General features: G+C 67.2%; 47 protein-coding genes, 2 tRNA genes and 1 other annotated feature (1 of these 50 cut by a window edge). Of the genes, 22 read left to right on the top strand and 27 right to left on the bottom strand.

From position 1 onward, the window contains the following. The 3 genes from AACZ75_RS13820 to AACZ75_RS13830 all read left to right on the top strand — a co-directional run. Positions 1–538: the 3' portion of a DUF4893 domain-containing protein gene (locus tag AACZ75_RS13820; RefSeq protein WP_339873643.1), read on the top strand. 125 nt of this gene lie to the left of the window's left edge; the window shows 538 of its 663 coding nt (coding positions 126–663); its start codon lies off the left edge, out of view; it ends in the stop codon at positions 536–538. Positions 539–572: 34 nt separating this feature from the next. Then, positions 573–1,874 (top strand): FAD-dependent monooxygenase, encoded by a 1,302-nt coding sequence (locus tag AACZ75_RS13825; protein WP_339873644.1) that lies wholly within the window; start codon positions 573–575, stop codon positions 1,872–1,874. A 98-nt stretch (positions 1,875–1,972) separates the two neighbouring features. Beyond that, positions 1,973–2,374, top strand: a complete 402-nt coding sequence (locus AACZ75_RS13830; RefSeq protein ID WP_339873645.1) for a hypothetical protein — start codon at positions 1,973–1,975, stop codon at positions 2,372–2,374. On the opposite strand, the gene AACZ75_RS13835 is transcribed toward AACZ75_RS13830, so the two are convergent. Beyond that, positions 2,310–3,296, bottom strand: a complete 987-nt coding sequence (locus AACZ75_RS13835; protein ID WP_339873646.1) for an acyl-CoA desaturase — start codon at positions 3,294–3,296, stop codon at positions 2,310–2,312. The genes AACZ75_RS13830 and AACZ75_RS13835 overlap by 65 nt on opposite strands. Then, positions 3,293–3,700: a hypothetical protein gene (locus AACZ75_RS13840; RefSeq protein WP_339873648.1), complete on the bottom strand. Its 408-nt coding sequence runs from the start codon at positions 3,698–3,700 to the stop codon at positions 3,293–3,295. The genes AACZ75_RS13835 and AACZ75_RS13840 overlap by 4 nt, the downstream gene beginning before the upstream one ends. 88 nt (positions 3,701–3,788) lie before the next feature. Between AACZ75_RS13840 and AACZ75_RS13845 the strand changes: the two genes are divergently transcribed. Next, positions 3,789–4,106, top strand: a complete 318-nt coding sequence (locus tag AACZ75_RS13845; protein WP_339873650.1) for a metalloregulator ArsR/SmtB family transcription factor — start codon at positions 3,789–3,791, stop codon at positions 4,104–4,106. A gap of 31 nt (positions 4,107–4,137) precedes the next feature. Here AACZ75_RS13845 and AACZ75_RS13850 read toward each other — a convergent pair whose 3' ends face one another. Together AACZ75_RS13850 and AACZ75_RS13855 are read right to left on the bottom strand one after the other, a co-directional pair. Then, positions 4,138–4,989 carry a hypothetical protein gene (locus tag AACZ75_RS13850; protein ID WP_339873652.1) on the bottom strand — a complete coding sequence of 284 codons (852 nt, stop codon included), beginning with the start codon at positions 4,987–4,989 and terminating at the stop codon, positions 4,138–4,140. Further along, on the bottom strand, positions 4,989–6,611 hold the full coding sequence (locus tag AACZ75_RS13855; protein WP_339873654.1) for a serine hydrolase: 1,623 nt from the start codon (positions 6,609–6,611) through the stop codon (positions 4,989–4,991). Before AACZ75_RS13855 ends, AACZ75_RS13850 begins: the two co-directional genes overlap by 1 nt. A 186-nt stretch (positions 6,612–6,797) precedes the next feature. Between AACZ75_RS13855 and clpB the strand changes: the two genes are divergently transcribed. Continuing rightward, positions 6,798–9,386, top strand: coding sequence for an ATP-dependent chaperone ClpB (gene clpB, locus AACZ75_RS13860; RefSeq protein WP_339873655.1), 2,589 nt, complete (start codon positions 6,798–6,800; stop codon positions 9,384–9,386). A 306-nt stretch (positions 9,387–9,692) separates the two neighbouring features. On the opposite strand, the gene AACZ75_RS13865 is transcribed toward clpB, so the two are convergent. The 5 genes from AACZ75_RS13865 to AACZ75_RS13885 all read right to left on the bottom strand — a co-directional run bounded on the left by AACZ75_RS13865 (position 9,693) and on the right by AACZ75_RS13885 (position 12,895). Further along, positions 9,693–11,075 (bottom strand): hypothetical protein, encoded by a 1,383-nt coding sequence (locus AACZ75_RS13865; protein WP_339873657.1) that lies wholly within the window; start codon positions 11,073–11,075, stop codon positions 9,693–9,695. A gap of 70 nt (positions 11,076–11,145) precedes the next feature. Next, positions 11,146–11,745, bottom strand: a complete 600-nt coding sequence (locus AACZ75_RS13870) for a GrpB family protein (protein WP_339873659.1) — start codon at positions 11,743–11,745, stop codon at positions 11,146–11,148. 76 nt (positions 11,746–11,821) lie between these two features. Continuing rightward, positions 11,822–12,133: a BrnA antitoxin family protein gene (locus AACZ75_RS13875; RefSeq protein WP_339873661.1), complete on the bottom strand. Its 312-nt coding sequence runs from the start codon at positions 12,131–12,133 to the stop codon at positions 11,822–11,824. Beyond that, positions 12,123–12,380, bottom strand: a complete 258-nt coding sequence (locus tag AACZ75_RS13880) for a BrnT family toxin (RefSeq protein WP_339873663.1) — start codon at positions 12,378–12,380, stop codon at positions 12,123–12,125. The genes AACZ75_RS13875 and AACZ75_RS13880 overlap by 11 nt, the downstream gene beginning before the upstream one ends. Positions 12,381–12,412: 32 nt before the next feature. Beyond that, entirely contained in the window at positions 12,413–12,895 is a 483-nt protein-coding gene (locus tag AACZ75_RS13885; RefSeq protein WP_339873665.1) for a YetF domain-containing protein, read from the bottom strand. Positions 12,896–13,528: 633 nt separating this feature from the next. Between AACZ75_RS13885 and AACZ75_RS13890 the strand changes: the two genes are divergently transcribed. Next, positions 13,529–13,756: a hypothetical protein gene (locus AACZ75_RS13890; RefSeq protein ID WP_339873667.1), complete on the top strand. Its 228-nt coding sequence runs from the start codon at positions 13,529–13,531 to the stop codon at positions 13,754–13,756. Between the two features lie 26 nt (positions 13,757–13,782). On the opposite strand, the gene AACZ75_RS13895 is transcribed toward AACZ75_RS13890, so the two are convergent. The 3 genes from AACZ75_RS13895 to AACZ75_RS13905 form a co-directional block, all read right to left on the bottom strand. Next, positions 13,783–15,264, bottom strand: a complete 1,482-nt coding sequence (locus AACZ75_RS13895) for a SulP family inorganic anion transporter (RefSeq protein WP_339873669.1) — start codon at positions 15,262–15,264, stop codon at positions 13,783–13,785. Between the two features lie 62 nt (positions 15,265–15,326). Continuing rightward, positions 15,327–15,381 (bottom strand) — a sequence feature (sul1 is cis-regulatory element that is thought to sense ions involved in sulfur or methionine metabolism; They are found in Alphaproteobacteria). 99 nt (positions 15,382–15,480) lie between these two features. Beyond that, complete coding sequence (locus tag AACZ75_RS13900) at positions 15,481–15,696, bottom strand: hypothetical protein (RefSeq protein WP_339873671.1); 216 nt, start codon at positions 15,694–15,696, stop codon at positions 15,481–15,483. Between the two features lie 27 nt (positions 15,697–15,723). Next, positions 15,724–16,359, bottom strand: a complete 636-nt coding sequence (locus AACZ75_RS13905; RefSeq protein ID WP_339873673.1) for a glutathione S-transferase family protein — start codon at positions 16,357–16,359, stop codon at positions 15,724–15,726. A gap of 113 nt (positions 16,360–16,472) precedes the next feature. Here AACZ75_RS13905 and AACZ75_RS13910 point away from each other — a divergent pair, with 113 nt between their 5' ends. From AACZ75_RS13910 to AACZ75_RS13930, 5 genes are all read left to right on the top strand, one after another. Further along, on the top strand, positions 16,473–16,901 hold the full coding sequence (locus AACZ75_RS13910) for a hypothetical protein (RefSeq protein ID WP_339873675.1): 429 nt from the start codon (positions 16,473–16,475) through the stop codon (positions 16,899–16,901). Between the two features lie 8 nt (positions 16,902–16,909). Next, positions 16,910–20,545: a hydantoinase B/oxoprolinase family protein gene (locus AACZ75_RS13915; protein ID WP_339873677.1), complete on the top strand. Its 3,636-nt coding sequence runs from the start codon at positions 16,910–16,912 to the stop codon at positions 20,543–20,545. Between the two features lie 73 nt (positions 20,546–20,618). Continuing rightward, a complete protein-coding gene (locus tag AACZ75_RS13920; protein WP_339873678.1) occupies positions 20,619–21,362 on the top strand; it encodes a DUF969 domain-containing protein in 744 nt (247 codons plus the stop codon). Then, positions 21,359–22,324, top strand: a complete 966-nt coding sequence (locus AACZ75_RS13925) for a DUF979 domain-containing protein (protein WP_339873679.1) — start codon at positions 21,359–21,361, stop codon at positions 22,322–22,324. The genes AACZ75_RS13920 and AACZ75_RS13925 overlap by 4 nt, the downstream gene beginning before the upstream one ends. Next, positions 22,324–23,343: a DUF2891 domain-containing protein gene (locus tag AACZ75_RS13930; protein WP_339873680.1), complete on the top strand. Its 1,020-nt coding sequence runs from the start codon at positions 22,324–22,326 to the stop codon at positions 23,341–23,343. Before AACZ75_RS13925 ends, AACZ75_RS13930 begins: the two co-directional genes overlap by 1 nt. On the opposite strand, the gene arsC is transcribed toward AACZ75_RS13930, so the two are convergent. Continuing rightward, positions 23,340–23,708 (bottom strand): arsenate reductase (glutaredoxin), encoded by a 369-nt coding sequence (gene arsC / locus AACZ75_RS13935; RefSeq protein ID WP_339873681.1) that lies wholly within the window; start codon positions 23,706–23,708, stop codon positions 23,340–23,342. The two genes, AACZ75_RS13930 and arsC, sit on opposite strands and share 4 nt — an antisense overlap. A gap of 139 nt (positions 23,709–23,847) precedes the next feature. Between arsC and AACZ75_RS13940 the strand changes: the two genes are divergently transcribed. The 3 genes from AACZ75_RS13940 to AACZ75_RS13950 all read left to right on the top strand — a co-directional run bounded on the left by AACZ75_RS13940 (position 23,848) and on the right by AACZ75_RS13950 (position 28,855). After that, positions 23,848–25,098, top strand: coding sequence for a multidrug effflux MFS transporter (locus AACZ75_RS13940; protein ID WP_339873682.1), 1,251 nt, complete (start codon positions 23,848–23,850; stop codon positions 25,096–25,098). A gap of 66 nt (positions 25,099–25,164) precedes the next feature. Next, complete coding sequence (locus AACZ75_RS13945; RefSeq protein WP_339873683.1) at positions 25,165–27,123, top strand: M1 family metallopeptidase; 1,959 nt, start codon at positions 25,165–25,167, stop codon at positions 27,121–27,123. Positions 27,124–27,202: 79 nt separating this feature from the next. Next, entirely contained in the window at positions 27,203–28,855 is a 1,653-nt protein-coding gene (locus AACZ75_RS13950) for an amidohydrolase (RefSeq protein WP_339873685.1), read from the top strand. A 100-nt stretch (positions 28,856–28,955) separates the two neighbouring features. Here AACZ75_RS13950 and AACZ75_RS13955 read toward each other — a convergent pair whose 3' ends face one another. The 4 genes from AACZ75_RS13955 to AACZ75_RS13970 are packed head-to-tail and all read right to left on the bottom strand — an operon-like array spanning position 28,956 to position 30,767. Next, positions 28,956–29,423 carry a hypothetical protein gene (locus tag AACZ75_RS13955; protein WP_339873687.1) on the bottom strand — a complete coding sequence of 156 codons (468 nt, stop codon included), beginning with the start codon at positions 29,421–29,423 and terminating at the stop codon, positions 28,956–28,958. Positions 29,424–29,429: 6 nt separating this feature from the next. Then, complete coding sequence (locus tag AACZ75_RS13960; RefSeq protein ID WP_339873689.1) at positions 29,430–29,999, bottom strand: response regulator; 570 nt, start codon at positions 29,997–29,999, stop codon at positions 29,430–29,432. Positions 30,000–30,031: 32 nt separating this feature from the next. Next, complete coding sequence (locus tag AACZ75_RS13965) at positions 30,032–30,379, bottom strand: hypothetical protein (RefSeq protein ID WP_339873691.1); 348 nt, start codon at positions 30,377–30,379, stop codon at positions 30,032–30,034. 1 nt (position 30,380) lies between these two features. Then, positions 30,381–30,767, bottom strand: a complete 387-nt coding sequence (locus AACZ75_RS13970; protein WP_339873693.1) for a response regulator — start codon at positions 30,765–30,767, stop codon at positions 30,381–30,383. Positions 30,768–31,093: 326 nt separating this feature from the next. On the opposite strand from AACZ75_RS13970, the gene AACZ75_RS13975 reads away from it, so the two are divergent. From AACZ75_RS13975 to AACZ75_RS13985, 3 genes are all read left to right on the top strand, one after another. Further along, entirely contained in the window at positions 31,094–34,081 is a 2,988-nt protein-coding gene (locus AACZ75_RS13975; RefSeq protein WP_339873694.1) for a chemotaxis protein CheA, read from the top strand. Beyond that, complete coding sequence (locus AACZ75_RS13980; RefSeq protein WP_339873696.1) at positions 34,078–34,560, top strand: chemotaxis protein CheW; 483 nt, start codon at positions 34,078–34,080, stop codon at positions 34,558–34,560. The genes AACZ75_RS13975 and AACZ75_RS13980 overlap by 4 nt, the downstream gene beginning before the upstream one ends. 61 nt (positions 34,561–34,621) lie before the next feature. Beyond that, positions 34,622–36,577 (top strand): PAS domain-containing methyl-accepting chemotaxis protein, encoded by a 1,956-nt coding sequence (locus AACZ75_RS13985; RefSeq protein ID WP_339873698.1) that lies wholly within the window; start codon positions 34,622–34,624, stop codon positions 36,575–36,577. Between the two features lie 421 nt (positions 36,578–36,998). Here the strand turns inward: AACZ75_RS13985 and AACZ75_RS13990 are convergent, their stop codons facing one another. Both AACZ75_RS13990 and AACZ75_RS13995 read right to left on the bottom strand, forming a co-directional pair. Continuing rightward, positions 36,999–37,832 carry a protein-glutamate O-methyltransferase CheR gene (locus tag AACZ75_RS13990; RefSeq protein ID WP_339873700.1) on the bottom strand — a complete coding sequence of 278 codons (834 nt, stop codon included), beginning with the start codon at positions 37,830–37,832 and terminating at the stop codon, positions 36,999–37,001. Beyond that, positions 37,829–38,914 carry a chemotaxis response regulator protein-glutamate methylesterase gene (locus AACZ75_RS13995; RefSeq protein WP_339873702.1) on the bottom strand — a complete coding sequence of 362 codons (1,086 nt, stop codon included), beginning with the start codon at positions 38,912–38,914 and terminating at the stop codon, positions 37,829–37,831. The genes AACZ75_RS13990 and AACZ75_RS13995 overlap by 4 nt, the downstream gene beginning before the upstream one ends. A 325-nt stretch (positions 38,915–39,239) precedes the next feature. Between AACZ75_RS13995 and AACZ75_RS14000 the strand changes: the two genes are divergently transcribed. The 3 genes from AACZ75_RS14000 (at position 39,240) to AACZ75_RS14010 (ending at position 41,732) form a co-directional block, all read left to right on the top strand. Beyond that, a complete protein-coding gene (locus AACZ75_RS14000) occupies positions 39,240–40,718 on the top strand; it encodes an ATP-binding protein (RefSeq protein WP_339873704.1) in 1,479 nt (492 codons plus the stop codon). Next, complete coding sequence (locus AACZ75_RS14005) at positions 40,705–41,316, top strand: response regulator (RefSeq protein ID WP_339873706.1); 612 nt, start codon at positions 40,705–40,707, stop codon at positions 41,314–41,316. Before AACZ75_RS14000 ends, AACZ75_RS14005 begins: the two co-directional genes overlap by 14 nt. Positions 41,317–41,408: 92 nt before the next feature. Further along, on the top strand, positions 41,409–41,732 hold the full coding sequence (locus tag AACZ75_RS14010) for a helix-turn-helix transcriptional regulator (protein ID WP_339873708.1): 324 nt from the start codon (positions 41,409–41,411) through the stop codon (positions 41,730–41,732). Positions 41,733–41,857: 125 nt separating this feature from the next. Here the strand turns inward: AACZ75_RS14010 and AACZ75_RS14015 are convergent. The 6 genes from AACZ75_RS14015 to AACZ75_RS14040 all read right to left on the bottom strand — a co-directional run bounded on the left by AACZ75_RS14015 (position 41,858) and on the right by AACZ75_RS14040 (position 46,378). Beyond that, positions 41,858–41,932: transfer RNA gene (locus tag AACZ75_RS14015), tRNA-Gly, on the bottom strand. Positions 41,933–42,039: 107 nt separating this feature from the next. Further along, complete coding sequence (locus tag AACZ75_RS14020; RefSeq protein ID WP_339873709.1) at positions 42,040–43,239, bottom strand: copper resistance protein B; 1,200 nt, start codon at positions 43,237–43,239, stop codon at positions 42,040–42,042. Beyond that, entirely contained in the window at positions 43,236–45,002 is a 1,767-nt protein-coding gene (locus tag AACZ75_RS14025; RefSeq protein WP_339873710.1) for a copper resistance system multicopper oxidase, read from the bottom strand. The genes AACZ75_RS14020 and AACZ75_RS14025 overlap by 4 nt, the downstream gene beginning before the upstream one ends. An 88-nt stretch (positions 45,003–45,090) precedes the next feature. Continuing rightward, positions 45,091–45,663 (bottom strand): RNA polymerase sigma factor, encoded by a 573-nt coding sequence (locus AACZ75_RS14030; RefSeq protein ID WP_339873711.1) that lies wholly within the window; start codon positions 45,661–45,663, stop codon positions 45,091–45,093. Next, positions 45,663–46,103, bottom strand: a complete 441-nt coding sequence (locus AACZ75_RS14035; RefSeq protein ID WP_339873713.1) for a periplasmic heavy metal sensor — start codon at positions 46,101–46,103, stop codon at positions 45,663–45,665. The genes AACZ75_RS14030 and AACZ75_RS14035 overlap by 1 nt, the downstream gene beginning before the upstream one ends. After that, a complete protein-coding gene (locus tag AACZ75_RS14040; RefSeq protein WP_339873715.1) occupies positions 46,100–46,378 on the bottom strand; it encodes a hypothetical protein in 279 nt (92 codons plus the stop codon). The genes AACZ75_RS14035 and AACZ75_RS14040 overlap by 4 nt, the downstream gene beginning before the upstream one ends. Positions 46,379–46,540: 162 nt before the next feature. Here AACZ75_RS14040 and AACZ75_RS14045 point away from each other — a divergent pair, with 162 nt between their 5' ends. After that, entirely contained in the window at positions 46,541–47,059 is a 519-nt protein-coding gene (locus AACZ75_RS14045) for a DUF305 domain-containing protein (protein WP_339873717.1), read from the top strand. A 22-nt stretch (positions 47,060–47,081) separates the two neighbouring features. On the opposite strand, the gene AACZ75_RS14050 is transcribed toward AACZ75_RS14045, so the two are convergent. Continuing rightward, on the bottom strand, positions 47,082–49,436 hold the full coding sequence (locus tag AACZ75_RS14050) for a heavy metal translocating P-type ATPase (RefSeq protein WP_339873718.1): 2,355 nt from the start codon (positions 49,434–49,436) through the stop codon (positions 47,082–47,084). A gap of 102 nt (positions 49,437–49,538) precedes the next feature. Here AACZ75_RS14050 and AACZ75_RS14055 point away from each other — a divergent pair, with 102 nt between their 5' ends. Next, a complete protein-coding gene (locus AACZ75_RS14055; protein WP_339873719.1) occupies positions 49,539–49,814 on the top strand; it encodes a metal-sensitive transcriptional regulator in 276 nt (91 codons plus the stop codon). A 222-nt stretch (positions 49,815–50,036) separates the two neighbouring features. On the opposite strand, the gene AACZ75_RS14060 is transcribed toward AACZ75_RS14055, so the two are convergent. Continuing rightward, positions 50,037–50,113 (bottom strand) — tRNA-Arg (locus AACZ75_RS14060). Positions 50,114–50,117 lie beyond the last annotated feature (4 nt).

The raw sequence follows: 50,117 nt of genomic DNA on the forward strand, positions 1-50,117 counted from the left end.
GCTGCGCGACTGGCGCACCATCATCACCCGCACCGACCGCGACCGCTACAATCGCCGCGACGCGGCCTGGACCCTGGCCCTGCAGCAGGTCCGGCGTCTGCCGGGCTCGGGTGACCTGTCCGGCCTCGGTGCCCTGATCGACCCCGACGCGGCCCGCGCCGGCGTCCGCCCGCCGGTCGGTGACTATCGCTGCCGCACCGTCAAACTGGGCTCCCAGGGCGGCGAGGCCGGGCTCGGCTATGTCGTCTACGACTGGTTCGCCTGCCGCATCGAGGCGACGCCGGCCGGCCTGAAATTCTCCAAGCTGACCGGGTCCCAGCGCCCCGGCGGCCTGCTGTTCACCGAGAGCGGCGACCACATGGTCATGCTCGGCTCGGTGGCCCTGGCCGCGGAACCGCCCGCCAACTCCTACGGCCAGCGCCCCGATCGTGACCTCGTCGCCGTGCTGGAACGGATCGGCGAGCGTCGCTGGCGGCTGGTCATCCCCTGGCCGCAGAACGAATCCAACCTCGACCTGATCGAACTGGTGCCGAACTGATCGTGGCCGCGTCGGATCGACAAGGCGCAGCCTTGTGACCGCGGCCCAGCAAGAATCTGCCGCGTCGGGTCGGGAGGTCCGCGTAGCGGCCGACGACCGCGGCCCACAAGACTCTTCCGCGTCGGGTCGGGAGGTCCCGAAGGGCCGACGACCGAGGCCCGGAAGTGTCGCGCTTGTCGGTGCCGGGCCCTCGGGGCTGGCCTGCGCCCTGATGCTGGCCCGTCAGGGTCGCGATGTGGTCGTTTTCGAACGGTTCGCCGCGGCCGGTCCGGTCGGGGCCGGCTTCATGCTGCAGCCCACCGGCCTGGCGGTGCTGGACCGGCTGGGCCTGACCCCGGCGGTCGCGGTCCTGGCCCAGCCGATCGATCACATCATCGGGCGCGAGGCCCGGCGCGGCCGGGTCGTGCTCGACGTCCACTATCGCGATCTGGCGCGCCCGCGGGTCGCCCTCGGTGTCCACCGCGCCGCCCTGTTCGATGTCCTGTACCGGGCCTGTGCCGCCGAGGGTGTGCGGTTCGAGACCGGGCGGGAGATGGTGGCCGCCGTTGCCGGCCGGCTGACCGATGCCCGGGGCGTTCAGACGCCCGCTTTCGACCTCGTCATCGATGCGTCCGGCGCGCGCTCGCGCATCGCCGCCGCCCTCGGCGCGCGACCCCGTCCCCTGGCCTGGGGGGCGCTGTGGGCGACGACACCCTGGCCGGGGGATCCGTTCGATGCCCGCGCCCTGCAGCAGGTCTATCGCGGGGCCTCGCGGATGGTCGGGGTCCTGCCGGTCGGCGCGCGGCCGGACGCCCCGGACCGGTTGGCCACCGTCTTCTGGAGTCTCCGGACCGAGGACTATCCGGCCTGGCGCAGCGCCGGGCTGTCGGCCTGGAAGGCGGAGGTCCGCGCCCTGTGGCCCGCCACCGGCGACCTGCTCGAGACGCTCACCGACCCGGATCAGCTGACCCTGGCGCAGTACGGCCATCACACCCTGGCCCGGCCCGTCGCCAACCGGCTGGCGATCATCGGCGACGCCGCCCATGCCACCAGTCCGCAGCTGGGGCAGGGGGTCAACATGGGCCTGCTGGACGCCTGGAGCCTGAGCCAGGCCCTGGCCCAGGACGGCGATCTCACCCGGGCCCTGTCGGCCTATGCCCGGGTGCGCCGCTGGCATGTGCGCCTCTACCAGGCGCTCAGCATGGGCTTCACCCCCTTCTACCAGGCCGACGGGGTCGTCCGGCCCTGGGTCCGCGACCACATCCTCGGCAGGGCGGCGCGCCTGCCCCTGTCGCCCCGCCTGCTCGCCGCCACCGTCTCGGGCCTGTTGCTGGATCCGCGCCCGCCGGCCGGCTGAGCGACCGGCGTCCCGCCGACTTCGCTTGACCCCCGGCCCGCGACCCGTGACTCTGGCCCCGCGTCGGGCGTCCCGGCGTGTGTTTTCAGGGGGTTCACATGCGCGGTATCGGCGCCACCATCACCATGGTCGTTCTGCTGGCGATCGCTCTCGGCATCGCCCTCGTCGGCATGCCCACCTACAACGTCTATTCCAAGCAGATGAAGGGCAAGGCCGCCTATGAAGAGGCCGTCCAGAACCGTCGCATCCGCGTGCTGGAAGCCCAGGCCGCGCTCGATTCGGCCGAGCTGACCGCCCGGGCCGAGATCGCTCGTGCCCGTGGCACCAATGAGGCCAACCGCATCATGGCCGAAAGCCTCGGCGGCCCCGACAACTACCTGCGCTGGGCCTATATCAACATGCTGCAGGAAACCGCCGGCAAGGGCGACCGCTCGGTCATCTACCTGCCGACCGAAGCCGGCATGCCCATCCTCGAAGCCGGCCGCCGCCCGGCGCAGTAGGATCTGAGTTCCCGCCCGTCACCGGCCGCAGGGCCGGGCGGGGGGGCATTGTCCCGGGCGTTCGCACGTCCCGGGCCAGCCCCGCCCGCTCCAGCAGCCGGATCAGGCCGTAGCCCCAGTCGCTCTGGCCGGGATACAGGCCGATCCGGGCCGAGCCGGGCCAGGCATGATGGTTGTTGTGCCAGGCCTCGCCCATGGTCGGGATGGCGGCCCAGGGCACGTCGTGGGCCTGAACGCCCGCGCCCTCGACCCGCCACGACTGCGGCCCCCGGCGATGGGCCAGATGGCCGACGAACCAGTGGCCGGTGACCGAGGCCGTGATCCGGGCACAGACGCCCCAGACCACGAAGCCCCAGCCGCCCAGCAGATACAGACCGACCGCGATCGGCAGCTGCTGCAACATCCAGGTCCGCTCCAGAAAACGATAGAAGCGATCCCGTCCGACCCGGCCCAGATCGAAGGCCGGCGGATGGTCGAGCTCCAGCCGGGCGTGCATCTGCCAGATTGCATCGACCGGCATCGACCGCCGGTGGGCCAGATAATCGTGGCAGTCGCTCTGGCGCTGGGCCCAGTCGCGCAGATCATGGGTGCGGATCATCCAGAACGGCCCGCTCATGCCCACGGCGGTCCCGACCCAGACCAGCCCGTGCTCCAGCCATAGCGGACAACGGAAACTGCCGTGGATCAGCAGCCGGTGAAAGCCGACCGAATGCCCCAGCAGCAACCCCGCCCCGGTGGTCAGGGCGAACACCGCCAGCGCTCCGGGACTGATGGTCAGCGGTCCCAGCACCAGGGTGGCCAGCAGCATGGAGCCGTTCCACAGCGAATGCACAGGATCCCAGACCACCCGACCCGCGACCGGACTGCATCCGGGTGTCTCGACCAGGCTGTTCACGGCACAGGGGTCTGGATCATCGCTCATCGGTCCGTCCCGCCGCGCTGATAGGCCATCCACCATAGACCCCAGCCAGCGACGGCCCCGGCCAACGCACCGGCTCCTCCCGCAATCCAGTGAGGGATCGCAAGAAGCCAGATCAGGCCCACCAGTCCTGCCCCTCCGGCCACGGCGACCGGCCAGCCCCGCAGTCCGAGAGCATGAAGGCCCGCCCAGATCGGGAAACCGACGATCACGCCTCCGATAACCCAGACGGCAAAGGCCCATGGAAATAAGATCAGGGCCGGACCCAAGAGCTGTATTTGCATCGTCGCAACAATGAGGAACAGGAACAGGAATACAGTCGCGCTTGAGCCAAACAGGCTCAGGCCCAGTAACCCCCAGGCCATCACGCCCCCGGTCAGGCGGGTCTTCGCCGCTCTTTGTTTCATATCCAGCCTCCTAGGTAATTAGTTCTTGACTTAAATACCTAATCGAAGAGGCTGGCAAGCCCTTAGCAAATCGCTTAAATACATCCCCATGCAACGTGTGTTTGAAGCCCTGTCGTCCGGCGTCCGGCGCAAGATCCTCGCCTATCTGGCCCATGCTGACCTGACCGCCGGAGAGATCTCGGCCCGGTTCGACATGTCCAAACCGGCCGTGTCCCAGCATCTGTCGGTGCTGGAGAACGCCGGCCTCGTGCGCAGCGAAAAGCGTGGCCAGTTTGTCCACTACAGCCTCGTGCCCGACCATCTGGCCAACACCCTGAACGCCTATGCCCAGGAGGTCTGCCCGGTCTCGAAGCCGATCAAGGCTGAAAGCGCGGCCCTGGCGAAGGGCAAGAAAGCCAAGGGCTGATTCCCGCCGGTTCCTGGCGACCGTTGCCGGTTCAATCGGCTGCGGGGCAGTCCAGCGGTTCCCGGTAGGAGACGGCAGAGGGATCGAGCCTGCGGGCCGTGGTCATCTCCGCCTCGGCTTCGTCGCAGCGTCCGATCGATGCCAGCGCCGTGGCATAGCTGTGGTGGAAGGTCGCTTCGTTCGGCTCCTGCTCGACCGCGCGCTGACAAAAGCCGATCGCCTCCGGGCCCCGGTCCGCAAGCGTCAGATAGTAGCATTGGTTGTTCAACAGGCCCGGATGGTCCGGGCTTCCGGCCATGGCCTGGGCGTTGTGATCCAGCGCCCCGGCAATATCACCAAGGTTTTTCAGCACGGAAGCCCGCTGGGAATGCGCGACCCAGTCGGTCACGGGCAGGCGCTGGAACGCCGCCAGGGCCGGTTCGAAGGCCGGGTCGTTGCCTGCCTTCAGCAAGGGCAGGATCAACGTCAGGATCAGGCTGCGGGGCTCGTCGCCCACGGAATACAGGCCCCGGGTTTCGGGCGGGAGGGTCGGGTCCTCCGACAACAGCCTCCACGCCATCCGGGCGTCGTCCAGCGCCTCCTTGTCCCGACCGACATGGCGATAGGCATCGCCCCGAAACGCGTGGAAATGCGCATCGGAGGACACGGTCTGGCCTGGCATCCGCGCCGCGTCATACAGGCGAACGGCCTCGGCAAAATTTCGCGCCAGATAGGCCTGGGTGCCGAGGTTGATCATGGCCCAGCTGTGAGCCGGGCTGCCCGGGGCGGTGGCGTCGGCGCAGGCCTGGTAGTTGCTGGTCCGGCAGGCCGGTGGTGGCTGAACCTCCTTGGCCTGTGGAGTCGGGGCGGCGGCCAGGGTCAGGGCCAGACTGAGAAAAAACATCATATCCGCACCAGTTTCAGGTCCTGATAGTCGTACGAGAAATCGATATCCGGCGAGACGCCCTTGACCGTGGCCCGCACCGGGTGGCCGTCCTCCAGTTCGAAGGTGATGAAGGCGTCCTCCTCGCGGGTGTCGGGGAAGCGGGTGCGCATCGTGTCGCCGTCATAGGGTTCCAGCGGGCCCTGCAGGGCCGGGTTGTGGGTGAAGCTCAGCCACAGTTGCAGGTCGTGGGCCTCGATGGTGACATCCCCGTACCAGGGATCGCGCCACGTCCCGGCATAGGCTGACAGCGGCAGGGACGGCGGGGCCCCGGCGGCCTGTTTGGCGTCGATCTCGACCGCGGCGGCCAGGGATTTGGCGATGCCCTCATCGTTGCGCGTCACCGAGTCGGCGACCCAGTCGAAATCGGTCTTGGCCATGCAGATGTCGGTGATGCCCGAGCGCAGGGCCCGCAGCAGATGGCTCTCCTCGGCATTGGAGAAGACCGAGAAGCCGACGTTGCGGCCGGGAATCAGCATCGTCGCCGAGATGCCGCCGGGTGATCCGCCACCATGGCTGACCAGCCGTTCGCCGCGATAGTCCTGCACCGACCAGCCCATCGCATAGGTGGCGGCGATGGCGCGGCCGGGCAGGGCCGCGGTCGGCCCTTCGGACGAGTTGACGATGACGTTGGGCCGCCACATCTCCTTCGCCGTCGCCTCCGAGAACAGCCGGCTGCCGTCGGGCAGAGCCCCCATGGCCAGCCGCACCGCGATCCATTTCGACCAGTCGGCGGCGCTGGCGCAGAGGCCGCCCGCCGCCGCCGCCGAATCCCAGTTCCAGATGGCGGCGATCGAATCGGCGATCGGCCGCATCGGCCCCTGGTAGCGCAGCGGCGGCCCGGTGCGGGCGTGCGGCAGGGCCGATTTTTCCGAGTCGGCCAGGCTGGCCATCGGCACCGTATCGCCCATGCCGACCCGGTCGAGGATGCGCGTCTGCACGAAATCCTCCCAGCGCTGGCCCGAGGCCGCGGCCAGCACCTCGCCGGCGACCACGAACATCAGGTTGCAATAGTGATAGCCGGCGCGGAAGCCATGTTCGATCGGCACGAACGGCACCCGGGCCATCACCGCCTCGCGGCTCCGGTCGCTGTTGGGCCAGAACAGCAGGTCCCCGGCCCCCAGGCCGAACCCGGCCCGGTGGCTCAGGGTGTCGCGCACCGTGATCCGCTCGCCGATCACCGGGTCCGACAGCGTAAAGCCGGGCAGATAGGTGCGCACCGGCTCGTCCCATTTCACCCTGCCCGCATCGACCATCATGGCCAGGCCGGCGGCGGTGACGTTCTTGGAGTTGGAGGCGATAGCGAACAGGGTGTGGTCATCGACGCGCCGCGCCTCGCCCATTTTGCGCACCCCATAGCCGCGCGTCAGGATGGCCGCCCCGTCCTTGACCAGGGCCACCGCCAGGCCCGGCTGGTCGGGAAAGGCCGCCAGGCAGCGCGTCACATAGGCATCGACCGCCGTGGCCAGATCGGCATGATCATTGGCCGCCGCCTGCGCCCAGGCCGACAGCGGGGCGAGGGCGACGGCCCCGGAGGCGGCCCCGGTGGCGAGGGCGGCGCGGCGGGTCAGGCGGATCGACATGGGCAGGCTCCGGAACGAACGGGGCGCGAACGCTAGCCCGCGCCAGCGACCGATGCCAGACGCACAGACCGACTTCCCCATCCCCCTTGTGTGTCTCGCTGGCCACACCCACCTTTGCCTCAGATCAAGGCGTCGCTTGTCGCAAGGGCGCAACTGGTCGACCATCCGCCGCTTCAGGGGACACGCATGAATCTCGACCTCTATTCCGACCGCGCCAAACAGGCGATCCAGTCCGCCCAGTCGCTGGCCCTGGCCCGCCGCCACCAGCAGTTCGCGCCCGAGCATCTGCTCAAGGTGCTGCTGGAAGAGCGCGACGGTCTGGCCCGCAACCTGATCACCGCCGCCGGCGGCGATGCGGCGAAAGCCGAGACCGCGACCGAGACCGCCCTGAAGAAGCGCGCCCAGGTCAGTGGCGGCTCGGGCCAGCTCTATCTGGACGGTGACACCGCCCGCGTCTTCGCCACGGCGGAAGAGGCGTCCAAGACGGCCGGCGACGCCTTCGTCACCACCGAACGCCTGCTGGCCGCCCTGGCCCGCGAGGGCGGGGTCGCGGCCGAGGTGCTCAAGGCCGTCGGTGTCACCGCCAAGGCCCTGGATGCGGCCGTGATCGACCTGCGCAAGGGCAAGACCGCCGACTCCGCCGGGGCCGAGGACGCCTATGACGCGCTGAAACGCTATGCCCGCGACCTGACCCTGGCCGCCCGCGACGGCAAGATCGACCCGGTCATCGGCCGCGACGAGGAGATCCGCCGCACCATCCAGGTGCTGGCCCGGCGCACCAAGAACAACCCCGTCCTGATCGGTGAACCCGGCGTCGGCAAGACCGCCATCGTCGAGGGCCTGGCCGTGCGCATCGTCAACGGCGACGTGCCCGAGAGCCTCAAGGACAAGACCGTGATGGCCCTCGACATGGGCTCGCTGATCGCCGGGGCCAAATACCGCGGCGAGTTCGAGGAACGGCTCAAGGCCGTGCTCGGCGAGGTCACCGCCGCCGAGGGCCAGATCATCCTGTTCATCGACGAGATGCACACCCTGGTCGGGGCCGGCAAGGGCGACGGGGCCATGGATGCCTCCAACCTGCTCAAGCCCGCGCTTGCCCGCGGCGAGCTGCACTGCGTCGGGGCCACCACCCTCGATGAATATCGCAAACACGTCGAGAAGGACGCCGCCCTGGCGCGGCGCTTCCAGCCGGTGTTCATCGAGGAGCCCAGTGTCGAGGACACCGTCTCCATCCTGCGCGGCATCAAGGAGAAGTATGAGGTCCACCACGGGGTGCGCATCTCCGACTCCGCCATCGTCGCCGCCGCGACCCTGTCGCATCGCTACATCACCGACCGCTTCCTGCCGGACAAGGCCATCGACCTGATCGACGAGGCCGGCAGCCGCGTGCGCATGGCCGTCGACTCCAAGCCCGAAAGCCTCGACGAGATCGACCGCCGTCTGGTCCAGCTCAAGATCGAGCGCGAGGCCCTGAAGAAGGAGACCGACAAGGCCTCGCAGGACCGGCTCGAAAAACTGGAGGTCGAAATCGCCGACCTCGACGCCGAGTCCGGGGACCTGACCGCCCGCTGGAAGGCCGAGAAGGAAAAGGTCGGGGCCGGGGCCCAGCTGCGCGAGACGCTGGACCGGCTGCGCGCCGAACTGGCCGCGGCCCAGCGCGCCGGCGACCTCGGCCGCGCCTCCGAGATCGCCTACGGCCAGATCCCCGGCATCGAGAAACAGCTGGTCGAGGCCGAGGAAAACGAGACCGACAAGGGCGGCCCCCTGACGCCCGAGGTGGTCGACGCCGAACAGATCGCCCAGGTCGTCAGCCGCTGGACCGGCGTGCCCGTTGACAAGATGCTCGAGGGCGAGCGCGAGAAGCTGCTGAAGATGGAGGACGCCCTCGGTCAACGCGTGGTCGGCCAGGACGAGGCCCTGACCGCCGTGTCCGATGCCGTGCGTCGCGCCCGCGCCGGCCTCAACGATCCCAACCGCCCGCTCGGCTCCTTCCTGTTCCTCGGCCCGACCGGCGTCGGCAAGACCGAACTGACCAAGGCCCTGGCCGAATTCCTGTTCGACGACGAGGCCGCCATCACCCGGATGGACATGTCCGAATATATGGAAAAACACAGCGTCAGCCGCCTGATCGGCGCCCCTCCGGGCTATGTCGGCTATGACGAGGGCGGGGCCTTGACCGAGGCCGTCCGCCGCCGCCCCTATCAGGTCGTGCTGTTCGACGAGGTCGAAAAGGCCCACCCCGATGTGTTCAACGTCCTGCTCCAGGTACTGGACGACGGCCGCTTGACCGACGGCCAGGGAAGGGTCATCGACTTCAAGAACACCCTGATCATCATGACCTCAAACCTCGGCTCCGAGTTCCTGTCGCAACAGGCCGAGGGCGAGGACGTCGACGCCGTCCGCCCCATGGTCATGGAGTCGGTGCGCGCCCATTTCCGCCCCGAATTCCTCAACCGCATCGACGAGATCATCCTGTTCAGCCGCCTCGGCCGCGAACAGATGGCCGGCATCGTCCGCATCCAGCTGGCGCGTTTCGAGAAACTGCTGGCCGACCGCCGCCTGACCCTGGCGCTGGACGACCCCGCCCTCGCCTGGATCGCCGACCGCGGCTACGACCCGGTCTACGGCGCGCGCCCGCTGAAACGGGTGATCCAGAAGGACCTGGTCGACCCGATCGCAAGGAAGCTGCTGGCGGGGGAGATCGAGGACGGGTCGGTGATCGGGGTCACCGCCGGGGCCGACGGGCTCGAGATCGGGAAGGTGCGGGTGCATTAGGATGGCAATAAAGCTTCACGCCTTCGTTGCTAGTGGGCCGCAGAAAGGCACCTTGCTTTACCCTCATCGACATATGGACGGTGCCTTCGTCGTTTCGGTGACGCGGTTCAAGCGCGATTACCAACGCGAGCCGAATGAGGCACTGCTGCTTGGCTGGCTTGAGAAGGGCTACAAGTTGCGCATGTCGAACCCGCATGAAGGGGCCGCTCAACCCCGCCTAATTTCGCCTCCCTCGATCTTCCGACCCGTTCTGCCGTAATGAGAACGAGCTGGAAACCGGACGGTGCGGGTGCATTGACGCTCGGTCTACGCCTTGACGCAGTTCACTAGGAACCGCTGAAGTGTATCCCAAACGCTACAAAGATGCTGTCTCGATGGGGATAGATCGGCGCTGTGGATGTATTTGTTCATAGAAGATGCAGATAGAACTTCCTCGTTTCTCTGAAATTTTCTGAGTATTTCTTCGTATTCATGGTCAATGAGGCCCTGGGATTTCTGATCGGTGATTGCTGCTCGCATCTTTTCTGACCATGACGCGTTGGAATGTTTCGTATCTCCAACGGCGTTAAGGTAATAAGTGGCGCTAAATTCAATAAGAACTCGAAATAGTACTGAAATAGCGTTTGGTTGCTTGTCTAAATACAATCGGAATTGAAGCTCGTCCCATATTGCTCGCACCCTTGTAAGCTCCGGCTTTTTGGGGATGCCAAAGTTCACGTCGTGAGGGATTAGGTTTTTTCGCTTGGCCGGTCCCGGCTTCGGTTCGGGATCGCTAGTCTCATCGTCGGTTTCTTGCTCCCCACCGCCTTCGCTCGGTGCCTCCGGTTGCTCGTCTTCGCCTTCGTCCTCGTCCCCTTCGCCCTCTAGCCACTCAGACAGAGGGATCGGAGTGCGAAGTACGAATTTTATAGCAGGCAGCATCCCCTCAAGTTCGAGCTCGTTGAGATAGTTTCCTTTAGTCTCAGCATCCCAGACGTCGGCGAGTACTTTCTCGCCAAGACTCATGTCTTCGTAGATGCGAGTAATAGCCTTCAGAACTGCCGCAGGTTCGTGGGAGAAAAACAGCTCGTCCTTTTTCAGTTTTAGGCCGACTCGATTTCGTTGAGCTTCGCCTGAGAGAAGACGATTCACATTTGAGATGGGCACCTGCCAAACTGGACGCGGGTAGCCCTGCTTTTGGAGGGCGGCGTGAAGTTCCCTCGCTATATTTATGGACCGGCCTCGGCCCGTTCGTTCGATAAAGTTGTGCTTGGCTGTCGGATCCCACTGACTCTGTCCAACTCCGTTTTGGGAACCAGTGTGGCGGCGATAAAGTAGCTCGTCGATTACGTCGCCGTCAGTTTCAAGACGGCATTCAACTTCCCTAGGTATCTCGGGGTTGGCATCCGCTAAGTCGCTATAGAATTTTGTCCATTCTGGGGTGGAGGCCCTTCCTGGATTGTCGAGCAACTTAAGGGATGCGATACGGCGGTTACCGTCATAAACGACCAGCCCTTCCGCTTCTTCGCGGATAAGTGGCGGTTCATATATTTTCTTGGTAGCAGCAATATCCGCAGCTAGACGACGCATATGGTCGCCTTTGTTTTCAAGTAGCCATTTGAGAGCGGCCTCTTCAGATGGCAGTGGTCCGTGGCGGTCATTGTCCCGGTTAACTAGCAGATCATCGATCTGCTTGACGACGTAGCTCATCTTGCGCCCCTCCCAAGGCGCTGCAATGCTCGCTCAAGTTTGGATGTTGAGCAAGTCTCGCGTTATGCGGTCATGTATCGACCCTCGCGGCATCACCTTCATCGCCCCATCTTGCAAGATCGCTAAGTGTGCGCTTGCCATCACCTCCGCCTGCCCACCCCCGCACCGCCTCTTCCGCCACCCGGTCCGTCCACGCCGTCTTGCACGTCGCATAGGCCGCGCTGTCGTCCGGATGTCGGGCCGCGCAGCGCGCCTTCTCGCGCGCATAGGCGGCGGCCGTGGCGGGCTCGGCGCGCAGCCGGTCGCGGAAGGCCAGATGCCAGGCGATCATCGGGTCCCCGGCCGCATGGACATGCAGATGCACGGCCCGGGCTCCGGTGTCCGGATCGTCCCGCGTGAAATAACGCCGCCCGGTCACGCCGTTCTCGCTGCGCCAGCGATAGCCCAGCCCCGCCAGCGCCGACCGCGCCGCCGTGATCCTCGCCAGCGACCCGGCCGCGCCCAGCAGATCGATGACCGGCTTGGCGCCGAGGCCCGGCACGGCGGTCGAGCCGATGTGGTGCAGGGCGCGGAACACCCCGGGCGCGGCGGCCTGCAGCTCCGCGATCAGGGCCGCCGCCCGGACGCTCCACTGCGGGTCATGGGGCGCGAGCGCGACGGGTCTGGGCATGCGCCATGATCCGGAGCGGGGCGGGCGCGGTCAAGGCGATCCGGTGGATCAACGCCCGTCGTCCAGGGGTTGGGTTCTAGGCCTTCCGCTTGTCCGACGCCGCCTTCGCGCCGATCTTGATTGTCTGTCCCGACCGCCGCGTTGGGGACGGCTCCAGCCCCTGGCGCAGCATCCGGTTGATGCGCGACTGCCAGCCCTTGCCGCCGGCCTTGAAGGCCGCGACCACGTCCTGATCGAGGCGGATATAGACCGGCACCTTGGTCGGGGCCTTCTGCGCCCCCCGGGTCTTGGGAAAGGCCGCCTGTTCCGCCTCGGACAGGCTGGTCGCGTCCCCGGCGCGGGCGAAGTCCTCGTCGGTCCATTCCGGGTTCGGCCTGTTATCGGACATAGCGGTCGATCTCCTTCTGATGGGCCCGGCGCAGGCTGATGGCCCGGACCTGCCCGTCCCGCAGCGTGTAGGCGAGGCTGAAAAACACCCCGTCGATCACGCCGAACGCCCGTTTGCGGACCTCGCCATAGTCGCGGCGGTCGTCCTCGACCACGGCCAGAACCTCAAGCTCGCCCGCGAGGGCCAGGGACACGCCGTGCTTGGCGATGTTCGCTGCGTCCTTGGCGGGGTCAAACGCGATGGCCACGCGCTATTTGTATATACATTTTAGCCCGCAAATCAACCGGCCCGCTTCAAGATCGCCGTCAGACTGCCGTCGCTTTCCAGCATCACCAGCTCGGCCTCGATCATGTCACGGCCGCCGGCGGCGCGGATGGCGCTCAGCACCTCGTTGTCGGTGATCCGTTCGCGCCGCAGCGCCGCCTCGACCGGCACTCCGTCGCGCACCAGCACCGTCGGCTCGGCCCGCACCCCGCGCCGGATCCAGCCCCAGCGGATCGACGACCAGGTGACCAGATACTGCAGGCCGATCAGACTGGCGAAGGCCACCAGACCCTCGGCCAGGGCCACGTCCCTGTTCAGCAGGGTCGTGGCCAGGATCGAGCCCAGCGCCACCGTCACCACCAGGTCAAAGGCGTTCAGCTTGGACAGGGTGCGCTTGCCCGACAGCCGCAGGAACAGCACCAGCCCGACATAGACCAGAACCGACACCAGCGCCGTCCGCCCCAGCCCCGGCCAGCCCTGAAACAATATGCCGTCCATCGCCTCACCCTCCTGTGCTTCCCACAGCGAACGGGCGGGGCCAGGGAGGGTTCATCCATAGCCCCTCTCCCGGGGGAGAGGGGTTGGGGTGTGGGCGTACGGTGGTGCCCGCGTCGCACCGTAACCCCTCACCCTTTCGCCTGACCGGTCGCTGCGCTCCCGGAGGCTCAAGCCCTCTCCCGCCGGGAGAGGGACGCGATGCGAGGTGTTTGCCAACAATCCCCCTATCGGCGCTACCCAAAGCCGAGCACCATCAATCCACTAGCTAAATCAGACCCGCAATCTTCCCGCCCCCCTTCCCACCAGCCGCATAATCCCCCGGTCCCGTCGCAAGGAAGGGCCGCCTGGCCTGCGACCTGGCGTGCGGCGGGAGTGGGGGAGCGGGGTCAGGGTCGGGTGAGGATAGCCCGGCCGGTCCGGGGACCGTGGCACAGGCACGGCCCGCCCGCGGCGATCGTCACGGCTAGGCGGTAAGACCGTCGCCAACCGCGAGCTCGCCGAAAACCCCCACGCGGAGCGTCAGCCTTCGTCGAAACGGTAATATCAAAGCACACCGGGCGAAGGCCCGGCGCTCCGCCGCCCTTCCACACCGTCGCCGGTCCGGCGCGGCCCATGGCCATGCGTGGCCGGGCCATGTCCGCACCCTCAGGGAGTGTTGTCCTGTCCGGTACCAAATGCCTGAAAATTCGCCCGCGCCGACCCACGGCCGAAGACGAGGCCGAATGCGAACGGCTGCGCGCGGACATCCTGCGTCGCATCCTCGAGATGAACCGCGAGGCCGAGGAGGCCCGCATCGGCGGCCCGGTGCCCCCCGACTGGGATGGAACGGTCGGGCGCGATGACCCGGACTCCCGGTCCTGACCGGCCCGCCCGGACCGTGACGGGCCTCAGTGCGCGCCGGCACCCTTGGGCAGGTGCTGTTTCTCGTGCTTGCCGACGCGGGTCACCAGGGTCTGGCTGGCGGCGTTCATGCCGGTCAGCACCACCTCGGCCCCCTGGCGGCGATAGCGGAACACCACCTTGTCGACGGCGGCGGCCCCGGTCAGGTCCCACAGATGGGCGTCGGTCATGTCGATCTCGACCCGGGTCGGATGGCCGTGGTGCTCGAAGGCGGCGGCGAACACATCGGCCGAGGCAAAGAACAGCTGGCCGCTGACCTGATAGCGCAGCTCGCCCTCGGGCGACTCGACCTCGGTCACCACCACCGTCTTGCCGACCTTGCGCATGAAGAAGATGGCCGAGAGGACCACGCCCAGCACCACCCCCTTGGACAGGTCGTGGGTGGCGACCACGGTGCCGGTGGTGGCCAGCATCACGATCGACGACTGCATCGGCGTCTCGCGCAGCTTCAGCATCGAGCCCCAGTCGAAGGTGCCGACCGAGACCATGATCATCACCGCCACCAGCGCCGCCATCGGAATCACCGCGACCCAGTCCTGCAGCACCAGGATCAGGAACAGCAGGAAGACTCCGGCCCACAGGGTCGACAGCCGCCCGCGCGCGCCGCTGGTCACATTGATGATCGACTGGCCGATCATGGCGCAGCCGGCCATGCCGCCGAACAGCGGCGACAGGATGTTGGCGATGCCCTGGCCGCGCGTCTCGCGGTCCTTGTCCGACGGGGTGTCGGTGATGTCGTCGATCAGATTGGCGGTCAGCAGGCTTTCCAGCAGGCCGACGAAGGCCAGGGTCGCGGCCACCGGGGCGATGATGGCGAAGGTCTCCCAGGTCAGCGGCACAGCGGGAAGGTGGAACACCGGCAGGGTCGAGGGCATGGCCCCCATGTCGCCGACGGTACGCACGTCCAGCCCCATCCACACGGCGAAGCCGCTCAGCACCACGATGGCCACCAGCGGCGACGGCACCGCCCGGGTGATCCGCGGCAGGCCGTAGATGATGACCAGACCGGCGGCGACCATGGCGAAGGTCTGCCAATTGGCCCCGATCAGCTCGGGCATCTGGGCCAGGAAGATCAGGATCGCCAGCGAGTTGACGAAGCCGGTCATCACCGATTTCGAGACGAATTTGATATACCGCCCCAGCCGCAGCAGGCCGACGGCGACCTGGAAGATGCCGGTCAGGATCGAGGCGGCGAACAGATATTCCAGCCCGTGGTCACGCACCAGGGTGACCATCAGCAGGGCCATGGCCCCGGTGGCGGCGCTGATCATGGCCGGACGGCCGCCGACGAAGGCGATGGTCACGGCGATGACGAAACTGGCGTACAGGCCGACCGCCGGATCGACGCCGGCGATGATCGAGAAGGCGATCGCCTCGGGGATCAGGGCCAGGGCCACGACCGTACCCGCCAGCAGATCCTTGCGGGGATTGGCCAGCCATTGCTGGCGCGCATTGGCGATGAGGGTCATGGCGTCAGGGTCCGTCGCAGGATCGGCCGGGCGCGTCAGGCGCGCGATGTCCGGGTTCGTTCAATTTCCCGGGGGATCGGCGCCCGGGCTAGCCACCCGGGCGGGGCCGGGTCCGTGGTGTCGGCAGCCCTTGCGATATTGCAGTGCAAAAAGCAAGAAGCCGCCGCCCCCGGACGGGGGACGGCGACATCCTCGGCCCGCCGGATCGCGCCGGAGTCAGCGGTCGATTCGGGTGGCCGGGGCGTTGATGATGCAGGCGAACTCGGTGCCGGGGTGGCCGGTATTGGCCCCGGTCGAGGTCAGCACGCCGCCGCGCTCGCGGCAGCTCTGTTCGAGGGCGTTCAGCTCGCGCCGGTATTGCGAGTCATTGACCGCGCCGGAGGCGCAGGCACCGAGGGTGAGCACGGCGATCAGGGCAAGGGCGGTACGCATGGGCCAGTCTCCTTCCAGTTCAGGGGGTCAGTCGGTCTTGGCGGCGGCGGCGATCAGGGCGTCGTCGATCTCCCGGGCCCGGACCGCCGCCGGCCGGGTCGAGAGACGGTCGGCATAGGCCTTGAAGGCCGGCCGTTCGGGCAGGGTCTTGAACATCAGACCCCAGATGATCTGGCTGCCGACATAGACGTCGGCGGCGCTGAACCGCTCGCCGAGGATGTAGGGACCCGGCACCAGGGCCGTCTCCAGCGTGTCGACGGCGTCCTCGAACCGGCCGTAGCCGGCCTGCATCGCCTTGTCCGCCGGGGCCAGCAGGCCCAGCGACCTGGCGGTGATCGCGGCCTCCAGCGGCCCGGCGGCGAAGAACAGCCAGCGCAGCCAGGGACCGCGCGCCGGATCGTCAGACGCCGGGGCCAGACCGGCCTCCGGAAAGGCATCGGCCAGCCAGGCGCAGATGGCCGCGCATTCGGTGACCACCACGCCGCGGTACGCCACCGCCGGGACCTTGCCCATCGGATTGATGGCCAGATAGGCCGGGGCCTTCATCGTCGTGCCGTACTCCAGCAGCTCGGTGCGATACGGCCGGCCCAGCTCCTCCAGCATCCAGCGCACGATGCGCCCGCGCGACATGGGATTGGTATAGAAGACGATTTCGTCGCTCATGGTCGCGGGACTCCGGTCTGCAGGCCCCAATCTAGACCCGGACGCCGCAATCAACCAGCGGTCTCACGCGGCGGTGACTATCGCCCGGCGTGGGCGGGCGGTAAGTCAGGGTCATGACCGCATCGCCCCGCCTGCGCCGCCTGATCGACCTGCCCGGGATCGCCGATCTCGAATACCAGGCCCTGCTCAAGCGGGACTGGGCCGAACCCGGGGCCCGCGCCGAATTTCCCGAGATCGACGCCTGCTCCCGCGCCGTGTTCGGCCTGACCGCCGACGAGGCCGAGGCCATCGCCCGCCCCGCCGGCTGGGACGGCATCGACCAGATGGCCCAGGCCCGCCAGGTCGAGGCCTTCGAGGCCGCGGGCTGGGACGTCACCGACAACCGCCGCAAGCCGCTGCGCATGCTCGACCATTTCAGCACCCAGCTGTGGCTGGCCCTTCGCGGCGTCGCCGGCGAGCTGCCGTTCCAGCCCGACGAGGAACAGCCCGACGCCTGGGGCTCATCCCTGGCGGGCGACGCGGCCCGGTTCCGCAAGCGGTGAGCCGTCCGATGGGCACCGACGACCGGCAACCGGGCTGGCGCTTCTGGATCGACCGCGGCGGCACCTTCACCGACATCGTGGCCCAGGCCCCGGACGGCCGCATCCAGACCGGAAAACTGCTGTCCGAGAATCCCGAACACTATGCCGACGCCGCCGTCGAGGGGGTGCGCCGGCTGCTGGGGGCCGGTCCCGGCCCCCTGCCGCCGGGTCGGGTCGAGACCGTCCGCATGGGCACGACCGTGGCCACCAACGCCCTGCTGGAACGCAAGGGTGAACCGACCCTGCTGGCCATCACCCGCGGCTTCGGCGACGCCCTGACCATCGGCTGGCAGAGCCGCCCCGACATCTTCGCCCGCCACATCAGGCTGCACCGCCAGCTCTACGACCGCGTGATCGAGATCGACGCCCGCGTCGGCGTCGACGGCACCGTGCTGCAACCGCTCGACGAGGATCGCGCCCGCGCCGGTTTCGCCGCCGCCCACGCCGTGGGCCTGCGGTCGGTGGCCATCGTCCTGCTGCACGGCTGGCGCTGGACCGCCGACGAGATCCGCCTGGCCGAAATCGCCCGCGAAACCGGCTTCACCCAGGTCTCGGTCAGCCACGAGATCGGGGCCCTGATCAAGCTGGTCGGTCGCGGCGACACCACGGTGGCCGACGCCTATCTGTCGCCGGTGCTGCGCGCCTATGTCGACCGGGTCGGGGCTGAACTGGGCGAGGACACGCCGCTGCTGTTCATGCAGTCCAACGGCGGCCTGACCGGGGCTCGCGCCTTCCGCGGCAAGGACGCCATCCTGTCCGGCCCCGCCGGGGGTGTGGTCGGCATGGCCGAGACCGCCGCGGCCGCCGGCTTCGACCGGGTCATCGGCTTCGACATGGGCGGCACCTCGACCGACGTCTCCCACTACTCCGGTGCATTCGAACGCACCTCCGACAGCGTCGTCGCCGGGGTGCGGCTGCGCGCACCGATGCTGGCCGTGCATACGGTGGCGGCGGGCGGCGGCTCGATCTGCCGCTTCGACGGGGCGCGGCTGCGGGTCGGTCCGGAATCGGCCGGGGCCGTGCCGGGTCCGGCCGCCTACCGCCGCGGCGGCCCGCTGACCGTGACCGACTGCAACGTCATGCTGGGCAAGCTGCGTCCGGAATTCTTCCCGCCGGTGTTCGGACCGGCGGCCGACCAGCCGCTGGACGCCGACGCCGTGCGTGACGGGTTCGAGGCCCTGGCGGCCGAGGTCCTGGCCGCCACCGGCCGGGCCATGAGCCCGGCCGAACTGGCCGAGGGCTTCCTCGCCATCGCCGTCCAGGACATGGCCGAGGCGATCAAGGCCATTTCGATCCAGCGCGGCCACGACGTCAGCGGCTATGTGCTGAACAGCTTCGGCGGGGCCGGGGGGCAGCATGCCTGCATGGTCGCCGACGCCCTGGGCATGACGCGGGTCATGCTCCATCCGCTGGCCGGGGTCCTGTCGGCCTATGGCATGGGTCTGGCGGCGGTGCGCACCATCCGCGAGGAGACGGTCGCCGTGCCGCTGGACACCGGCCAGATCGCGGCCCTGGACCAGCGGGCCGCGGCGCTGGGCGCGGTCGCCCATGCCGAACTGGTCGCCCAGGACATCGCCTTTGAGTCGGTCGAGACCCTGGTCCGGGCGCGGATCAAGTACGACGGCACCGACACGCCCCTGACCGTGGCCTTCGACACGGTCGCGGCGATGCGCGAGGCTTTCGAATCCCTGCACCGTCGACGCTTCGGCTTCGTCGCCGCCGACAAGATCCTGATCGTCGAGAGCCTCGAGGCCGAGGCCACCGGCCGGTCCGGATCGACCGGTCCCGGCCCGGTCGCACCGGTCGCCGCGACCCTGCCGCCGGCGATCCCCGCCGCCCGCATCCGCATGGCCGGCGCGGATCAGACCGCAACCATCGTCCGGCGTGAGGGTCTGGCCGTCGGGTCGGTGATCGACGGCCCGGCCATCGTGCTGGAACAGACCGGCACCACCGTGATCGAACCGGGCTGGCGCGGGGTCACCGACGCCGCCCTGAACCTGATCCTCGAGCGGGTCGTGCCGCTGGCGCAACGCCGCGCGATCGGCACCGCGGCCGATCCGATCCTGCTGGAGGTGTTCAACAGCCGCTTCATGGCCGTGGCCGAACAGATGGGCGAGGCCCTGCGCGCCACCGCCTATTCGGTCAACATCAAGGAGCGGCTCGACTTCTCCTGCGCCGTCTTCGATCGTGACGGGGCCCTGATCGCCAACGCCCCGCATATTCCGGTGCATCTGGGCTCGATGGGCGAGAGCATCGCCGCCGTGGTCCGCGCCCGTGGCGACGGCCGCGACGGTCGCGGCCTGCGCGATGGCGACGTCTATATGCTGAACGCCCCGTGGAACGGCGGCACGCACCTGCCGGACATCACCGTCATCATGCCGGTGTTTCTGGACGGTGAGTCCGGCCCGGCCTTCTTCGTCGCGGCCCGGGGTCATCACGCTGACGTCGGCGGCATCACCCCGGGCTCCATGCCGCCGGGCAGCCGCACGGTCGAGGAGGAGGGGGTCCTGATCGATGACTTCCTGCTGATCGACGAAGGGCGACTGTGCGAGGCCGAGACCCGCGCCCTGCTCGGCTCCGGCCGCTGGCCCGCCCGCAACATCGACCAGAACCTGGCGGACCTGAAGGCCCAGGTCGCCGCCTGTGCCCGCGGCGCGCAGGAACTGGAGTCCATGGTCACCAGCTTCGGCCGCGCCGCCGTCGACGCCTATATGGGCCACGTCCAGGACAATGCCGAAGAGGCGGTGCGCCAGGTTCTGGCTGTGCTGAAGCCCGGCAGTTTCGCCCTGGAGATGGACGACGGCGCGATCATCCGGGTGCGGATCGACGTCGATCCGGACGCACGCCGGGCCACGATCGACTTCACCGGCACCAGTGCCCAGCGCGACAATAATTTCAACGCGCCGCTGTCGATAACCCGGGCCGCGGTCCTCTACGTGTTCCGCACCCTGGTCGATGACGCCATTCCACTGAATGCCGGCTGCATGAAGCCGCTGACCCTGATCGTGCCCGAAGGCTCGATGCTGAGCCCGCGCTATCCGGCGGCGGTGGTGGCCGGCAATGTCGAGACCAGCCAGGCGGTGGTCGACGCCCTGTACGGGGCGCTCGGCGTGCTGGCGGCCAGCCAGGGGACGATGAACAATTTCACCTTCGGCGACGAGACCCGTCAGTATTACGAGACCATCGCCGGGGGCTCGGGCGCGGGACCGGACTTCGACGGGGCGGATGCGGTCCAGACCCATATGACCAACAGCCGGCTGACCGATCCCGAGGTGCTGGAATCGCGCTTCCCGGTGCGACTCGACGCATTCGCCATCCGGCGGGGATCGGGTGGGCCCGGGGCCCATCACGGCGGCAACGGAGTCGTCCGGCGGGTGCGCTTCCTCGAGCCGATGACCGCCGCCATCCTGTCGAACCGTCGTCGTGTCCCGCCCTTCGGCGTCGCCGGCGGCCGGCCCGGCGCGACCGGGCGCAACAGCGTCGAACGCGCCGATGGCACCCATGAGGCCCTGGGCTCGACCGCCGAGGTGTCGATGCAGCCGGGCGACGTCTTCGTCATCGAAACCCCGGGCGGGGGCGGATTCGGGGTTCCGCCCAAAGCGTAGAGGCAGCGGGACACGGGGGCTTTCATCGTGCCCGGTTCCACGTCACCATTATCGAGGGTCGGGGGAATTCAACATGCTGGTGCTTCTGGGAATCGCGGTGGTCGTGGCGGGCTTCGTCGCCCGCATCAATCCGCTGCTGGTCATACTGGCCGCGGCGATCGTCACCGGGATGATGGCCGCCGTCGTCCCGGGCGTCGAACCCCGGGCCCTGCTGCAGGCCGGCGTCGATACGCTGGCGGCCTTCGGCGAGGCGTTCAACGATAACCGCTATTTCCACATCACCTGGCTGGTCCTGCCGGTCATCGGTCTGCTGGAGCGCAAGGGGCTGCAGGAGCGGGCGCGCATTCTGGTCGGCAAGGTGCGGGCCGCGACCGCCGGGCGACTGCTGATCAGCTATCTGCTGGTGCGGCAGGCGACCGCGGCGCTCGGCCTGACCTCGCTGGGGGGGCATCCGCAGATGGTGCGCCCCCTGATCGCCCCGATGGCCGAGGGCGCGGCCGAGATCGAGGCGGGCAGGGCCCTGCCCGACAAGACCCGGTTCCGGATCCGGGGCATGTCGGCGGCGACCGACAACGTCGGCCTGTTCTTCGGCGAGGACATCTTCATCGCCATCGGATCGATCGTGCTGATCGTCGGCTTTCTCGAACAGTCGGGCCTGATCGTTGAGCCGCTGCAGATATCCGTCTGGGCCATCCCCACCGCCATCGCCGCCTTTGCCGTGCACGGGGCCCGGCTGCTGCTGTTTGACGGGGCGATCCGCCGCGAGATCGCGGCCGCCCGGTCCGGCTCCGCCGCCGATGCGGAGGCGGGCCAGTGATCACCCTTGAGCACGCCTATGTGGTGGTGGGGCTGATGTTTCTCGCCTTCGCCGTCCTGACCCTGCGCGACCGCGAGCATCCGACGCGAATCCGCAGCGCCCTGTTCTGGGGGCTGATCGCCGCCTCCATGCTGTTCGGTACCTGGCTGGGCGGGCTCGGCAACGGCCTGCTGGTGCTGGCGCTTGTCGGCATCGGCGGCCTGAAGCGGCTGGGGGTGGGCCGACCGGCCACAACCAGTCCGGACCAGCGTCTCGAACGGGCCCAGCGGCACGGCAACGCCCTGTTCCTGCCGGCCCTGATCGTGCCGGTCGTCGCGGTCGGCGGCACCCTGGCGGCCAAACATTCCGCCGCCGGGGCCTGGCTGATCGCGCCGGTGCAGACCACCCTGATCGCCCTGGGTCTGGGCTGTGTCCTCGCCCTGATCGCCGCCATGGTCTGGCTGCGGCCGCCGGTGCTGGCCCCCGTGCAGGAGGGCCGGCGCCTGATGGACTCGATCGGCTGGGCCGCCCTGCTGCCGCAGATGCTGGCCTCGCTCGGGGCGGTCTTCCTGGCGACCAATGTCGGCGGGGTCGTCGGTGAGCTGGTGACCCAGGCGGTGCCGATGAGCTCGGCCCTGATCGCCGTGGTCGCCTATTGTCTGGGCATGGCCCTGTTCACCGTCATCATGGGCAATGCCTTTGCCGCCTTCCCGGTGATGACGGCGGCCATCGGCCTGCCCTTTGTGATCTACCAGTTCGGCGGCAACCCGGCGATCGTCTGCGCCATCGGCATGCTGGCCGGTTTCTGCGGCACGCTGATGACGCCGATGGCCGCCAATTTCAACGTGGTCCCGGCCAATCTGCTGGAACTGCCGGACCGGGATTCACCGTTGAACGGGGTGATCCGGGCCCAGATGCCGACCGCCCTGATCATGCTCGGGGTCAATATCGTGCTGATGTACCTGTTCGCCTTCCGCTTCTGATGCCCCGGATCACCGCCGACATCGCCGCCCTCTACGCCCGCACCGCCCTGGGCCATGTGACGCGCGAGTATCCGAACAAGCTGGATCACGTGCTGGCGGGCCCGGCCGACGTGCTGGGACCGCGCGCGCTGCATCCGGTCTTCTTCGGCAGTTTCGACTGGCACTCCTGCGTGCATGGCTGGTGGACCCTGTTCACCGCCTATCGTCTGTATCCGGACGGCCCCGAGGCCGCCGGCATCCGCGCCCTCGCCGACACCCTGTTCACCCCGGCAAACATCGCCGTCGAGGTCGACTATCTGGCCCATCCCGGCAGTCGCGGTTTCGAACGGCCCTACGGCTGGGCCTGGTGCCTGATGCTGGCGGCCGAACTGAACCGGCATGATACGGACGAGGGTCGACGCTGGGCCGCCACGCTCAAACCCCTCGCTGACGCCTTTGCCCGGCGGTTCACGACCTTCCTGCCGCTGGCCACCTATCCGGTCCGGGTCGGCACCCATTACAATACCGCCTTCGCCCTGCGGCTGGTGCTGGATTACACGGACGGCACCGGCGACACGGCCCTCGCCGCCCTGTGCCGCGACCGGGCCCTGGCCTGGCACGGGGCCGACCGCGACTGTCAGGCGTGGGAGCCATCACAGGATGAGTTCCTGTCGCCGACCCTGATGGAGGCCGAGCTGATGCGGCGCGTGCTGGAGCCCCCGGCCTTCGTGGCATGGCTGGACCGGTTCCTGCCACGGCTGGCCGAGGCGCAGCCGCAGACCCTGTTCGTCCCGGCCTCGGTCAGTGACCGCACCGACGGCAAGATCGCCCATCTGGATGGTCTGAACCTGAGCCGGGCCTGGTGCTGGCGCGGCATCGCCTCGGCCCTGCCGCCGGAGGATCCCCGCCGGGACGTGGCGCTGGCGGCGGCCGACCGCCATCTGGACGTCGCCCTGCCCCAGGTGACCGGCGACTATATGGGCGAGCACTGGCTGGCCAGTTTCGCCCTGCTGGCGCTTCTGGCTCCGGGCGAGTCCTAGCCGGGCAACAGGTCGAGAAGGGTCTCGACCGGGCGGCACAGTTTCGTGCCTTTCGGGGTCTTCACGATCGGTCGATTCACCAGCACCGGATGCGCGACCATGGCGTCCAGTATGGCGGCGTCGGTCACCGACGGTTCAAGCAGGCCAAGGTCCGAAACGAGGTCACCGGTGCGACGCATCACGTCGCGCGGCGTCACGCCCATCTCCGCGAACAGCACGGTCAACTGGGCCCTCGTCCAGCCGGCCTTCACATATTCGACCACTTCCGGCGTCAGACCGGCGGTCTCGATCGCGGCCAGCACCTTGCGCGAGGTCCCGCAGGCGGGATTGTGGAAGACAGTGACGGGAAAGGCGGTGTCGGCCATGGACGGCTCCTGCGATCTGGGATGTAGCGACGGAGATGCTTCCTAGCAGGCCCGGTCCCGTCGTTCATCCCGCCCTCCGGCCGGGCGAATTCACTGTTGCGTGGTTGCAGCCCCGAACCATAGCGCGCACATCCTGCCCATGATCGAGAATGCCGCCGGCCCTGTCCGCCCGAAAGGGCCGGGGTTTCCCGAGTTCGTCAGCCTGATCGCCATGATGATGGCGCTGAATGCGCTGGCCATCGACGTCATGCTGCCGGCCCTGCCGGCCATCGGCACAGCCCTTGGCGTGGTCACCGAAAACAGTCGCCAGTGGGTGATCACCGCCTATCTGCTCGGGTTCGGGGTCGCCCAGATCATCTACGGCCCGCTGGCCGACCGCTACGGTCGCAAACCGATCCTGATGATCGGCCTCAGCCTTTATATCCTGTTCAGCGTGATCGCCGCCTTCGCCCCCACGTTCGAAGCCCTGATCATGGCCCGCGTCGGCAGTGGTATCGGCGCGGCGGCGCTGCGGGTGCTGGCGGTGTCGATCGTGCGCGACCGCTACAGCGGGCGGACCATGGCCCGTGTGATGTCGCTGAGCTTTCTGGTCTTCCTCGGCGTGCCCATCCTGGCCCCGACCGTGGGTCAGTTGATTCTGACCGTGGCCCCGTGGCCCTGGATATTCGGCGTCCTGGCCACGGCGGGCACGGCCTTCATGATCTGGGCCGTGATCCGCCTGCCGGAAACCCTGCATCGCGAGGATCGGCTGCCGATCCGGCTCGACCGCATCGCCGCAGCCTTTCGCGAAGCCCTGACCAACCGGCGTTCGATGGGCTATACCCTGGCGATGACGGCGATCAGCGGGACGCTGTTCGGCTTCATCAACTCCTCGCAGCAGATCTTCTTCGACGTGTTTGAACAGCCCGGGCTGTTCACCACCTTCTTCGGCCTGATGGCCGGCGGCGTGGCCATCGCCTCCCTGCTCAATGCCAGATTGGTGGAACGGCTGGGGACCCGGCTGATTTCCCACACGGCCCTGCTGGGCTTCATTGCCATGGGAGCCGTCCATTCGATCGTGACCCTGACCGGCCATGAGACCCTCTGGACCTTCGCCATCCTGCAGGGATTGACCATGTTCTGCTTCGGTCTGATCGCCGGCAATTTCGGATCCATGGCGATGGAGGCCATGGGGCATATCGCCGGAACGGCGTCGTCGGCCCAGGGCTTTATCTCGACGACGGCGGGCTCGACGCTGGGGTTCCTGATCGGACAACAGTTCAACGGATCGGTGGCCCCGCTGGCCATCGGGGTCACCGCCTGTGGCATTCTGGCCCTCGCTGCGGTTCTGTACGCCGAGCAGGGGCAGCTTTTCAGGGCCCGGAATCCGGTCCAGCCCCGGTCGGTCTGAGACTGCCCCTTGATCTTTGCGGCCCGAGGGGGCTGTCTCCGGTCCAACACGTCAACGGAGCGTTCGATGAACCGCAAAATGACCGGACTGTTGTCCGCCCTGGCCCTTTCCGCCGTGCTCGCGGCCTGCGGCCAGCCCGGCGGCAAGTCCGACATGCCGCCACTGCCGGCCTCGGCCACGGCCCCGATCGACTATGTCCGGGATATCCATTCCTTCGCCCGGCCCGAGATTGCCCGCGTCCGCCATGTCGACCTCGACCTGACCGCCAATTTTGAAACCAACACCCTGTCGGGGACAGCCACACTCGACGTCTCGGCCGAACCCGGGGCCACCCAGGTCATCCTCGATGTCCGCAACCTCGACATCCGCGCGGTCACCGATGAATCGGGCAAGGCCCTGCCGTTCGTGCTGGGGGCCGTCGACCCGATCATGGGCCAGCCATTGACGGTGACCTTCCCGGCCTTCAGCGCCGGTGAACAGCGCAAGATCGTCATCAGCTATGCCACCCGCCCGGACGCCGCAGCCCTGCAATGGCTGACTCCGGTCCAGACCGCCGGCGGCCGGCAGCCCTATCTGTTCAGCCAGGGCCAGGCCATCCTGACGCGCACCTGGATCCCGACCCAGGACAGCCCCGGCATTCGCCAGACCTATTCCGCCAAAATCACCGTGCCGACCGCCCTCAAGGCGGTGATGAGTGCCGAGATGCTGACCCCGGACGGCAAGACCGCCGGTGACGGCATGCACAGCTTCAGCTTCCGCATGACCAACCCGGTCCCGCCCTATCTGATCGCCCTGGCGGTCGGCGACCTGGCCTTTGCCAGCGAAGACAGCCGCACCGGCGTCTGGACCGAACCCAGCCGTCTCGACGCGGCCAAGGCCGAGTTCGCGGAGGTCGGCCAGATGGTCGATGCGGCCGAGGCCCTGTACGGCCCCTATCGCTGGGGCCGCTATGACCTGCTGATCCTGCCGCCGTCCTTTCCGTTCGGGGGCATGGAGAATCCACGCCTGACCTTCGCGACACCGACGATCGTGGCCGGTGACAAGTCGCTGGTCTCCCTGGTCGCCCATGAACTGGCCCACAGCTGGTCCGGCAATCTGGTGACCAACTCCACATGGTCGGACATCTGGCTCAACGAGGGCTTCACCACCTATTTCGAGAACCGCATCATGGAGTCGGTCTACGGTCGTGACCGGGCCCTGATGCTGCAGGTTCTGGGCTGGAACGACCTGCAGTCCAGCCTGAAGACGATGCCCGCCGCCGATACGCGCATGCACGTCGACCTGACCGGGCGTGACCCGGACGATGGCCTGAATGACATCCCCTATGAAAAGGGGGCCGCCTTCCTGCGCACGGTCGAGCATATCGTCGGTCGCGATCGCTTTGATGCCTGGCTGAAGGGCTATTTCGAGCGCAACGCCTTCCGTCCGATGTCCTCCGCCCAGTTCCTGACCGATATTCGCACCCATCTGGTCAAGGGTGACGCCGCGCTTGAGACCCGGCTGCAGCTCGACAACTGGGTCTACCAGCCCGGTCTGCCGTCGAACGCCGTGGCCCCGGCCTCGACCGCCCTGACCGCCGTCGACGGGGCCGCCAGGGCCTTCTTCGCCGACAAGGGGCCGGCCTCGGCCATTCCGTGGTCCGGCTGGTCGACACAGGAACGTCAGCATTTCCTGGCCTGGCGTCCGACCAATCTGCGCACCGGCACCGACTGGCTGACCAACCGGCAGCTGGCCGATCTGGAAACGACCCTGAAGCTGCGCGACGAAGGCAATGCCGAGGTCCTGTTCGGCTGGCTACAGATCGCCGTGGCCCATCGCTATCAGCCGGCCGTACCGACGCTGGAGAATTTCCTGACCCGTCAGGGGCGGCGCAAATTCGTCCTGCCCCTGTTCACCAGCCTGTGGGGCGAGGGCAGCTGGGGGCGACCGATCGCGACCCGCATCTATGCCCGCGCCCGGCCCGGCTATCATCCCGTGACCTCGGGCTCGGTTGATGCCCTGGTCGGGGTGCCGACCGGCCAGTAACCCCGGCGGACATGCGGACAGGCGCGCGTCCTCAGCGCGCCTGTCCGTTGCCCGCCCCGCTGAAGGAAAGACCCGTCCGATGCTGCGATTGACCGCCCTTGCCCTGCTGCTTGCCGGCACAGCCGTCCCGGCCCTGGCTCAGAATCTCCAGATCCACGGCGGCGCGATCTATACCGGGGTCGAGGCTTCACCGCGCGCCGAGCTGGTCCAGGTCCGCGACGGCCGGATCGTCTACGCCGGTCGCGCGGCCGGGGCACCGGACGCGACGGGTCTGACCGACATCGACCTGGCCGGCGCGACCCTGTTTCCCGGCTTCACCGACGGCCATGCCCATCTGGATGGCATCGGGTGGCGCGAGCTGACCCTGAACCTTGAAGGCTCAGCCTCGGTCGCCGACGCCATGGCCCGGCTGACGGCCTGGGCCGCGGCGCACCCGGAGGGTCCCATCATCGGGCGAGGCTGGATCGAGACCCGCTGGCCCGAGGCCCGTTTCCTGACCCGGAATGATCTCGACGCCGCTGCGCCCGGCCGGGTCGTCCTGCTCAGCCGCGCCGACGGCCATGCGATGGTCGCCTCGTCGGCCGCCCTGGTCGCAGCCGGTATCGACTCCGGCACTGCTGCGCCGTCCGGCGGCGACGTTCTGAAGGCAGCCGACGGTCAGCCGACCGGTTTGCTGGTCGATGCCGCCATGGACCTGATCGCCCCCCTGTTTCCGCAGCGCGATCCGGATGCCGTCCGCAATGCCTATCGCGCCGGCTTCCGGGTCGAGGCCGCCTATGGCTGGACCGGCATCCATTTCATGAGTGCGCCGTGGTCGGACATTCCGATGCTGGAGGCCATGGCCGAGGCGGGCGAGGCCCCGCTGCGCGTCTACAACAGCATCTCTCCCGATGGGGCCCTGGCCCTGTTCGCCTCGGGTCCGCGCAGTGTCGCCGACGGCCGGGTCATCACCCGGGCGGTCAAATACTATGCCGACGGGGCCCTGGGCTCGCGCGGGGCGGCTCTGTTCGAGCCCTATGCCGACAGCCCGGACTCGACCGGCCTGATGCAGACCAGCGGGGCAGAGATGGTGCCCCTCTATGAGTTGGCCCTGCGATCCGGCATCCAGCTCGCCACCCATGCGATCGGCGACCGCGGCAATCACGAGGTCACCGACTGGTATGCGACGGCCATGCAGGCCGTGCCGCGGGCCGAATGGGGCGTCGCCGATCCGCGCTGGCGCATCGAACACGCCCAGATCCTGCGACCGTCCGACTATGCGGCCTTCCGCGACCTGCCGATCATCGCCTCCATGCAGCCCAGCCACGCCATCGGTGACTTTCACTTCGCCGCCGCCCGGCTGGGCGATGCGCGGCTGGACGGGGCCTACGCCTGGAAGAGCCTGGTCGACATGGGGGTGATCGTGGTCGGTGGCTCCGACGCGCCGGTCGAACGCGGCGATCCGCTGATCGAATTCTACGCCGCCGTGGCCCGCAGGGATCTTGACGGCTTCCAGGGCGGCGACTGGCGACCGCAGGAGGCGGTGTCGCGGGAAACGGCGTTGAAGATGTTCACTCTCTGGCCGGCCCATGCCTCGTTCCGCGAGGCCGAACTGGGCACGATCGAGGTTGGCAAACGCGCCGATTTTTCTGTCTTCGACATCGATTTGATGACGGTGCCGGAGGCTGAAATTCCCCACGGCCGGGCGGTGCTGACCGTGGTCGACGGCGTGGTCGTCTGGTCGCGCGACTGAGCCCGACGGCGATTTCGACGTCGGCACCGTTCGCAGGGCGACAGCCAGTGGCCGACGCGACAGCCGCTCGAGCCGTGCCGCGTGAACGTCCGCGGCGGACCTAGTCGCGTAGTCCGATTGTCCTGCGCATCTGACGCAGGTGCTCGACGATGGGATCATCGTTGCCGGCAAGCGGCGTCTTGGCCTGGGCGGCAAGACCCAGCGCGCGGATGTGAATGCGAAGCGCCTCGCTGTGCCAGGCACCGACGGTCAGCAGACCGTTCACCATGGCCGATATTCCGAGGGCTATCTCGCCTACGGTGTTGAGCTTTCCGGCGGCGGCGACTTCGGCGATCTGGGTGGCCGTGTCGGCCAGTGTCCGGCATTCGGCGAAGAGGACGTCGTCATCCTGGTCCGCGAACGGCAGGATCAGGAGCAATTTCGCGGCCACGAACTCCCGTATTCCTTCGGACATCGCATCGACCCGCTGTTCAGCGCTCGCGATCAATTCGTCGGTCGCGGTTCCGCCGAGCACGTCCAGAAATCTGGCCAGGCGGTTCTCGGGGGTAAAAATGCGGGCCGCGCTCATTTGGGCCTATCCAAACAGGGCGCTGATATCGTCTTGCGACATCGCCCGCGAGGGATCAGCGATCAGGGCAAGGGCATCGGCCCTTCGCTCCCGGGTCCCGTCACTAAGGGGCAAGTTCCGGAATCGACGGTCCGGGCCGCAATATGTGGTTGAGCCGACGAAATCACGGTTGTTGCGCGCGATCCATTTGATGCGATCTAGCAGGATCGCCGGTGCGATGGGCTTCTTGACGACCATGTTGGCCCCGGCGTCGCGGGCCCGGGAGATCGTGTTCAGGGACGTGGTGCCGTTGAGCATGAGGATCGGTGCGGTGTGGTTGGGCTGCTTTGAGTCCGAGCGGATGTAGCGAACCAGCGAAGGTCCATCCTCATCCGGCATTTCGAAATCGATGAGAATGAGGTCGAAACGCTCCGTCGCCACGAAGCCCCGGGCCTCTTCCGCTGACCGGCAAGGTTTGAGTTTGAGCACTCGAAACCCCATCATGATCTGGGAAATCATCTCCAGAGACGTTGGGTTGTCGTCAACAACCAGGATCCTGGCCTTTTGCAGATCAAATTTTGCACTTGTGGAATACATTGCGTGACCATGCAGTCATTCTGGGCTGTCGTTCAGGTTCCGAATTTTCGCATCAGGGCGTCTGCGGCAGTTTGATCCAGTCCCTGGCCGGTCAGGGCCGGCCCGTTGAGCAGCGGGTCTTTCTGCGTTACGGGCCTGGCGGCCTCGGTCACCATCGCCGCCAGTTTCGACAGGCGCTGGCCGGTAATATCCTGGAATGCGCACGCCTCCAGAATCTCCGACAGTCGCGCCTCCAGCACGTCCCGGGGTAGTCGACCGCCTTCGCGCGCTGCGCCGAGCTCTTTCAGCGCCGCTTCTGCCGCCGTCAGGATCACGTCGACGGCGTCCTCGACCTCCCGACGGATGGTCAGGATGATTTCATGGGATTCGGCATCAGACATTTCAGAGTTCCCCAAGCACGGCCGTCAGCTTTTGCTTCAGAACCGAGAGCGTGAATGGCTTGATGATGTAGTTGTTCACACCGGCCTGACGGGCGGCGATGACGTTTTCCGTCTTGGTTTCGGCGGTGACCATGACGAACGGAATCGCCTTGGTCCGGGCGTCGGCGCGCACGGCCGTCAGCAATTCGTAGCCGGTCATCGGGGCCATGTTCCAGTCGGACAGGATCAGGCCGTAGTCATTGGTCCGGATCTTCTCCAGGGCCGTGGGCCCGTCGAGGGCCTCGTCAATGTTCTTGAATCCAAGCTGCTCCAGCAGGCTTCGGACAATGCGGATCATGGTCTTGTAGTCATCGACTACGAGAACGGACATGGATTTATCGACGGCCATTCGGGCTCCAGCTCATATAGTTTTGTCGAACTCTTGGCGCAGTAGATTTACCAGAAGGCTTAACAAAAAGTGCCCGCGAAATCAGAACGGGTTGAGTACAAAATGTACCTGGAGTCTATAAGGTTAGCAGGCAGGTTTATGGCATTGAGTGTCGCGACCATGTCTTTAGGTGATATTGATGATGAACGCGGCGCAAAAAACATATCAAATCTGATGATCAGCAAAACAAACAGGGGCCTCTGCTTATTTTTAACTGCCGGTTAACCGTACGGACCTTTATTCGACCACGCCAACTCGACTTGGCAGCCCGGGCGTGGGAGTGACCGTTGGACGATCTGATTACGGACTTTGTCGCGGAGACCCGTGAGGGCCTTGAGGCGCTCGACAGCGAACTTGTTCGCTTTGAACAGTCGCCTGACGATCCGGCGACGCTGGGCGGCATCTTTCGCCTGATTCACACGATCAAGGGCACCTGCGGCTTCCTGGGCCTGATGCGGCTGCAAACCGTCGCTCACGCCGCCGAGAACGTGCTGGGGGCGTTCCGCGACAACATTCTTCCGGTCACGCCCGTGGCGGTTACGGCAGTCCTGGACACCGTCGATCTGATCCGGGGGCTGACCGATGCCCTGGCGGCCACGGGCACGGAACCTGAGGGCGACGACTCCGTCCTCATCGGACGACTCGAGGCCCTGCTGGCCGAGGACGTCGCCCCGACTATGGAAGCCGAACCCGACGTCACGACATCCGCGACCACCGGCGATCCCGCGAGAGTCGACAGCCGCAAGCTGATTGAACAACTGGGGGGCGACGCGACCCTGGATGCGGCGACGGAAACGGCGCTGGTCCACCTGCAGACTGAGGGTCCGCTCGCGGCCCTGATTCACGGCACCGATCCTGACCGACTTCAGGCGGCCGTGCGCGACAGCCTCAGCGCCCAGGCGAGAAAGCAGACGGCGGGCGACGCCTTCAGCCGCGCGCTGTCGGAGCTCGCCGATCAGCCCGTGACCCCTGCGATGGTTCACGACGCCTTTCGTGCGGTCGCGCGCGCCTTGGCCGAACTCGACATCGAGGACGCCGCCATTGAGCAACTGGCCGCACTGATTCAGATGCCGGAAGAACCGGTCGTGATTATGGAAGAACAGGAACCTGAACCGTTGCCCGTGTCGGAACCCGCGCCCGCGCCCACGATTGCGGCCCCGGTCGTGCCTCCCGCAGCGGCTGCGCCGACACCACGAGCGGAAGGTGAGCCGTCCGGGCCGGCGCAAACCATCCGGGTCAGCGTGGATGCGCTCGAACATCTGATGACCGTGGTCAGTGAGCTTGTCCTGATCCGGAATCAGCTGATCCAGACCCTGCGACTGGAGCCGGAAAGCGCCTTCGCGGCGCCCCTGAACCGGCTGAACCAGGTGACCAGCGAGCTGCAGGAAGGCGTGATGACCACGCGCATGCAGCCGATCAGCGGGGCCTGGGCCAAACTGCCGCGGCTGGTGCGCGACCTGTCACAGGATCTGGGCAAGAGCATCGACCTGGTCATGCTGGGCCAGGACACGGAGCTGGACCGTCAGGTTCTGGAACTGATCAAGGATCCGCTGACCCACATGATCCGCAACGCCGCGGATCACGGTCTGGAAACGCCGTCGGAGCGGCTGGCCGCCGGCAAGGCCGAAACCGGACGGATCACCCTTCAGGCGCGCCACGAGGGCGGGGCCATCGTCATCGAAGTGTCTGACGACGGGCGCGGTCTGCCGGCCGATCGCCTGCGGGCCAAGGCCCTGGCCTCGGGAATTGTCACCCCGAGCCAGGCCGAGCAGATGACGGACATTGAGGCGCGGCAACTGATCTTCCTGCCCGGCCTGTCGACGGCGTCGGAGGTCACTTCGGTCTCGGGGCGCGGCGTCGGCATGGACGTGGTCCGGACCAATATCGAGAAGATCGGCGGGGCCATTGAGCTGGCCTCGGTCGAGGGGGGCGGGACCTGTTTCACCATCCGCATTCCCCTGACCCTGACCATTGTTTCGGCCCTGATCGTCGAATGTTGCGGCGAACGGTTCGCCATGCCCCAGTCCAGCCTGGTTGAACTGGTCAGTGCCAGCGACGGCTCCGGCCGGACCATCGAATACATCGACGGTGTCGCTGTGCTCCGCCTGCGCGACCGGCTGCTGCCCCTGATCTCATTGCAGGATCTGCTGCAGCTGGATCCGATCGGAGATCCGCCGGCCGAGACCTGTATCATCGTGGCGCGGGTCGGCTCCTTTGCGTTCGGTGTCATCGTCGACCGGGTGTTCGACACCGAGGAAATCGTTGTCAAACCGGTCGCCACCGTGTTGCGGCACCTCAAACTCTACTCCGGCGCGACCATTCTCGGTGATGGTTCGGTCATCCTGATCCTCGACCTCAAGGGCGTCTCGGTCGAGAGCGGCGCCAATCAGGTTGCAGGCAGCATCCAGGAGGATACCGAGGCTGTCGCCAAGGCTGAGAGCCTGTCCGCCATCCTGGTGTTCCGTGCCGCCAACGACAGCCTGAAGGCGGCCCCCCTGGCCAATGTTTCACGCATCGAGGAACTCGGTGCCGAGCAGATCGAATGGATCGACGGCCGTACCGTGATCCAGTATCGCGGCAAGCTGATGCCCATCATCGGTTCCGACGCCGGACCCGCGACGGCATGGGAAGGCGGCGAGCGCAGACCGCTTCTGGTCTTCTCCCGCGATGACCGTACGGTCGGACTGCTGGTCAACGAGATCGTCGATATCGTCGAAAGCGCCGTCACTACGGACATGCCCGCGGCGGGTGCTGGGGCCCTGGGTGGTCTCATCATCGGCGGCGCAGCCACCGAACTGATCGATGTCAGCTATTACTGGCGTCAGGCGCTACAGGAGCCCGAATCGACCGCTTCGACCCCCGCCGTCGAGCCGGCAAGAGCGGCTCCGATCACCGCGCCCCGCTTCACTGAAGCCACGCCGCCGAACAGTCGCCGCCTGTTGCTGGTTGACCAGAGTCCATTTTCCCAGCTGCTGCTTCAGCCCCTGCTGGCCCAGGCCGGCTATGAGGTCACGGTGGCCGCCGATCCGACCGCAGCGCTCGAGCTCTATGACGCGGGTGAGCATTTCCATCTGATCATGGCCGACACGTCGGACCCGGCTGAGGCCAAGGATTTTGCAGTGGCCTTCGGCCGTGCGGCAAGCTGGCACAAGACCCCACTTCTCAGCCTCGCATTCCACGGCTCCGCCACCCAGCCCCCCGGGAACAATCTGGATCGGAAAACTGTGCTGGATGCGGTGTCCCATGCCCTGGCCGAAATGGAGCAGGCGGCATGACCGACCGAGCCGAAAGTGTGCTGGTTGCCACGGACTCCACGGCGGGCCTGGTCTCGGTTGTGGTCGGCGGACAGATGTTCGGGGTTCCCGTCCTCTGCGTTCAGGACGTCATCGCCCAGACTGTAATCAACCGGGTTCCCTTGAGCCCGCCCGAAGTCGCCGGGTCACTCAATCTCCGCGGACGCATCGTCACCGCCATCGACATGCGGTGCCGGCTGAGGATGTCGCCGAGAGAACCCGACGTTGGCTTCATGAATGTGATCGTTGAGCATAACGGCGAGCTCTACGCCCTTCTGGTTGACGATGTTGGCGACGTTCTGTGGCTTGAGCCCACGGAATACGAGGCCGGCCCTGTCACCTTGTCGCCGCACTGGCGAGCCGTCTGCAGCGGCCTCTATCGTCTGCAAGGCGAGCTGCTGCTGGTTCTCAATATTGAACAGGTTCTCACCCTGTCAGGAACAACGAGCCTGGCCGCCTGACCTTCACCTTCATCCCCGAAACGCTGCCGACGTCTGTCGAGAGCCCTCCAAAGGAAACACAATGCCCACCGCCACCAACACAGCCCTGAAAGTCGATTCGACCGAGAATTTTGAAGCCTTGCTTGAGGACTACCGCGGTCAGGTCGAAGCCCTCCGCATTTCGCTGGCGGTGATCGAGTTCGGTCTCGACGGGATCATCCAGGACGCCAACGACAATTTCCTGAACGCCGTCGGCTACACCCTGGCCGAGGTTCGCGGCCAGCATCATTCGATCTTCATGGACCCCTCTGTACGCCAGAGCCCGGAGTACCGGATGTTCTGGGAGAAGCTGGGTCGGGGCGAGTTTGAATCCGGCCAGTTCCGGCGCGTCGCCAAGGGCGGTCGCGAGATCTGGATCCAGGCCAGCTACAACCCGATCATGGACACCCAGGGCAAGCCCATGAAGGTGGTCAAATACGCCTCCGACATCACCGCCGAGAAGCTGGCCACGGCCAACTATGAGGGCCAGCTGGCCGCCATCGGCAAGTCCCAGGCGGTGATCGAGTTCGGCCTCGACGGGATCATTGTGGACGCCAACGACAATTTCCTGAATGCGCTCGGCTACACCCTGTCCGAGGTGCGCGGTCAGCATCACTCGATGTTCGTGGACCCTTCGGAGCGCCAGAGCCCCCAGTACCGGATGTTCTGGGAGAAGCTGGGGCGGGGCGAGTATGATGCCGGCCAGTACAAGCGCATCACCAAGACCGGCGGCGAGATCTGGATCCAGGCCAGCTACAATCCGATCATGGACATGAACGGCAAGCCGATGAAGGTGGTCAAATATGCCACCGACATAACGGCGGAGAAGCTGGCCACGGCCAACTATGAGGGCCAGCTGGCCGCCATCAGCAAGTCCCAGGCCGTGATCGAGTTCAGTCTCGACGGCAAGATTGTTGAGGCCAATCCCAATTTCCTGAATGCCCTCGGCTATACGATGGAGGAGATCCGCGGTCAGCATCACTCAATGTTCGTCGACCCATCCGAACGCCAGAGCCCGGAGTACCGGATGTTCTGGGAGAAGCTGGGCCGCGGCGAGTTCGACACGGGCCAGTACAAGCGGGTCGGCAAGGGTGGTCGCGAGATCTGGATCCAGGCCAGCTACAACCCGATCATGGACATGAACGGCAAACCGATGAAGGTGGTCAAATACGCCTCCGACGTCACGGTCCAGCGCAAGATTGCCGAGCGGGTCAAGGAGATCTCCAACATCGTCTCCTCGGCCTCTTCCGAGATGCGCGCCACGGCAGAATCCATGGCCCGGACCGCCGAGGAAGCGACCATCCAGGCCGGTGCCGTCGCCAATGCGGCCCAGGTCGCCTCCAGCAACGTCCAGACCGTCTCGGCCGCCGGTGAGGAGCTGTCGGCTTCGATCTCAGAAATCGCGCGTCAGGTCGCTGAATCCACCAACATCACCCAGCGCGCCGTGCATGAGACGGATACGACCAAGGTCGCCATCCAGACCCTGGCCGAGGCCGCCCAGAAGATCGGCAATGTGGTCACCCTGATCAACAACATCGCCGGCCAGACCAAGCTGCTGGCCCTGAATGCCACCATCGAGGCGGCCCGGGCCGGTGACGCCGGCAAGGGCTTCGCGGTGGTCGCGTCGGAAGTGAAGAGTCTGAGTGACCAGACGGCCAAGGCCACCCATGAGATTTCCTCGGAGGTCTCGGCCATGCAGGCCGCAACCACGACCTCGGTGTCCGCCATCCAGGGCATCGCCGACACCATCGGCAAGGTCGCCGAGATCGCGGCCGCGATCGCCAGTGCGGTCGAGGAACAGTCCGCCGCCACGGGCGAAATCTCGGCCAATGTGACCGAAGCCGCGGCCAGCACCCAGGAGGTGTCGGCCAATATCCAGGGCCTCAACGAAGGGGTGGCCCAGACCAGCGCCGCCTCGGCAGAGCTGCTGCAGGCCTCGGGTGAACTGGCCCACCAGGCCGAGGCACTCAGCGGCGAGATGGACGGCCTGCTCGGCTAGGGCCAGGCAGACCACAGTAGTGTGGGCAAGGGCCCGCGGGGAAACCCGCGGGCCCTTGTTGCATCCGGATGGGGTCGCCTCGCGGCGGGACGGCCCGGCTGCCGGGCTGGCCCGGTCATCGTCATGTCCGAACTGCCTCTCCGGCCTGCCCGGGCCAGCATCCCGTACAAGGGATTCAGATGCGAATTGGTCGGCCGGCGCACCCCAAAGCCATGCGTGCGGGGGCCCCTCGCCCGCCAGGATGCGGCAACGGTACCAGGACGGGTCCCGGTCGGGTCCCGCGGCGCAGTGGCTGGCGGTCCGTCTGCACAGCGTCAGGCCAACTCAAGCGCCTATGAAGGAGGCCCGTGGGGTTCCCCACGGGCCTTCAATCCGATTGACCGACGACCACCACCCAGGCCGCCGTTTTCCGATCCGGCCGTCAGGCGACCCTGGCCACCCCGACTTGCGACCGGCGATAGAGGCCGCGCATCCCGGTGACCGGTTCAATCGTCTGACTGAGACCCATCACCGTTTCGGCGCTGCCCAGAAACAGTGAGCCGTCGTTGGCCATGGCCCGGTGCAGCTGTTCGAGAATCTGCCGTTTGTGATCGACGTCGAAATAGATCAGCACATTGCGGCAGAAGATCACGTCAAGCACGCCCATGCCGGTGGTGCCCTTGAGCAGATTGTGCGACCGGAACTGCACCATCTGCTGCAGTACGGGCGACACCTGCCAGCCTGTGCCCTGGGGCTTGAACCAGCGCGCCAGGCGCTCGGGCGACAGGCCGCGTTTGACCTCGAACTCATTGTAGATTCCGGACCGGGCCTTGGTCAGCACCGGCTCGGACATGTCGGTGGCGATGATCTCGATTTTCCAGCCCGCCAGTCGCGCGCCCATCTCCTGCAGGATCATGGCGATCGAATAGGGCTCCTGACCGCTGGAACAGGCGGCGCACCAGATTCTGAGGCTGCGGGTGTTCTGACGGGCCGCGATCAGGGTCGGCAGGACGCTCGTGGTCAGCTGCTCGAATGGTGTTCCGTCCCGGAAGAAATAGGACTCATGGGTGGCCATGGCGTCGATGCAGCGCTGGATCAGCGCCTCCGGGGCACCCGACCGCAGGCGTGCCAGCAGTTCGGGAACCCCCGCCAGTTTTTCGGCCCGGGCCACCGGCTCGAGCCGGCCGGAGACCAGATAGGCCTTGGCCGGTGTCAGGACCAGGCCTGAGCGCTCCCGCGCCAGCCGGCAGAAATTATCGTAGTCGGGGTCGGTCATGCAGCGGTTCCTGTGGCGCGTCGGATCCACGGGCCAATATCGTTCAAGGGAAGAATACTCTCGGCCAGACCGGTGGCTGCCGCGGCCCCGGGCATGCCCCACACCACGCTGGACGCCTCGTCCTGGACGATGAACCGTCCGCCGGCGCGCGCCACGGCTTCGCAGCCCTTGGCTCCGTCATGGCCCATGCCGGTCAGCATCGTCGCCAGCAGGCCGGTGCCGAAGACCTGGGCCGCGGTACGCAGCATCGGATCGACCGCGGGTCGGCAGAAACTCTCGGGCGGCTCCTGGTTGAGCCGCAGGATCGGCAGGGCCCCCTGCCGGTCCACCACCATATGCCAGCCCCCCGGCGCGACATAGCAATGCCCGCCCAGGATCGGCTCGCCGTCCCTGGCCTCGGCGCAGGGCCGGTCACCGGCCCGGCTCAGCTGCTCGGCCAGAAGGGCGGTGAAGGTCGCGGGCATGTGCTGGGTCAGCAGAATGGGTTGCTGGACGGCACCGCGGAGGGATTCGAACAGTTTCAACAGGGCCGGTGGGCCGCCGGTCGAGGCACCGATGGCGAGGGCCGTTGTCTTGCCGCGGACCGGGCGCGGACCGACCGGCGGGACCGGCGTGGGCCGGGGCGGGGCAGCTGATGGCGGAACCGCCGCCCGCCTGCGGACAACAGCCTTGATCTTGGCGACCAGTTCCCGCTTGAATTCCTCGGCGCTGCCCAGGCCGGACTCCGGCTTGGCGACATAGTCAGACGCCCCCAGATTCAGCGCCTTGAAGCTGATTTCGGCGTTTCGACGGGTCAGGGTCGAGGCCATGATGACCCGGACGCCCGGGTGTCGGACCATGATTTCCTGCAGCGTGGTCAACCCGTCCATCACCGGCATTTCGATATCGAGCACCACCAGATCGATCGCGGTGCGCGCCAGCTGGGCGAGGGCCAGCTCGCCATGGGCCGCCGTTGCGACAACGGCAATGCCCGGTTCGGCTTCGAGGTGGCGCGAAATCAGGCCCCGGACGACGGCCGAGTCATCGACCACCATCACCCGGATCGACGGCAGTTCCGCAATGGCAGCGGACGAAGAAATCATTGGACCGGTACTCTTTCACGTCTGGACGGCTCCCGAGCGAACCTGAGCTGTGACCGGAAGCGGCCCTCCGGGCGGCTCCCATGGCCAGGGCAACGGGGCCGCCTGAGATCTGCAATCGATCTCCCAGTTTAAGCATCGTTTCGGTTAACGATGAGAAAATTGAAAACTAAAATGGGTTCGCAGGATATGTTATCTACACGACTTATGAAAATATACCTGACGGCTAATTTCTTAGACCCAAAAATTCTTATTTCTACTTTCTATACTTGAATTCGAACGAGCCGGAGCTAGGCTGGGGCCGTTAAGTCGTGGAAGGAAAAGTTGATTGCCGAGTGGCCTGTTCACAATGGCGAGCAAGCGCACGGCCGCCTCAGTGCTACGCAACGGCCCTGCCTATCTGGTCGCCTTTGTTGCGGCGATCGCCTGTTTGGCCGCGGAGCGCGCCGTCGAACCGATGTTCGTGGAGCGAAGTGCCTTCTTGATGGTCATGCCTGCGCTGCTGATCGGCGCGGTGCTGGGCGGGGTTGGGCCTGCCTTGCTCGTCGTTGTTCTGGGGCTGATCGGGAACCAGATTCTGACGAACGGCTCCCTGACCACCAATCCGGCCAATCTGATCAGCGCGATCACCTTCTCCCTGCTTGGCGTTTTCTGCGGTCTTGCCAGCGACGCCCTGCGGCGGGGCCGCAGCGAGCAGCGTGAGTCGGTCGAAGGGTTGAGGGCGCTGCTCGACGCTGTGCCCGACGCCATGTTCCAGTTTGACGCCCGGGGCGTGATCCGGTCTTTCAGCGCCTCCGCCGTCCGGATGTTCGGCTGGTCTGCCGAGGACATCACCGGACGCCCCGTCTGGGACCTTTTTCCGGAGTCGTCGCACGCCCCGATCCGGGATTGTCTGGAAGCGGTGGAAACGAACGCCGGGTACGACGGCTTCGGCGGTACGCGCCTGCTGCTGGGCCAGCGACACGACGGGACCGGATTTCAGATGGAGCTTTCGGTCTGCCGGAACGGCTCGACCACCGTCAGGCTGTTTACCGGTTTTGCGCGCGATCTGACGGACCGAATGGTCGAGCAGGAGCGGATTCGGGCGTTGGAAGCCGAGCTGATGCATATGGCGCGGCTCACCGCCATGGGTCAGATGACGACCACCCTGGCCCATGAACTGAACCAACCCCTCGCGGCGGCGACCAACTTCATGATGGCGTCCGAGCGACTTTTGTCCCGGCCGTCACCGGACATTCCGATGATCGTCGAGGCGCTGCGGAGTGGCGTCGAACAGACGATGCGGGCCGGCGACATCATCCGCCGCCTGCGGGTTTTCATCACCAAACGCGAGCCGCACCGGTCGCTGGAGGACATTGCCGAGGTGCTGCGGGAAGCCGCAGCCCTGGCCATGGCGGGCAGCTACGACATTGATCTGCGGTGGGAGGTTGAGCCTCGCCTGGACCCGGTTCTGATCGACCGGATCCAGATTCAGCAGGTTGTCGTCAACCTCGTCCGCAACGCCCGGGAGGCCATGGCCGGAGCGGCGGATCGACGACTCGTCATTGGCCTCCGCCGTGAAGGACCCCTGATCGTTGTTTCCGTCTCCGATTCCGGCCCGGGCGTCGAGCCGGCGATCGCTTCGCACCTGCTTGACGCGTTCGTCACCAGCAAACCTCATGGACTCGGCGTCGGTCTGTCGATTTCCCGCAACATCGTCGAATCCCACGGCGGTGGGCTCTGGCTCGACCCCTCCGAAGGGCCGGGTGCGACCTTCCGATTCACGTTGGCGGCGACTGCCGAGGAGGCCGTTTTTGAGGCCGCATGATCCCGTCGTCTATGTCATCGACGATGACGAACCGATGCGTCGGTCCCTGGTGCTCCTGTTGAGCAGTGCCGGATACCGCGTTCAGACCTATGAAGGCCCCGCCGCCTTTCTGGACGGCGCGTCGGTGCTCGAGCCCGGCTGCGTCGTCACCGACATGCGCATGCCGCAGATGAGCGGGCTGGAACTGATGTCGGAACTTCGGGCGAAGGGGATCCCCATGCCGGTCATTCTGATCACCGGTCATGGCGACGTGGCGTTGGCCGTCGAGGCCATGAAGCGCGGTGCGGTCGACTTCCTCGAGAAGCCCTTTGAGCCGGCGACCCTGATTGCGGCCATTCAGAAAACCATCGACAACGCCCGGGTCCGGTTCGACCTGCTGGCGGACAACCGTACCGCCCGGGCCGCCCTCCTGACCCTTTCGTCGCGGGAAAAGGACGTTCTGCGCGGACTCGTGGCGGGTCACACCAACAAGATGATCGCCCGGGAGCTCGGCATCAGCGATCGCACCGTCGAGGAATACCGGGCCAAGGTGAAGTCCAAGCTGGGCGTCACCTCACTCTCGGCCCTGCTCACTTTCGTTCTGAAAGCAGAAAGTTGACCCTGGGGAACCCCGGTATCAACCGGGGGCGACCGCACGCGAATCGCCGCTACCATCGGGTGCGTTCGTAGATGCAGAGGGTGGTCAGTTTCATGTCCTTCCACATTCCGACCGGCTGCCAGATCCGGGCCGCCCGTGCCCTGTGCCGGGTCGAACAGGCAGAACTGGCCGCGGCGGCCGACCTGAGCATTCAGACGATCAAGCGGCTCGAGGGCTTCCGGGGACCGGTCGATGCGACCACCCGGACTGTCGTCGCCCTGATGACGGCGTTTCGTTCCTTCGGCATCGTCTTTGACCTGGAAGTCGGAACGGGACCGGGCCTCCGCTTTCTGGACGAGGCGGCATCAGACGCAAGGGGCACCGGGCGGAACGCCCATCGGTCCAGCGGGAGCGGCAACACGCTTCGTGCTGCCTGAGCGGCTCCCGGCAAACGTGCCTGACGTCAGGTTGCGGCGGCCGGCGGTCGCCCCGGTCCTGGGGAACCGATCGGTTCCGGCAATCCCCCACCCGGGCCGGCCACGGGCACCAGCGGTGTGGAGACTGGAGCGGCCGGCGGGAATCGAACCCGCGACATTCAGCTTGGGAAGCTGACGTTCTACCTCTGAACTACGGCCGCACGGGCCCGGAACCGGATCGGTGCCGGGCGCTCGTCGGTCTAGCCTGCACGGTGACGGATGTGAAGCGCTTGTGCGTGATGTGGCCGCGGTCCGGTCCTGCCGCCCCCTAGAACCAGGCCTTCAGCCCCAGGACCGCCCGGACCGCGTCCACGTCCTCGCCGCGCGCCCGGGCAAAATCCCCGGTGGCCCCGAGCCGGCGGGTCCATTCGACCCCGATGTAGGGGGCCAGTTCCCTGCGGATCTCATAGCGCAGGCGCAGTCCCGCCTCGATCGTTCCCAGGCCGGCCCCGATGCCCAGTTCGGGGATGTCCCGGGCCGCCAGGTCGATCTCGAAGCGCGGCTGCAGGATCAGCCGCTGGGTCAGTCTCTGGTCATATTCCGCCTCGACCCGCGCGGTCAGATCACCTTCGGTCGACAGAAAGGCGGCGGCGTCGACTTCCCACCAGTGCGGGGCCAGGCCCTGCAGTCCAAACACCAGGTGGGTGGTGTCTTCGCCATCCGGACGGATGTCGTGTCGCACCCCTGCCTGCACGTCCCAGAAGGGGGTGACGGCACGGCTGTAGAGGGCCTGGATCTCGGCCGCCTCCAGGCCATCGGAGACATCGCCTTCGCCCTCAGACTTCCACCAGAAGCGATTGATGTCGCCGCCGGTCCATCCCTGAACGTCCCAGAGCCAGGCCGCCTCGCCGTCCGCGACATGCGCTTCCAGCCGGTCGATGATGACGACGGTGGTGCGGATGTCGCCGTTCTCGGCGATCAGGGTCCGGCGGGACTCCGCCATGGCCTCGGCCCCGAAGATCAGATCGGCGGCATGTGTCGGGGCACCCAGCGCCGCCGCCGGGACCGGGTCCTCGGGCGGGCGGCCGGGCGTGTCGGCGCTGGTCGGCACATCCGGCGGCATCGCCATGCCGCCCATGTCGTGACCCGCGTGGGGATCGGCCGCTTCAGGGGTCATGGTCGCCATGTCGTGACCGGCATGCGGATCCGCGACCTGTGGCTCGCCCGGCATGGCGTGCCCGGCGTGGGGGTCGACCGCTGCCGCCTCGGCCGGCATGGCATGGCCGGCATGAGGGTCCGGGGCCGGAGCGGGGGCCGCCGTCGCCGGACGGGGCACGGGGCGCGGAGCCGGAGCGGGGCGTGCCGCCGGCGGGGTCGCCCGGGGTGCGGGAGTGGGGGCCCGTCGGGGAGCCGGAGCCGGAGCCGGACGGGCCGCGGGCGGCCGGGCATGACCGGCGTGCGGGTTCTGGGCGGCGGCGGGCGCGGCGGCGAGGACCAGCGGGGCCAGGGCGATGACGAGACGGTTCATGACGCGGCTCCGTCCATCGGCCGGACGGTGACGACATTGAACATCCCGGAATGCATGTGCATCAGCAGATGGCAGTGGAAGGCCCAGTCCCCCGGGGCGTCGGCGGTCAGGTCGAAGGTGACCTTGCCGCCGGGCGCGACATTGACCGTGTGCTTCAGCGGCTGGTGACCCGCCGGACCGCCGGTGACCAGCTCGAAGAAATGGCCGTGCAGATGGATCGGGTGGGCCATCATCGTGTCATTGACCAGGGTGACCCGCACCCGCTCGTCGCGCTCGAAGCGGATCGGTTCGACCAGTTCCGAGAATTTGCGCCCGTCGAAGCCCCACATGAACCGCTCCATATTGCCGGTCAGGTGGATTTCCATGGTCCGACTGGGCGGGCGCCGGTCCTTGTTGGGGGTCAGAGCGACCAGGTCGGTATAGACCAGCACCCGGTGATCGACGTCCTTCAGCCCCGTCGGGCGTTCGCCGAGACGGTTGGTCGGGGACATATTGACCATGTCGACGCCGACGCCGACGGCCATGTCGGGCGGAGCGTTGTCCGGATCGCGCATGTTCATGCCGGCCATGTCATGCGCCGCACCCGGGGCGGAGGTGCCGTGATCCATGCCCGCCATGGCCCCATGGTCCATGCCGGACATCCCGCCCATGCCCATGTCGGCCATGGTCAGATTGGGCACCGCGCGCAGCGGCGGGACCGCGGCGGTCATGCCCATCCGCGGGGCCAGGGTGGCGCGGCCCATGCCGGAGCGATCGATCGCCTCCGAGACGATGGTGTAGGCGCGATCCTCGGTCGGACGGACGATGACGTCATAGGTCTCGGCCACCGAGATCTGGAATTCGTCGGTCTCGACCGGCCGCACATTCTCGCCGTCCGCCTGCACCACCGTCATCGCCAGTCCGGGAATGCGGACGTTGAAGATCGACATGGCCGAGGCGTTGATGATGCGCAGCCGCACCCGCTCGCCGGGCCGGAACAGGCCGGTCCAGTTCTCCTGCGGGCCGTGGCCGTTGATCAGATAGGTATAGGTCGTGCCGTTGACGTCGAGGATGTCGCGCGGGTCCATCCGCATCCCGCCCCACATCCGGCGTTCCTCCAGACTCATCCGGTCGCTGCCGTCCAGCAGTCCGGCCAGGGTGGTGCGCTGGCGGTTGAAATAGCCGGGGCTCTTCTTCAGCTTGTCGAGGATCTCGTGCGGATGCAGGAAGCTCCAGTCCGACAGGACCAGCACATGCTCGCGGTCATAGCCGACCGGATCGGCACCGGCCGGGTCGATGACGATCGGGCCGTAGTGACCCATGGCTTCCTGCAGCCCCGAATGGCTGTGGTACCAGAAGGTGCCCGACTGCTTGAGCGGGAACTCGTACACAAAGGTCTCGCGCGGCTTGATGCCCGGGAAGCTGATGCCCGGCACGCCGTCCATCTGGAACGGCAGCAGCAGGCCGTGCCAGTGGATCGAGGTGTCCTCCTCGAGCTGATTGTGCACCGCCAGCCGGACGTTCTGGCCCTCGCGCAGGCGCAGCAGGGGGGCCGGCAGCACGCCGTTGACGGTAACCGCGTGGCCGGTCCGCCCCCCCACGGTGAAGGGCGAATGGCCGATCGTCAGATCGATGTTCGGGCCGGTCAGGGTCGGCAGGTCGGCACGCAGACCGGGTGAGCCGGTCTGGGCCCAGGCGGGCAGCAGACCCTGGAGGCCCAGCAGGCCACCGCCGAGGGCAGCACCACGCAACAGGGTCCGGCGATCGAGAGGGGGCATGGGCATGGGGTCCTGTTTAGTCGGGTCGGCGCGCCTGTGTCGATGGGGCGAAATCAACCTCTGCCTCAAGATACGCGCCGGCCCCGTCCAGCCCTCACCGGGCGTCTGGCCCCTCCAGCCGCGCCGCCAGAAAGCGTCGCGCCCGGGCGATTCGGGTCTCGACCGCCTTGGGGGTGATGCCGAGGATAACGGCAATCTCGGCATGGGGCCGGGCTTCCAGTGTCGCCAGAAGCAAGGGGGCCTTCAGCGTGGCCGGAAGTCGCGCGAGCGCCCGGTTCAGGGCCTCAAGGCGTCGGCGATCATCCAGCTGCGCGTCCTGCCCCGGCGTGTCGTCGCCCACCGCCATGGCCTCGGGGGCATCCAGGCTGATGACCCCCCGAACCATGCGGCGCACGCTGCGACGACGACCCCAGTCGCGGCATTTGTTCACCGCGATCGTGCGCAACCAGGTGTCGAAGGGACGGGACGGATCATAGCGGCCCATGGCGAACCAGGCCGCCGCATAGGCCTCCTGGACGACATCGAAGGCATCATCGGCATCGCCGACGTAGCGTCGGACAAAGCGATAGAGCCCGGCCTTGGTGGTTTCGACCAGCAGGGCGAAGGCCGCACGGTCGCCCTGCGCGGCCCGGACCTCGACGCTGTCAGCCGCCCCGGTGGTTCGCACTAGCCGGGATCTTGCCGCAGGGCATCCACGATCCGGGAATCGAATATCCGGGCCTGGGCCGGGGTCAGGGTCGATCGCATCTCGAACACATGGGCGATAGTGGCCTTCTGCAACTCGCCCATCGCGGTATGGAAATGGTCGACCGCCGCCCGGACGGCCGGACTGTCGCCGTCGCTGGCCTCGATCGCACGCGCAAGTTCATCATTGGCGGCGCGAATATCAGCCTCGAGGGGCGCGCGCTGCGCCGCGAACCGGGATTCGATCTCCTCCAGGCGCGCTTCCTGGTCGGCGCTCAGATCGAGCTCGTTGTGCACCAGGGCGTGGAGCGAGGGCGTCGCGTTTTGCCGCATCATCCAGTGGGCGCTGGCCCAGGTGCCGGCTCCACTGGCCAGGGCGGCCAGGGCGGCGGTGATCGCGATGGATTTCCAGCCTGCGGTCATCCGACGATCCCCATGCCGGACAGGGGGGACAGGCCGGCGGCCAGCGTCAGGACGCCGATCTCGGACGGCGGATTCGCCGGAACCAGCAGCCCGAAGCCGCCATTGATCACGCCGAACACCAGGGCCCCCGTCACGGCCAGGGTCCGGATACGACCGAGATGCCGCCGCTCCTCGGTGAGCCTGACCCTGTGCCACACGCGCTGTTCGAGCCCGTCCAGTCGAGCGTCCCCGGAACGCTCGGCCGAATGCGCCAACAGGCTGTCGATATCCATCATCGGCCGTCTCCGTCTCCTGCCGTTCAGATACGCACGGTTCCGCCGTTTCCCTCAAACCGGACGCCGCGAACGCCGACGGCATCAGCGGCACCCTCGACAGTACCCCGTGAACCCTTGTTCGGTCCGGGGCATTTGCCATGGATCACATCGAAGGAGGATGCCGTGAAATCCAGACCCTATGTCCGCTTCGCCCTGATGATCGCGACCTCGACCGTGGTCATGTTCGGCCTGATGTATCTGAACACCTATGCGCTCGATCACGCGCGGTTCAGCGAGACCCGCCTGTACATGGCCCTGCTGATGGGGGCCACCATGGCGGTGATCATGCTGCTGTTCATGCTCGGCATGTACGCGGACAAGCGATTGAATGCCGCGATCCTCGGAGTCGCGGCCGTCGTGTTCGGCGGCTCCCTGTGGCTGGTGCGCAGCCAGAGCACCATCGGCGACGTGGCCTGGATGAAGGCGATGATCCCGCACCATTCGATCGCCATCCTGACCAGCGAACGCGCCCATATCCGCGACCCGCGCGTGCGTCGCCTCGCCGACCGTATCATTGAGGCCCAGCGTCGTGAGATCAGCGAGATGGAGCGACTCATCACCGACCTCGAACGCAACCCGCCGCCGGCCGGGGCCCCGGACCTGCCGGCCGGTTCGACCACGGCCGGACCCGGCAACCCGTGAGCGGCCGGGTCGGGAAAAGACGCTAGAGTGTGACCGACCGCAGCCTCAGGGCGTTGCCGATCACGCTGACCGAGGACAGCGACATGGCCAGGGCCGCGATGGCCGGCGACAACAACAGGCCGAAGGTCGGATACAGCAGGCCGGCGGCGATCGGGATGCCCAGCGTATTGTAGCCGAAGGCGAACACCAGGTTCTGGCGGATATTGGCCATCACCGCCTTCGACAGGTGCCGGGCGCGCACGATGCCCTGCAGGTCGCCGCTCAGCAGGGTGACGGCCGCGCTCTCGATCGCCACGTCCGAGCCCGCCCCCATGGCCACGCCGACATCGGCGGCGGCGAGGGCGGGGGCGTCGTTGACCCCGTCACCGGCCATGGCCACGACCCGGCCCTCGGCGCGCAGCTGTTCGACCACATCGGCCTTGTCCTGCGGCAGGACCTCGGCCCGGACGTCGTCGATGCCCAGACGTCGGGCCACGGCCTCGGCGGTGGTGCGGTTGTCACCGGTCATCATCACCAGCCGCAGGCCCGCCGCCTTCAGGGCGATGATGGCGTCGGCCGTGGTTGCCTTGACGGGGTCGGCGATGCCCAGAACTCCGGCGGCTTCGCCGTCGACGGCGACGAAGATGGCGGTGGCCCCGTCGTGGCGCAGGGCCTCGGCCCCGGCTTCCAGCGCCGTGACATCGACCTCCAGCGCCCCGAGGTAGCGGCTGTTGCCCAGCACCACGCGACGACCGTCGACCAGGCCGGTGACGCCGCGCCCGACCGGGCTGTCGAACTCGCGCGCTTCGGACAGTGTCAGGGACCGGGCCTTCGCGGCCGCGACGATGGCGTCGGCCAGCGGATGTTCGCTGCCCCGTTCCAGGCTGGCGGCCAGGCGCAACAGTTCGGCCTCGTCGAAACCGGCCACAGGCTGGATCGCGATGACGGACGGGCGACCTTCGGTCAGGGTCCCGGTCTTGTCGATCACCAGGGTGTCGACCTTCTCGAGACGTTCCAGCGCCTCGGCGTTGCGGATCAGCACCCCGGCCTGGGCCCCGCGCCCGACCCCCACCATGATCGAGATCGGCGTGGCCAGTCCGAGGGCGCAGGGGCAGGCGATGATCAGCACCGAGACCGCGGCGATCAGGGCGTAGGTCAGTTGCGGTGCGGGACCGAACAGGCCCCAGATGACCGCGGCCAGGATGGCTGTGGCGATCACGGTCGGCACGAACCAGCCCGACACCGTGTCGGCCAGGCGCTGGATCGGGGCCCGGCTGCGCTGGGCCTGGGCCACCATCTGGACGATCCGCGACAGCAGGGTATCCGCCCCCACCCGGTCGGCGCGCATCACGAACGAGCCGGTGCGGTTGAGTGAACCGCCGACGACGTGGCCGCCGGGCTCCCGGGTCACGGGCATCGATTCCCCGGTCACCATCGACTCGTCGATGGACACCCGCCCCTCGAGGATTTCGCCGTCGACCGGCACCTGTTCCCCGGGCCGGACCCGCAGACGGTCTCCGACCACCACGAGGTCCAGGGTGACGTCCTCATCCGATCCGTCGTCGCGAACGCGCCGCGCGGTCTTCGGCGTGAGGTCGAGCAGCGCCCGGATCGCGCCCGAGGTCCGTTCCCGGGCACGAAGCTCCAGGATCTGGCCGATCAGCACCAGCACGGTGATGACCGCGGCGGCCTCGAAATAGACCGGCACACTGCCGTCCATGCCGCGCACCGCCGCCGGAAACAGCCCCGGGGCCAGCACCGCGACCACACTGTAGATCCAGGCCGCCCCGATACCGATGGAGATCAGGGTGAACATGTTGAGGTTTCGGCTGCGCAGCGACGCCCAGCCGCGCTCGAAGAAGGGCCAGCCCGCCCACAGCACCACCGGCGTCGCCAGCACGAACTGGATCCAGTTCGAGGTCTGTCCGTCGATCCACCGGTGCAGGTCGAACAGATGGCCGCCCATCTCCAGGGCGAACACCGGAAGCGTCAGGACCAGGCCGACCCGGAACCGCCGGGTGAAGTCGATCAGTTCGTGATTGACGGGCGCCTCGGCCGTGACCGTCTCGGGTTCCAGCGCCATGCCGCAGATCGGGCACGATCCCGGCCCCTCCTGACGGATCTGCGGATGCATCGGACAGGTGTAGATCGCGCCGGGGATCGCCGCCTCGGGCTCCGGCCGGTCACCCAGATAGCGGTCCGGGTCGGCGATGAATTTGGTCCGGCAGCCGGCCGAGCAGAAGAAATGGTCCTCGCCGTCATGGGCCGCGTGATGCGCGGTGGTCGCGGGATCGACCGACATGCCGCACACGGGATCGACGGACGTGGCGGCGACGGTGTCCGTCTTGCCGGCACAGCAGTCATGACCGGCCGTGGGCGAAGGGGGCGGCGTGGGCATGGGAGTCGCTCCTGGGTTTCGACTGAGCCAAATATACCCATGGGGGGTATCTTGCAAGATATAGGCCTGGGGTATATGCGAACGTTCAATCGAGGAAACGGGATGCAGACCGAAACCAAGCCCAGACTGATCAACCGTCTCAACCGGATCGAGGGCCAGGTGCGTGGCATCGCCCGCATGGTCGACGAGGACCGCTATTGCGTCGAGGTTCTGACCCAGCTCCAGGCGGTGCGGGCGGCTCTGCTGCGCGTCGAGAGCGAGGTGCTGAAGGACCACCTCGACCATTGTGTGATGGGCGCGATGACCGGCGACGATCCGGCCGACCGCAAGGCCAAGGCGGAAGAACTGATCACGCTGCTCGCCCGGGCCACCCGCTAGAGCGAAGGCAATCGTCGCGCCGGACCCGTCCGGCGGTGCGTGACGATCCGCGAAATGGTCCGATGCCTCCGCCTGCCGGGCCGGCGCAGGACCAGGGTCCCGGTTGCGATCCGGTCAATCGTCCGCCGTCGACAGGCACCGGCGGCGCGGCATTCGCCGGCAATCCAGGCCCGATCGGCTCCGGCCCAAACCGGCGCGGCGATCCGCAATGTCAGGAGAAAATGGCGCGCCCGGAACGATTCGAACGTCCGACCCTCAGATTCGTAGTCTGATGCTCTATCCAGCTGAGCTACGGGCGCGCAC

Source organism: uncultured Brevundimonas sp. (assembly GCF_963975535.1).
Classification (GTDB): Bacteria; Pseudomonadota; Alphaproteobacteria; order Caulobacterales; family Caulobacteraceae; genus Brevundimonas.

Bases quoted from the DNA above. Each gene is read 5' to 3' on its own strand.
- AACZ75_RS13890 (WP_339873667.1), top strand. From the start codon at position 13,529: ATGTCCGCACCCTCAGGGAGTGTTGTCCTGTCCGGTACCAAATGCCTG.
- AACZ75_RS13915 (WP_339873677.1), top strand. From the start codon at position 16,910: ATGGGCACCGACGACCGGCAACCGGGCTGGCGCTTCTGGATCGACCGC.
- AACZ75_RS13995 (WP_339873702.1), bottom strand. From the start codon at position 38,914: ATGATTTCTTCGTCCGCTGCCATTGCGGAACTGCCGTCGATCCGGGTG.
- AACZ75_RS13945 (WP_339873683.1), top strand. From the start codon at position 25,165: ATGAACCGCAAAATGACCGGACTGTTGTCCGCCCTGGCCCTTTCCGCC.
- AACZ75_RS13930 (WP_339873680.1), top strand. From the start codon at position 22,324: ATGCCCCGGATCACCGCCGACATCGCCGCCCTCTACGCCCGCACCGCC.
- AACZ75_RS14040 (WP_339873715.1), bottom strand. From the start codon at position 46,378: ATGATGGATATCGACAGCCTGTTGGCGCATTCGGCCGAGCGTTCCGGG.
- AACZ75_RS13960 (WP_339873689.1), bottom strand. From the start codon at position 29,999: ATGTATTCCACAAGTGCAAAATTTGATCTGCAAAAGGCCAGGATCCTG.
- AACZ75_RS13900 (WP_339873671.1), bottom strand. From the start codon at position 15,696: ATGCGTACCGCCCTTGCCCTGATCGCCGTGCTCACCCTCGGTGCCTGC.
- AACZ75_RS13950 (WP_339873685.1), top strand. From the start codon at position 27,203: ATGCTGCGATTGACCGCCCTTGCCCTGCTGCTTGCCGGCACAGCCGTC.
- AACZ75_RS13920 (WP_339873678.1), top strand. From the start codon at position 20,619: ATGCTGGTGCTTCTGGGAATCGCGGTGGTCGTGGCGGGCTTCGTCGCC.
- AACZ75_RS14055 (WP_339873719.1), top strand. From the start codon at position 49,539: ATGCAGACCGAAACCAAGCCCAGACTGATCAACCGTCTCAACCGGATC.
- AACZ75_RS13895 (WP_339873669.1), bottom strand. From the start codon at position 15,264: ATGACCCTCATCGCCAATGCGCGCCAGCAATGGCTGGCCAATCCCCGC.
- AACZ75_RS13980 (WP_339873696.1), top strand. From the start codon at position 34,078: ATGACCGACCGAGCCGAAAGTGTGCTGGTTGCCACGGACTCCACGGCG.
- AACZ75_RS13940 (WP_339873682.1), top strand. From the start codon at position 23,848: ATGATCGAGAATGCCGCCGGCCCTGTCCGCCCGAAAGGGCCGGGGTTT.
- AACZ75_RS13905 (WP_339873673.1), bottom strand. From the start codon at position 16,359: ATGAGCGACGAAATCGTCTTCTATACCAATCCCATGTCGCGCGGGCGC.
- AACZ75_RS13985 (WP_339873698.1), top strand. From the start codon at position 34,622: ATGCCCACCGCCACCAACACAGCCCTGAAAGTCGATTCGACCGAGAAT.
- AACZ75_RS13840 (WP_339873648.1), bottom strand. From the start codon at position 3,700: ATGAAACAAAGAGCGGCGAAGACCCGCCTGACCGGGGGCGTGATGGCC.
- AACZ75_RS13870 (WP_339873659.1), bottom strand. From the start codon at position 11,745: ATGCCCAGACCCGTCGCGCTCGCGCCCCATGACCCGCAGTGGAGCGTC.
- AACZ75_RS13845 (WP_339873650.1), top strand. From the start codon at position 3,789: ATGCAACGTGTGTTTGAAGCCCTGTCGTCCGGCGTCCGGCGCAAGATC.
- AACZ75_RS13885 (WP_339873665.1), bottom strand. From the start codon at position 12,895: ATGGACGGCATATTGTTTCAGGGCTGGCCGGGGCTGGGGCGGACGGCG.
- AACZ75_RS13830 (WP_339873645.1), top strand. From the start codon at position 1,973: ATGCGCGGTATCGGCGCCACCATCACCATGGTCGTTCTGCTGGCGATC.
- AACZ75_RS13970 (WP_339873693.1), bottom strand. From the start codon at position 30,767: ATGGCCGTCGATAAATCCATGTCCGTTCTCGTAGTCGATGACTACAAG.
- AACZ75_RS14050 (WP_339873718.1), bottom strand. From the start codon at position 49,436: ATGCCCACGCCGCCCCCTTCGCCCACGGCCGGTCATGACTGCTGTGCC.
- AACZ75_RS13990 (WP_339873700.1), bottom strand. From the start codon at position 37,832: ATGACCGACCCCGACTACGATAATTTCTGCCGGCTGGCGCGGGAGCGC.
- AACZ75_RS13865 (WP_339873657.1), bottom strand. From the start codon at position 11,075: ATGAGCTACGTCGTCAAGCAGATCGATGATCTGCTAGTTAACCGGGAC.
- AACZ75_RS14025 (WP_339873710.1), bottom strand. From the start codon at position 45,002: ATGCCCATGCCCCCTCTCGATCGCCGGACCCTGTTGCGTGGTGCTGCC.
- arsC (WP_339873681.1), bottom strand. From the start codon at position 23,708: ATGGCCGACACCGCCTTTCCCGTCACTGTCTTCCACAATCCCGCCTGC.
- clpB (WP_339873655.1), top strand. From the start codon at position 6,798: ATGAATCTCGACCTCTATTCCGACCGCGCCAAACAGGCGATCCAGTCC.
- AACZ75_RS13955 (WP_339873687.1), bottom strand. From the start codon at position 29,423: ATGAGCGCGGCCCGCATTTTTACCCCCGAGAACCGCCTGGCCAGATTT.
- AACZ75_RS14020 (WP_339873709.1), bottom strand. From the start codon at position 43,239: ATGAACCGTCTCGTCATCGCCCTGGCCCCGCTGGTCCTCGCCGCCGCG.
- AACZ75_RS13875 (WP_339873661.1), bottom strand. From the start codon at position 12,133: ATGTCCGATAACAGGCCGAACCCGGAATGGACCGACGAGGACTTCGCC.
- AACZ75_RS13835 (WP_339873646.1), bottom strand. From the start codon at position 3,296: ATGAGCGATGATCCAGACCCCTGTGCCGTGAACAGCCTGGTCGAGACA.
- AACZ75_RS13855 (WP_339873654.1), bottom strand. From the start codon at position 6,611: ATGTCGATCCGCCTGACCCGCCGCGCCGCCCTCGCCACCGGGGCCGCC.
- AACZ75_RS13850 (WP_339873652.1), bottom strand. From the start codon at position 4,989: ATGTTTTTTCTCAGTCTGGCCCTGACCCTGGCCGCCGCCCCGACTCCA.
- AACZ75_RS14010 (WP_339873708.1), top strand. From the start codon at position 41,409: ATGTCCTTCCACATTCCGACCGGCTGCCAGATCCGGGCCGCCCGTGCC.
- AACZ75_RS14035 (WP_339873713.1), bottom strand. From the start codon at position 46,103: ATGACCGCAGGCTGGAAATCCATCGCGATCACCGCCGCCCTGGCCGCC.
- AACZ75_RS13965 (WP_339873691.1), bottom strand. From the start codon at position 30,379: ATGTCTGATGCCGAATCCCATGAAATCATCCTGACCATCCGTCGGGAG.
- AACZ75_RS13910 (WP_339873675.1), top strand. From the start codon at position 16,473: ATGACCGCATCGCCCCGCCTGCGCCGCCTGATCGACCTGCCCGGGATC.